32 protein-coding genes are annotated in these 45,990 nt (G+C 48.9%); 1 reads left to right on the top strand and 31 read right to left on the bottom strand.

What is annotated here, in order from left to right; genetic code table 11:
• Positions 1–142: 142 nt before the first annotated feature.
• From CLOSYM_RS13130 to CLOSYM_RS13020, 23 genes are all read right to left on the bottom strand, one after another.
• The gene (locus CLOSYM_RS13130; protein WP_330362906.1) at positions 143–1,444 is read right to left on the bottom strand and encodes an SH3 domain-containing protein; all 1,302 of its coding nucleotides are present in this window, start codon (positions 1,442–1,444) and stop codon (positions 143–145) included.
• Positions 1,386–1,706, bottom strand: a complete 321-nt coding sequence (locus tag CLOSYM_RS24350) for a hypothetical protein (RefSeq protein ID WP_021642467.1) — start codon at positions 1,704–1,706, stop codon at positions 1,386–1,388. Before CLOSYM_RS24350 ends, CLOSYM_RS13130 begins: the two co-directional genes overlap by 59 nt.
• A 386-nt stretch (positions 1,707–2,092) precedes the next feature.
• On the bottom strand, positions 2,093–2,890 hold the full coding sequence (locus CLOSYM_RS13125) for an ABC transporter ATP-binding protein (protein WP_003499660.1): 798 nt from the start codon (positions 2,888–2,890) through the stop codon (positions 2,093–2,095).
• Positions 2,884–3,807, bottom strand: a complete 924-nt coding sequence (locus tag CLOSYM_RS13120; RefSeq protein WP_003499662.1) for an ABC transporter permease — start codon at positions 3,805–3,807, stop codon at positions 2,884–2,886. The genes CLOSYM_RS13125 and CLOSYM_RS13120 overlap by 7 nt, the downstream gene beginning before the upstream one ends.
• Before the next feature lie 244 nt (positions 3,808–4,051).
• Positions 4,052–5,077, bottom strand: a complete 1,026-nt coding sequence (locus tag CLOSYM_RS13115) for an ABC transporter substrate-binding protein (protein ID WP_181900361.1) — start codon at positions 5,075–5,077, stop codon at positions 4,052–4,054.
• A 257-nt stretch (positions 5,078–5,334) separates the two neighbouring features.
• Entirely contained in the window at positions 5,335–6,735 is a 1,401-nt protein-coding gene (locus tag CLOSYM_RS13110) for a sensor histidine kinase (RefSeq protein WP_003499667.1), read from the bottom strand.
• Positions 6,736–6,859: 124 nt separating this feature from the next.
• Positions 6,860–7,582, bottom strand: coding sequence for a response regulator transcription factor (locus tag CLOSYM_RS13105; RefSeq protein ID WP_003499669.1), 723 nt, complete (start codon positions 7,580–7,582; stop codon positions 6,860–6,862).
• Positions 7,579–9,237: a Na/Pi cotransporter family protein gene (locus CLOSYM_RS13100; protein WP_003499671.1), complete on the bottom strand. Its 1,659-nt coding sequence runs from the start codon at positions 9,235–9,237 to the stop codon at positions 7,579–7,581. The genes CLOSYM_RS13105 and CLOSYM_RS13100 overlap by 4 nt, the downstream gene beginning before the upstream one ends.
• Positions 9,238–9,397: 160 nt before the next feature.
• The gene (locus tag CLOSYM_RS13095; RefSeq protein ID WP_021642464.1) at positions 9,398–10,381 is read right to left on the bottom strand and encodes a dipeptidase; all 984 of its coding nucleotides are present in this window, start codon (positions 10,379–10,381) and stop codon (positions 9,398–9,400) included.
• Between the two features lie 175 nt (positions 10,382–10,556).
• Positions 10,557–11,741, bottom strand: coding sequence for an ABC transporter permease (locus CLOSYM_RS13090; protein WP_021642463.1), 1,185 nt, complete (start codon positions 11,739–11,741; stop codon positions 10,557–10,559).
• Positions 11,725–12,438: an ABC transporter ATP-binding protein gene (locus tag CLOSYM_RS13085; protein WP_009299197.1), complete on the bottom strand. Its 714-nt coding sequence runs from the start codon at positions 12,436–12,438 to the stop codon at positions 11,725–11,727. The genes CLOSYM_RS13090 and CLOSYM_RS13085 overlap by 17 nt, the downstream gene beginning before the upstream one ends.
• Positions 12,439–12,453: 15 nt before the next feature.
• On the bottom strand, positions 12,454–14,211 hold the full coding sequence (locus CLOSYM_RS13080; protein WP_021642462.1) for an efflux RND transporter periplasmic adaptor subunit: 1,758 nt from the start codon (positions 14,209–14,211) through the stop codon (positions 12,454–12,456).
• A 17-nt stretch (positions 14,212–14,228) separates the two neighbouring features.
• Positions 14,229–15,326 carry an S-layer homology domain-containing protein gene (locus CLOSYM_RS13075; RefSeq protein WP_021642461.1) on the bottom strand — a complete coding sequence of 366 codons (1,098 nt, stop codon included), beginning with the start codon at positions 15,324–15,326 and terminating at the stop codon, positions 14,229–14,231.
• 261 nt (positions 15,327–15,587) lie between these two features.
• Positions 15,588–16,499, bottom strand: a complete 912-nt coding sequence (locus CLOSYM_RS13070) for a patatin-like phospholipase family protein (protein ID WP_003507287.1) — start codon at positions 16,497–16,499, stop codon at positions 15,588–15,590.
• Between the two features lies 1 nt (position 16,500).
• Positions 16,501–17,904, bottom strand: a complete 1,404-nt coding sequence (locus CLOSYM_RS13065) for a DUF4153 domain-containing protein (RefSeq protein ID WP_021642460.1) — start codon at positions 17,902–17,904, stop codon at positions 16,501–16,503.
• Positions 17,901–18,113: a helix-turn-helix domain-containing protein gene (locus tag CLOSYM_RS13060; RefSeq protein ID WP_003499679.1), complete on the bottom strand. Its 213-nt coding sequence runs from the start codon at positions 18,111–18,113 to the stop codon at positions 17,901–17,903. Before CLOSYM_RS13060 ends, CLOSYM_RS13065 begins: the two co-directional genes overlap by 4 nt.
• A gap of 15 nt (positions 18,114–18,128) precedes the next feature.
• Positions 18,129–18,581, bottom strand: coding sequence for a DUF2975 domain-containing protein (locus CLOSYM_RS13055; RefSeq protein ID WP_044902420.1), 453 nt, complete (start codon positions 18,579–18,581; stop codon positions 18,129–18,131).
• Between the two features lie 242 nt (positions 18,582–18,823).
• Positions 18,824–20,374, bottom strand: a complete 1,551-nt coding sequence (gene cls / locus CLOSYM_RS13045; RefSeq protein ID WP_003499683.1) for a cardiolipin synthase — start codon at positions 20,372–20,374, stop codon at positions 18,824–18,826.
• Positions 20,375–20,516: 142 nt separating this feature from the next.
• Positions 20,517–21,848, bottom strand: a complete 1,332-nt coding sequence (locus tag CLOSYM_RS13040; RefSeq protein ID WP_044902421.1) for a S41 family peptidase — start codon at positions 21,846–21,848, stop codon at positions 20,517–20,519.
• Positions 21,849–22,001: 153 nt separating this feature from the next.
• The gene (locus CLOSYM_RS13035) at positions 22,002–23,294 is read right to left on the bottom strand and encodes a sensor histidine kinase (RefSeq protein ID WP_044902418.1); all 1,293 of its coding nucleotides are present in this window, start codon (positions 23,292–23,294) and stop codon (positions 22,002–22,004) included.
• Positions 23,294–24,007, bottom strand: a complete 714-nt coding sequence (locus CLOSYM_RS13030; protein ID WP_003507300.1) for a LytR/AlgR family response regulator transcription factor — start codon at positions 24,005–24,007, stop codon at positions 23,294–23,296. The genes CLOSYM_RS13035 and CLOSYM_RS13030 overlap by 1 nt, the downstream gene beginning before the upstream one ends.
• A 142-nt stretch (positions 24,008–24,149) precedes the next feature.
• Positions 24,150–31,430: an MSCRAMM family protein gene (locus CLOSYM_RS13025; RefSeq protein WP_021642455.1), complete on the bottom strand. Its 7,281-nt coding sequence runs from the start codon at positions 31,428–31,430 to the stop codon at positions 24,150–24,152.
• A 302-nt stretch (positions 31,431–31,732) separates the two neighbouring features.
• Positions 31,733–33,010, bottom strand: a complete 1,278-nt coding sequence (locus CLOSYM_RS13020; protein ID WP_003499694.1) for an O-acetylhomoserine aminocarboxypropyltransferase/cysteine synthase family protein — start codon at positions 33,008–33,010, stop codon at positions 31,733–31,735.
• A 196-nt stretch (positions 33,011–33,206) separates the two neighbouring features.
• Between CLOSYM_RS13020 and CLOSYM_RS13015 the strand changes: the two genes are divergently transcribed.
• Positions 33,207–34,313 carry a DUF362 domain-containing protein gene (locus CLOSYM_RS13015; protein ID WP_003499695.1) on the top strand — a complete coding sequence of 369 codons (1,107 nt, stop codon included), beginning with the start codon at positions 33,207–33,209 and terminating at the stop codon, positions 34,311–34,313.
• A 250-nt stretch (positions 34,314–34,563) separates the two neighbouring features.
• Here CLOSYM_RS13015 and CLOSYM_RS13010 read toward each other — a convergent pair whose 3' ends face one another.
• From CLOSYM_RS13010 to pyrH, 8 genes are all read right to left on the bottom strand, one after another.
• Positions 34,564–39,099 carry a PolC-type DNA polymerase III gene (locus CLOSYM_RS13010; RefSeq protein WP_021642453.1) on the bottom strand — a complete coding sequence of 1,512 codons (4,536 nt, stop codon included), beginning with the start codon at positions 39,097–39,099 and terminating at the stop codon, positions 34,564–34,566.
• Positions 39,100–39,136: 37 nt separating this feature from the next.
• Positions 39,137–40,204 carry a flavodoxin-dependent (E)-4-hydroxy-3-methylbut-2-enyl-diphosphate synthase gene (gene ispG / locus CLOSYM_RS13005; protein ID WP_009298144.1) on the bottom strand — a complete coding sequence of 356 codons (1,068 nt, stop codon included), beginning with the start codon at positions 40,202–40,204 and terminating at the stop codon, positions 39,137–39,139.
• A 138-nt stretch (positions 40,205–40,342) separates the two neighbouring features.
• Positions 40,343–41,524 carry an RIP metalloprotease RseP gene (gene rseP, locus CLOSYM_RS13000; protein WP_009298143.1) on the bottom strand — a complete coding sequence of 394 codons (1,182 nt, stop codon included), beginning with the start codon at positions 41,522–41,524 and terminating at the stop codon, positions 40,343–40,345.
• 1 nt (position 41,525) lies between these two features.
• On the bottom strand, positions 41,526–42,668 hold the full coding sequence (locus tag CLOSYM_RS12995) for a 1-deoxy-D-xylulose-5-phosphate reductoisomerase (RefSeq protein ID WP_003499699.1): 1,143 nt from the start codon (positions 42,666–42,668) through the stop codon (positions 41,526–41,528).
• A gap of 137 nt (positions 42,669–42,805) precedes the next feature.
• Entirely contained in the window at positions 42,806–43,606 is an 801-nt protein-coding gene (locus CLOSYM_RS12990; RefSeq protein ID WP_003499700.1) for a phosphatidate cytidylyltransferase, read from the bottom strand.
• 102 nt (positions 43,607–43,708) lie between these two features.
• Positions 43,709–44,449: an isoprenyl transferase gene (locus tag CLOSYM_RS12985; RefSeq protein ID WP_003499701.1), complete on the bottom strand. Its 741-nt coding sequence runs from the start codon at positions 44,447–44,449 to the stop codon at positions 43,709–43,711.
• Between the two features lie 105 nt (positions 44,450–44,554).
• Positions 44,555–45,109, bottom strand: a complete 555-nt coding sequence (gene frr, locus CLOSYM_RS12980) for a ribosome recycling factor (RefSeq protein ID WP_003499703.1) — start codon at positions 45,107–45,109, stop codon at positions 44,555–44,557.
• A 12-nt stretch (positions 45,110–45,121) separates the two neighbouring features.
• Complete coding sequence (gene pyrH, locus CLOSYM_RS12975; RefSeq protein ID WP_021642451.1) at positions 45,122–45,823, bottom strand: UMP kinase; 702 nt, start codon at positions 45,821–45,823, stop codon at positions 45,122–45,124.
• Positions 45,824–45,990 lie beyond the last annotated feature (167 nt).

Below are 45,990 nucleotides of genomic sequence, written 5' to 3'. Positions count from 1 at the left end.
CAGGCTATAAGTCTATAACCTTTAAAAAGATTTTTATTTTTAACCCTCCAACCGGGGACGGAAGACTCAGCCAGCTCCCCCCTCACCACACCGGACATAGTCGGTTCCGGCCGCGTCCTCCTAACCTCAGTTAAATCCTCATCTAATCACCAAGCAGATTAATAATACGATAAGGATTACGGTAATTCCATGTAGAAATCTTGATGCCGCTTCGCCGGCTTGCCGCATGGACAATCTGGCCGTTTCCGATATACATCGCGACATGATTGATCGTTCCCTTACTGTTTGTATAGAAGATTAAATCGCCCGGACGCATTTCAGAGGACTTAATCTGTTTGCCCTGTTTTGCCTGATCCCTTGATACACGGTTCAGTGTTATCCCGGCCACCTTGCTGTATACATATTTCGTAAAGCCGGAGCAGTCGGCTCCTGTATGAGGGTCATTGCCGCCCCATACATATTTTCCTCCCACAAACTGAAGGGCATAGTTGACAATTTTATTTCTGAGAGAAACATTTGCATCCAGCGGCGAGAATTTAATCGCCTCAGGAAGGGCATACCGGACATCCACAAAATCGGTTGATACATAGGCCGACGTGCTGTCCAGCTCAATCTCTACCCAGCCGTCGGTCTGGCTCAGAACCGCATATCTCTCATTATTGGAAATCTGAGTCCATATCTGAGATTCGGTCGAAGGTTCGGTTCTTACATTCAAACGGTCCGTTGAAACAATGGCCATCAGCTCCGCCACATTGAGCGCCTCATTCTTTGCCGAAGCACCGGTCAGAATGTACTCCGCCTTAACATAGCCGGTTACCGGGCCGGAATGTATCTTGTACCACTGCCCGTCTTCCGTCGTCTCAAGAATGTCACCGGCAGACTTACTTGTCATCTTACCGATAATTTTCCCATCCTCACTGGGCTCTTCTCTGACATTCAGGTAATTGTCAACGCTGGAAATACCGATATTCTTATAAAGATTTAAAACCATCGACTTCATATCCAGTTTCCTGGCTTCATTCAGCGCATATTTCTGTTCCACAAATTCGGAGGCTATATATCCGCTGGGGATTTTCAGCCATCCGTCACCGGTGTCTTCTTCAATCACATACCGTTCATTTTTAAGGGCCTGTCCCACAGCATCCGATTCCGTGGTCGGCTCCTTTCTGATATTCAGGGCATCCACTGTTATAATGGCCCGCAGGGCAACCAGTTCCTCCGCCTTGGCCTTTGCTTCTTCGCCGGTCAGGACGAATTCTGAACTGATGTAACCGGTCAGCCCGCCGGAGCTTATCTGATACCAGCCTTCCGTGGAATCGTCAAGAATCTCGCAGGCGCTGTCACCCTGCAGCTTCCCGATAACGTCGGCATCGGTGCTGGCACTCTCACGCATATTCAGATACCCGGTTACCTGGACAATTCCCAGATTCGAATAGGAATCCACTACCGCTTTTTTTTTCTGCCGCTTCCGTGGCTTTTGATTCCTCTTCGGGATTCACCGCAGTCTCATTTACCGATTCGGCAGACTCACCCGGTTTTCCTCCTGTCTCTCTGTTTCCCAGCTTAAGGCCGGCAAACACGACGGCGCCGATTATCACTACAGCTCCGGCAGCTATCAGAGCGTACTTTTTATAATCTCCCCGGTTTCTCTTTCTTCTGGCCCGGTTCAGGGAAGCCAGATAATCGTCTTTTTTTAGTTTGAACATGCAGCAATCTCTCCAATGTATTTTTATTGACTGGCAGTAAAAGAGTAACAGTTCAAATAGTATGAACTGTTACGCAAAAGACACTTCGTAATATAAGTGTCTTTCATCATTGATGGCGGTGACCTGAACGCAGAGCGTGCAGGTTATCGTTTTTTCTTACATAAATTATTTCTTATCAGAACGCGTACATTATATTTTATCATAAATATAAAGAATTGCCAATAAAGTTGACTCCCTGTAAATGTAAATTTTCTTTTACAAATATTAACAAATTGTGAATTTTTGTCCATATATTCCACATCGGGCGTCTTATTCCGTCTATTGTAAGAGAGAAGCCCGCAGAAATCCGGGGATTAATATCCTCTGATTTCTGCGGGCAGCAAAGGCTATTTCGCCAGCATCATCCTGTCATTTGCAAACTCTTCACCGCTGGCCGTCTCAAATTTCTCCAGCAGGTCTTCCACCTGCAGCTTCTTTTTATCCTCCCCCGACACATCATAAATAATCCGTCCTTCATGCATCATAATCAGACGGTTGCCGATCTGGATGGCATCTTTCATGTTATGTGTGACCATGAGAGCGGTAAGTTCCTGCTCGTTGACAATCTTTTCCGTCAGCTCAAGCACCTTTCTGGCCGTCTTCGGATCCAGAGCCGCCGTATGTTCATCCAGAAGAAGAAGCTTTGGCTTTTGAAGGGTTGCCATTAATAGTGTAAGCGCCTGCCTCTGTCCTCCGGACAGCAGTCCGACCTTACTCGTCATGCGCGTCTGAAGGCCCAGATCCAGTTGTGCAAGCGCAGTCCTGTAATAATCCTTCTCATTATTCCGGATTCCCCAGCCAAGTCCCCTGATTTTCCCTCTCCTGAGAGCCATAGCCAGGTTTTCCTGAATTTCCATATTGGCCGCCGTCCCCCTCATCGGATCCTGGAAAACCCTTCCGATGTATTTCGCACGTCTGTGTTCCGGTTCCCTTGAAATATTAATTCCGTCTATCACAATCTTACCGCTGTCAATCGGGTATACTCCTGCGATCATGTTCAGCATTGTAGATTTACCGGCGCCGTTTCCTCCGATAATTGTAACAAAATCACCGGATTCCAGATGAAGGTTAATGCCGTTCAATGCCTTTTTTTCATTAATTGTTCCCTTATTAAAAGTTTTTCTTACATTGGTAATTGTTAACATTCCTCGTCGCCTCCCTCCGTATATTCTTTTCTCAGCCTGTATTTTGACAGTACAACGGGGAAGCTGAGGGCCAGCGCCACAATAATAGCCGAGAGAAGCTTCATGTCATTGGCATCCAGACCCATTCTGAGTACGAGTGCGCGGATCACAAAGTAGGTTACGGAACCGACTACGACTGATGTCAGCTTCCAGTAGAACGAGGTAAGCCGTCCCATCAGGACCTCGCCGATTACGATGGATGCCAGACCGATTACGATAGCGCCTGTTCCCAGGTTGATATCACCATATTTCTGGCTCTGACAGACAAGTGCGCCGGAAAGTCCCACAAGACCGTTGCTCAGTGTCAGTGCCAGCAGTTTTGTCATCTTTGTGTTAACTCCCAGGGCACGGACCATATCTTCGTTATTGCCGGTCGCACGCATCGCGCTTCCGATCTCTGTTCCAAAAAACCAGTAAAGGAAGGCAATAATAATAATAGCGGCGATAATACCGATTATCATGGATGCCTGTGACTGGGTCAGCCCTGTCATTTTTACAAATTTGCTGATTAAGGTCTCCACCTTGAGAAGGGGAATGTTGCTCTTCCCGCCCATCAGTCTCAGATTGATGGACCACAGGGAAATCTGGGTCAGAATTCCCGCCAGAATAGCCGGAATTTCAAAAACAGTGTGCAGAATGCCTGTCACGGCTCCGGCTGCCAGACCTGCCATGGCTGACACCAGCAGTGCGACAACAGGATCCACCTGTTTATTCACAACCAGCACAGCGCAGACGCAAGCGCCCAGCGCAAAACTTCCGTCTACGGTCAAATCAGCAATGTCCATCAGACGGTACGTAATATAAACACCTAAAACCATGATCCCCCAAAGTACGCCCTGTGCCACGGCACCCTGAAGAGAAGCTAACAAACCATTCATCTACTGTTTCCTCCGATATATCTTTTCTAAATTCCTTTTTCCGGCTCAGATACCGTATACTCGTAACCGTTCAGCCTAAATGTATTCCGCGGGGTGTTTTCGCTGTTTTTTCGGCGTTTTTTGCCGTTTCTGCGCATCATTTGTTGCAGTTTGGCCGAAGACAGAACTGTAACGTATATTCCGCTTTCAGGGGACCGCTTATTGATTATGATAAGCCGTCCCCTGAAAAAGTCAAGTCTGATAATTACTTAATGTTTGATACGTCGATACCGAGTTCGGCAGCCGTCTCCTCATTTATCTTCAGAGCGCATTTGGAAGCATCCAGGTAGCCGATTGGCATTTCCTTAATATCTGCTCCTTTTGTAAGGATATCCACAGCCTGTTCGCCTGCCATATATCCTAACTGGTAATAGTCAATACCGTATGTAGCAAGTCCGCCGGCGTCTACCATACCCTCTTCACCGCAGATAACCGGAATCTTGTTTTCATTGGCAACCATAGCCACTGTCGTCATGCCGGCTGCAATCATGTTATCCGTCGGCGCATAGATGCAGTCTACGTTTCCGACCATGGATTCCACTACAGTCTGAATCTCGTTGGAGGATGAAACCGTATAATCCTTATAAGCAATTCCTGCCGTTTCAAGAGCTTCCTTTGCCATATCAATCTGAAGTACGGAGTTGGACTCTGCCGAACAATAGAGAAGGCCTACGCTCTTAACATCAGGCATAATCTTCTGCATTAAATCAATCTGCTCTTTAACCGGTGTCAGGTCGGATGTGCCCGATACATTACAGTTTGGCTTTTCATTGCTCTCCACAAGACCGGAAGCCGCCGGATCCGTAACCGCGCTGCAGAGAATCGGGATTGTCTCGGTAACACCTGCCACGGCCTGTGCCGCCGGTGTTGCAATTGCAAAAATCAGGTCATTTCCGTTATTTACAAGTGTCTCGGCAATCGTCTGGCATGCCGACTGGTCGCCGGAAGCATTCTGCTGATCAATCTCACAGTCTAATCCGGCATCCTTGAGGGCTGCCACAAAGCCTTCATTCGTCTTGTCAAGAGCGGCATGCTGTGTCAGCTGGATAATACCGATTTTATAAGTTTTTCCTGCATCTGCCGGTGCTTCTGTGCCAGCCGGCGCCTCTGCTGACGCTGATTCACTCTGTCCGCCGGTCGGCTGCGGTTCTGTCTTCGTTTGGCAGGCTGTCATGGATGCTGCCATAAGTCCTGCCATAACAAGGGCCATAATTTTTTTAGTTTTTTTCATAATCTCTCCTCCTGATTGTTTCAAATTCATATCCAGACTGGAATTAAAACATATCATACTACACTTTTTGCCCGGAGTCAATTTCATTTGTTTAAATTCCTAAAAAATCAACGTATTAAAGTGCAAAAGACTAAAAAATACCTTCGAAGCAGGTTAAAATACCCGTTTCGAAGGTACAAGAACGAATCCCGCGGGCGCGTTCCTCCGCGGAGCGGTTTTTATTTAACAGGAGAACTTTCCTGTTAAATAAATTACTGTTACGGCTGCACCGCAACCGGCAGACGGACGGTAAACGTACTTCCTTTTCCGATTTCAGATTCCACCCGAACCGTTCCGTGGTAATAGTTTACGACATGCTTGACAATAGCCAGTCCCAATCCCGTACCGCCCTGTTTTCGGCTGCGTCCTTTATCCACCCGGTAGAAACGTTCAAAGATGCGGTTCAGGCTTTCCTGCGGTATCCCCACACCGCTGTCCCTTACAGCCAGGACAAAGTCTGTGTTTTCCCTGCGCGCCTCTACCCATATTTCCCCGTCCGTATTGTTGTATTTTACCGCATTGCCGATCAGGTTCATGCACAGCTCATTCATCTGTCTCAAATCGGCCCTGATGGCAAAGGACTCAAACTGCTTATGAATCACAACGCCACGTTCCGCCGCCTGGGTAGCCAGGGAGGAAACCGTCTCCTCCAGCAGATCCGCCACCTGGATTGTAACGATTTCCGTTTTGGCTCCCCTTGATTCCAGCCTGGAGATCATCAGAATGTCATCCACAAGGCTTGTCATTCTCATGGCTTCCTTCTTAATTCTCTTCAGGAAATCATGGGTTGTCTCCTCATTCAGAGCCATACCGCTTTCCAGCAGCTCCACATATCCCCGGATGGATGTAATCGGAGTTTTCAATTCATGGGAGGCATTGCTGAAAAATTCCTGGCGTATCTGCTTCTCCTGTTCCAGACGTTCCAGATATTCTTTGACATTGCGGGACATTTTTGTCGTCGTATCGGCGATTACATTGATTTCCTGGTAAGGACACCGGTCAAAATGCAGATCCGCATAATCCCCGTCCACTTTCATCATCTCCCTCGAGATATCCTGTAGGGGTCTGGTGATGGATTGTGAAAATCGCTCCGCTTCCATGGAGGAGGCAAAAAATGCAATGGCGAAGCTCAGCAGCACGGCCGGCAGCAGCATGATCAGATATTCCTGCATTCCCGAATATGGGGATGCCAGCCGGAATATGTATTCGCCGTTCGACGACATTCTGGCCACATAGAGCATCTGGATTCCAAGGGTCTCCGACTTCCGGATAGAGTGTCCGCTTCCATACTGGAGAGCTTCCTTTACCTCCTCACGCTCCATATGGTTCTCCATGGCTGCCGCATTGCTTACCTCTGTATCCACCTCGACCGTGCCGTCTTTTTTAACAATCGTAAAACGGCTCTGGTTCATATCGGCTACTTTTTTCAGCATCCCTGCCTGTTCCTGCAAATCGTCGGAATAATCAAAGAGGCTGTCCGCCGTCTCCAAAGCAAACATCATATTGGAGCGTGTTTTTTTGAGCAGCATACTGCTTGTGACCACATAAAAGATAAACGTATTCAGGGCAAGAGCCAGAAACAGCAGCTGAATAAATTTTTTTAATATGGCTTTCCGCATAAATCTGTCCCTCCCCGTATCTTTATTAACTGTGGAGCCCGGTAATTTACTGTGATTTTATGGCTACTATTCACAGCCGTAAAACGGTATTTTTACCGTTTCTGTGCATCGCGGAGCGTGCAGGTTATCGTTCCTTTTCTTTCAGGAAACGGTATCCCACTCCGCGGACTGTCTTTATCTGCTGTCCCGCATCCTTAAGCTTCTGCCTGAGTGTCTTGATATGCATATCGAGTGTCCTGGTCTCGCCGTCATAATCATAGCCCCAGATATTGTCCAGAAGTTCATCCCTTGTCACCACCCGGTTCATATGCTCCATCAGATAGCTTAAAAGCTCAAATTCCTTCAGGGTGAGTTCAACCTTTTCACCGCAGGAGACCACTTCCCTTGTCTCCTTGTCGATTTTTACATCACCGGCCGCCAGACAGGTGCTTTCCTCCCTGACCGTGCCGGATCGCTTCAGCAGATTTCTGACCCGGGCCGAAAGTTCCAGAATCCCGAACGGCTTTGTCATATAATCGTCCGCCCCGTTATCAAGTCCCATTACGATATCGGTTTCCCGATCCTTTGCAGTCAACATCAGAACCGGCGTGCCTTTGAGCGGCTCCAATTCCCTGACCTTTCCGATTGCAGTCATCCCATCCATGCCGGGAAGCATCCAGTCAAAGATAAACATGGACGGAAGCTCCCTGTAGGCTTCTTTTCCGCGTTTCATGATACTGCCGAGGCGCTCCAGCGCTTCCTCCGCCGTCTCAAAGCCCTCCGAGCGGTGTCCGAAATTTTCCAGAGCCACACAGATCAGGTTCCTGATATTCTCATCATCTTCTATCACATAAATTAAATGTTTCATTGCATCTCTTCCTTTACATATCCTGCGACGTTCTTTGCGTGGTCGGCGATTCGTTCATAATTGGCTATGGCATCGAGGAAAATAACCCCGCTTTCGACAGTGCATTCACTGTTGGAAAGCCGGTCCATATGGCTTTCCCTGAGTTCTTCTTCAAGGTTATCCACTGTTTCCTCCCACCTGGCGGTTTGCCTGATTTTCATCATTTCTTTTTCCGCTCTTGCATCGATGGAACATTCTACCGCCTGAATAGCCGCATCCGAGATTTCTTTTAACTCCTTTAACCCCGAATCTGTAAAGGAACAGTGGGTATCCATCCGCTTCCTTGCCAGTTCGGCCAGGTTTTCCGAGTGATCCCCGATTCGTTCCAGGTTGCCAATCGTGTAATACATATTCTTGACCAGTAAATGCTGCTCGTCATTCAAGGAAAGGTTATTAATTTTAAGCAGATATTCCGTAAGAATTTTCTCCATGCGGTCAATGGTTTCTTCATTTTCAAAGACTTCTCTGCAGAACGCTTCATTCTCTTCCAGAAGAGCTGCCGTTGCAATTTTTACGTTTGCAAGTGAGATTTTAGCCATGTTGATGATTTCGTGGCCGGCGTTCTCGATGGCAAATGACGGTGTCTCCAGAATTCTGTCGTCCAGATGGCGCACCATATCTGCTTCCACCGTGGATACCGGTTTTTCTGTTCCTTTTCTCACCAGGATATCGGACGCTTTCACAAGCAGTCCGGCAAACGGGAACAGAAGTACCGTATTAGTTATATTGAAAATTGTATGGAATACGGATATTCCAACACTGTCCGCCGTGGATGAAGCAAAGGCCGGATTGGCAATAAATATAAAGAACATGGCAAAGCCGAAAATCACCGTGCCGAATACGTTGAAAAGAAGATGAATCACCGCTGCTCTCTTTGCGGTACGGGAGGTTCCGATACAGGATAAAAGAGCCGTCACACAGGTTCCGATATTCTGGCCGAGGGTGATAAAGATAGCCGACTGCCAGTTTACCATTCCGTTGATGGCAAGAGTCTGAAGAATTCCCACCGATGCCGAGCTGCTCTGAATCACAGCCGTAACTACAAGTCCTGTTAAAATGCCGAGAATCGGATTCTGCCCAAGAACACGGAACGCTTCTGAGAAAATCGGCGCATCCCGGTATGGCTTAATCGCGCCTGACATAAAGGAAAGCCCGATGAAAAGCAGGGCAAAACCGATCAGAATTTCAGCGCCTTCCTTTTTCTTATGGCTCTTTGCAAACAGTGTGATAAAGGCGCCTGCCCCGAACAGAACGGGGGCAAAGAATTCCGGCTTCAGCACTTCGCCCCATTCGCTCATCGATACGATCCAGCTTGTCACCGTCGTACCGATATTGGCTCCCATGATGATGCCGGTTGCCTGCAGCAGATTAATAATTCCGGCATTGACAAAGCCGACTACCATGACGGTAGTTGCGGAACTGCTCTGAATAATAGCCGTGACGCCCGCTCCCACCAGAACGCCGAGGACCCGGTTGGTTGTCAGGATTCCAAGCAGCTTCTGGAGCCGGTTGCCCGCAAATTTCTGAAGGCCGTCGGCCATTGCCCCCATACCGTAAAGGAACATTCCCAGTCCCCCGATAAACTGAAAAATCATTCCCAAATCTGTGATTGACATACTGTTATTTCTCCCATCCTATCTTCTTTTATCTTTTTAGTATGTCATCACTATATCAAATCTATGTAAAGTCATCACCATGGGAATGTAAAATGAATGTAAAATTTTTACTTTCTCTTTAATTTTCCCTCAAAGACCGGAACATATTTTACGTTTCATTTTACTTTTTCCATACATCGCCGTAAAAACGCAGGACATTACGGTAGAAAATTTTTTCCACCTCGGTCTGTGTAAAGCCGTTCCGGTAAAGCGCTTCCTCCAGCAGATGGACAGCTGACGGGGAATCTATCTCGAGTGTGCCCGAAATACCGTCGAAATCCGAACCCAGTCCAATGCATTCGATCCCGCCCACATTTCTGATATGTTTAATATGGCGCACCATAGCGCTGATGCAACTCGTGCCGCCGTCTTCCCTGTCATCCAGAAATACGGGGCAGTAATTAATTCCCATCACCCCTCCGCGCTCCGCCATGGTACGGATCATCTCATCCGTCAGGTTCCTGGTATGCCCTGCTATTGCCCTGGCATTCGAATGGCTGGCCGCAAACGGCTTCTTCATAATCTCAGCCACGTCCCAGAATCCGGCATCCCCGAGATGCGACACATCCACCGCCATTCCGATTTCCTCCATCAGCTCAACAAATTCGATTCCCTTTTTCTTAAGTCCATGCTCCGACTCCGGCATCGATATTCCCGTGTTCATATCCACCTTATTTGGATAGGCCAGATCATTTTCATAATTCCAGGTCAAAGTCATCATTCTGACGCCTTCGCGGTAAAAATCCCGAAGCACGTCCGTACTGCCGTTGCAGATTCCGCCCTCTTCGATCGTAAGCACGCCTGACATTCTTCCGTCGCGGTCATTCCGGAGAATCTCCTCAACTGTGACGGCCTGGCGTATCATATCGTCATTTTCCGCCAGTTCCTCCTTGAACAGTCTGCAGGCGCCTCTCGCAAAACCGTAGGGATCCGGATCTTTTTTCAGTATAGTAAAAAGGGCGAAATTCTGCGCAAGGCAGCCGCCCTTTTTCAGCCTGGCCAGATCCACATGGCCGTTATTCTCCCTTAACTTTTTCACTTCTCCGCCCATTCTGTCAAGATAAATAGACGAGATTGTATCACAGTGCATGTCAATAAATTTCATGGCACGTTTCCTCCTGATTTTAGCTTCTTATAGGCTGATTTTAGCACGGTCCGGAGACAATATCAATAAAGATTTCGCTGAAGCCGCAAGGGCGGGTCCGCTTTCGTTACTGTTCACAGCCGGTCGCAGAACTGTTTTTGGCAGGGCTGTGAACAGTATCCCGCTGCCTGAGACATTATTCACTGCGCAGCGCATCGATAGGATTCAGCCGTGCGGCGCGGCTTGCCGGCATATAGCCAAACAGAAGTCCGATTCCTACGGAGACGCTGAAGGAAAGCAGGATGGAGCCGGCCGTTGGAACGGCGGTCATTCCCATCAGGGTTCCGATGGCTCCGGTCAGAACACAGCCCAGGATGATTCCAATAACACCTCCGATCGAGCTTGTGACGGCAGCCTCTATGACAAATTGCTGCATGATCGTTCTTTTTTTCGCCCCCAGAGATTTTCTGATTCCAATCTCCCGTGTACGCTCCGTTACGGATACAAGCATAATATTCATAACGCCGACTCCGGCCACCAGAAGGGAGATTCCGGCTATCCCTCCAAGTACCATGGACATCATTGCTATCATGGAATTCAGGGAATCCAGAAGTTCGCTCATGGCCGTAACCGTATAGAGATCTTCGTTTTTAAATATAGGGAACAGAAACGCATCAAAAAGCGCTTTTACCGTTTCCGTATTGCCGGTATCCTTCGTGGTAAATATGTAATTGTTAATTGTTCCGTTCCTTGAAAGCTTCATCGCCGCCGTATAGGGGATGTAAATAAAATCGTCGCTGCCTCCCTCATCCACGTTATCGCTTTCGCTGGTCTGGCGCTCCACACAGCCTACAATCTCGTAGGCCTGGCCATTGACCTTGAGCGTCTGTCCAAGCGCTTTGGATGCTCCCCCGTAAAGCTCATTCGCCAGATAATAACCGATTACGCAGACCTTCTGTCTGGACAGGATATCTGAATACTGGATAAAACGGCCTGCCTGCAGCTCCTGGCTCTTCAAATCCAGATATTCCTCGCTGACGCCTGTGATGGAGGTGCTGGTCAGGGATTCATTGCCTGATTTCACCGTTCCGTTTACGCTTACGCTGGGCGACATCTGTCCGAAGTATTGTTCGTTATCCTCATAAAATTCATACATCTGATCTGCCGATACCGATCTGGTGCTCAGATTTACCAGGTTTACCGTTATCTGATTGGTTCCCATACCGGAAAAGCTCTCAGTCATATATGACATCTGGCCGTTGACCAGCCCTACCAGGATGATGACGGCGGCAACACCTATGATGATTCCCAGCATGGTCAGGAAGGAGCGCATCTTATTGCTCCATATACTTTTTAAAGCTAATCTAAATGACTGCCGCATACTCTTCCACATCCCCGTCAAAATTGATTTTACCGTCATGTATCCGGACAACACGCCTCGCTTCCATCGCTATGGAACTGTCATGGGTAATCATGACTATCGTATTGCCTTCCCGGTTCAGTTCTTTCATAAAATCCAGGACATCCCGGCTTGTTCTCGAATCCAGCGCTCCGGTCGGTTCATCGGCCAGAATCAGGGACGGGCTGCCTGCCAGAGCCCGGGCAATGGAAACTCTCTGCTGCTGTCCGCCGGAAAGCTGTTTCGGCCTGCTGGCCCATTTATCAGCCAGGCCTACTTTCTCGAGGGATCTTAAAGCCCGTTCCTTCCGTTCAGGATTCGGAACACCCGCATAGAGAAGGGGAAGTTCTACATTTTCAAGCAGATTATCCCTGGGCAGAAGGTTATACTGCTGAAAAATAAAACCGATCATCTTATTTCTGATTTCTGCCAGCTGATTGTCGCTCATATGGCTGACATCCTCTCCCCCCAGATAATATTCGCCCTCTGTCGGTACATCAAGGGCACCGATGATATTCATAAGCGTTGATTTACCGCTGCCGGATTTACCTACAATGGCAACAAATTCACCCTTTTCAATGCTCAGGCTGATGCCGTCGTTGGCGCGCACCTCCTCCGAACCCATCTGATATATCTTATAAATGTCTTTCAGTTCAATCAAAGGCCTGTTTTCATCCATACTTCCACCTCTCTGTCACGGGCCGGGGCGGCTGCCGTTTCCGCTTCCACGGCTTCCACCGCCGTCTCCGTAGCCTCCGCCACCGGAGGGCATATCCATTCCCACCGGCATCATCATCGCGCTGCTGTCGGAATTAACGCTTGATTTTGCCACGTATACCACATCGCCTTCCTGTAAATCTCCCGATACAATTTCCACATAATCTGAACTGATAAGTCCGGTCCCGACCTTCACTTCCCGAAATCCTGCCGGGACACGCCCCTGTGCCTCTGTTACAGAATCATCCTTCACGTAAACCAGATTTCCCCTCTGGAGGGCATCGGCCGGAACCGCCAGCGCATTTTCAACGGAATCCACTATAATAACGCCGTCCACATTCATGCCGGGAAGAAGTCCTCCCACCTCATCGAGGGTTACAGTCACCGGATAATAAGTGACTCCATTGGAGCTGGTGCCTTCCAGGCTGATATTGGTAACCTTTCCGCTGAACTTCTCGTTTTCAAAAGCATCCGCCGTCACCTCTACGGTCTGTCCCGTCTTTACATTACTGATATCAAGTTCATCGATATTCATCTGGAAGGTAACGGAGGACATGTCGTAAATAACCGCCAGGGCCGAAGCGCTTGAACCGTTCTGTACCTTGTCTCCTACTTTATAGCTTTTCTTAATCACGGTGCCGGATATCGGAGCCGTAATCGTATAGTCATCATATGTATCCTGTGTTGAATCCAGACTTGACTGCGCCTGCTCCAGGCTGGCCTGGGCATTATCCATGGAGTCCTTATAAGTTTTAATCAGTTTCTCGGCAGTGCTGGCCTTCATACTGAAAATCGGGCTTCCCACGCTGACAAAATCACCTTCATTGACAAGCAGGGCTTCTACCTCCACATTGGAGGAAAGGTCGGCAGCCAGCACGGTATCCACTGTCGCGGAAAAAGTTCCGTCTCCGCTGGATACAAAATCGCCAACCGCGGCTGTGGCCGTCATATCGGCCGTGAGACCTCCCGGGTTCGCCACCTGAATCGTAACATAGCGGACCAGACGGCCGCCTGTCAGGGCCTCATCCATCGAGCTTACGCTCAGGACCGTGCCATCCAGCTGTTCCAGCGTGTCGCTTAAGGTAAGGACTGCCGGACTGCCGGGAGCAATGGCCGCCGCCTCCATATTTAAAAACGGCACTTTGATTTTCATAATCTGATCGTTGTAAATATCGGCAATCTGGGTATTGGATGCAACCTTATCACCGGCCTCAATGTAGAGCTGTTTGATATAGCCTGATTTCGTCGCTTTATAAGTATTTCCGCTGTATTTCCCAACCGCCTCATTATAATCGCTTACCGCCGTATCATAGCTGCTCTGAGCGCGTTCCAGGCTGTTGCTGGCGGAACTGAGCTTTGATTCCATGGAGGAAGCGTCAATCCTGTATAAGATTTGTCCCGCTTCCACCCTGTCACCCTCCTCAAAGTCTGCCTGCACCACCTCCCCTTCCGACATAGAGGTAATGCTGTACGTATCCTTCGGTGAGATTGTACCGGAGGAGGAAAGGGTTGATGTAATATTCTGTCTTATAACGGTGGCTGTGTTCACCCTCTGACTCTGGGCCTTCACGGCGCTTGCTTTATTCTGCCGGACTGCCGCAGTAATAAGCGCCAGGAACAAAATGAGTCCTGCTGCTGCGGTAAGCAGCTTCTTCTTTCTGCTCATTTTGCGCGGCTTTTTTGGCCCCCTTGCCTGACGCAGCCTTTTAAACAGACCTTTAACTTTTTCTTTCATATTTCTATTCTCCCCGCCTATTCAATATAATCAATCAGCTTATACTCCGGATTGTCGTTATCATCCTCCACGGCGGAGGCCGTCTTGTTTTCCCAGATAACAATAATCTCATCGCCGACCTTTAAATCACCGTAAACAGAGAAAGCGAACTGCATATCGGAGGTGGCCAGTTCATATTCCACTCCATCCACAACAATCGAAGTCGGTATCATGACATCAGAAGATTTATAGTAGATTGCATCGAGCGTGCCTTTTGTCGCTCCGCGCCCTCCGTTGCCGCTCTCCGAATAGCCGTAAACAGCCCTCGAAGTTGTATTATAATAAATCACGACCGCCCCGTCCTCCAGCTCATCCGCGGAAGCCGACTCACCGTCCAGATAAAAGGATGCTTTGGATAGGGAGAATGGCAGGATACTTTTCAAGCTCCTGTCTTTAACCGCTATCGGCCCCTTCAGCTTGCTTTCCAGCGCTTCCAGCGGATTGATTTCCCCATCCGAGGTAAGTGTGAAGTCGAGTACGGCCGCATAGACCGTGGAACTTGTTTCTGCCTTTCCTTCATTCTCCTTTGTATTGGTCTTCATAAGGTTATAAAAGAGATTCACACAATCAAAGCGGCTGAGGACTTCAGCTCCGGTTTTCCCAATCTCCTCGTCCAGTTCCAGATAGGATGCCTTAGCCAGCCTGTTTGCCGCCTGGTTGCTTCCAAAATCTTCATTTGTATATCCAAGAAGGGCCAGAACTGCTTTTACCGCCTCCTGCATCGTAATATTTTCATCCGGTTTGAATTTCCCGCCCAGATATCCCGTCATCCAGCCCTGCTCAACTGCTACTCTTATGTAAGATGCATATTCACTGTTTCTGTCCACATCGGAGAAAATGGAAACGTTATTTTCAGAGCTGACACTGCTGCGGTAGGTGGATGCCTTTACCAGCATTTCGGCAAACTGGGCCCTTGTCACAAGCCTGCTGTCGTCTGACTCAGCCGTCATAATGCCGGCTGCAGTAATTACTTTCTTTCTCATACTGTAGCTGGAAGATGCCTCCGCCGTCATCGGAGCCGCCGCTGAAAATGCCATTATGGCTGCCATGGTAACCGCTGTGCGCTGTCTGTTCATATAATTTTCCTACCGCCTTTCATTTAACCGTATATTCATCTTATTTGTTTATTTGTTGAAACTATATCAATAAATTGTGTGCATTTTGTGTTCAAACTGTGAAAATATGGTAGATTTCATGGTCACCATCTTCAATGATAACTGCACGCTCCGCGCACAGGTCAACGCAATCAATAAAAGGGCCAAACCTCCCTGTTCGAGAGATCTAGCCCTTATAGATGAATCCATGATCGGATTTCCTTGAAAATTTAACACGATATTTTACTTTTGTTCCTGTTCTAAATACGCCTCCAATGCTTCCAGCCGTCCTTCCATGATTCTGACTCCTTCCCGGTAGAGCTTCTCCAGCTTTCTGACATCCTGCTCGAACCGTGACACGTCCACCGGATACTCGGGACGGATTACAAAGATACGTCCTTCCTCCTCCAGCCTGTCTATTTCTTCCTGCATTCTGTTATAGCGTCCGGGAACTTCATAAAGCGCTTCCCGCAGATGAGGGAGCGGCGCAAAATAGCGCTCATAGGCCCTCTCCGTCATGGAGCCGACCGGCTTCTTTCTGTAACCTCTATGGCGTGTCAGAACTACCACCACTTTTCCATACCCGAGTTCAAAAGCTCTCTCATAAGCAATTGGCAGAGAAACGCCTCCGTCCAGATAATTTTTATGGTTAACTTTCACCATCCGTGAAAGCATCGGAATGCTGCTGGAGGCCCTGACTGCCTGCATCATCTCCGTGCAGGAGGATTTGTCAAAAAATTCCGGCCTTCCCGTCCTGCATCTCGTGGCTACCACCTCAAATTTCTGAGGGGAACCGTAAAAGGCGTCATAATCAAAGGGAATCAGTTCATTGCTCAATTCTCCGAATACAAAGTCGAAATTGAATATCAGCCTGCTTTTCACCAGGCTCCTCAGTCCCATATACCGCCTGTCATGCAGATATTCTTTATTAATGCGGAGCATGCGCCCCTTCTGTCCGCTGATGTAATTCATTCCCGCCATCGTACCGGCGGAAACTCCGTTTACATAGGAAAGCCTGATTTCATGCTCCAGCAGTGTATCCAGCACGCCTGCCGTAAATACGCTGCGCAGGGAGCCGCCTTCCAGTACAAGTGCTCCTTCTGTCAATTTTGAATCGTATCTCCTTTCTTCCCGGACAGGCCCCCGCAAAGCCATGCTACTGCTGCAAAAAGCCCATCATCAGGTTTGCCTGGTGCATCCATCCCTCCATATTGCTGTATGCCAGCATAAGAAATGTGGCAGAGGCAAATAATACTGCTGTTTTTATGGCATTGCCCTGTTTCCAGATGCAATAGAACAGCCTGAAAAACGTGATGAATAGCACTGCCATAAACCAACTGGTAAATACCCTTTTAAAGGTAAATCCATATACACTAATATAAAGGCACATTTTGGAAAAAGCAAGCATAATAAATCCGAGAGTCTCCGCACACATTAGGGAAAGCATAAGTTTTACTGTTTTTTTCTCCCTATCGCTGAATACCTTGATAAAGTAGAACAGGCCAAAGTTAATGACGGAAATAAAACAGAGTTCAAAAAAGCCCTGTCTTGCATAATCACTGTAAACAAAGCTCTGCTGGTGAGAAAAAGCTTTCGCAAGAATGTCTGAAAACTTCACCAGAAAAAACAGTACATAAACTCCGCAGACCGCCGATGAAAAAGAAATCATAACCGCATAGGGCAGACCGACAGGCCGGCTGCCGTTTACTTGCCCTGCGTCTTCTTTTGTGGATTTTGCATGAAAAGCTCCGTAAAAAAGGCCATAAAAATAACAGGTACCGAGAATTACCATCAGATTCAACAATAAATTGCCAAATAAAAGCGCTTCAAAAAAATTCTCTGTCAGGGTGCTGCACAAATTTGAAAGTCCGCCCACAAAAGCCGAAAAGCTCTCATCCGCCCCTGCAAGCATGGGAAGGACAATCACCAGTACGGGAATACTCATCATGACTCCGAACAGAATCTGTCCTGCTTTATCCTTCTGCTTTTTCTTTGTCTCCTGATCGCTGCTTCTGAATTGTTTTACCCTATGCGCCGCTGCCAGAAAAACTTCACCAAAGTTCATAAACGGCAGGGCAAAAAATCCTTTTCCCAGATCCAAAATACAGCTTTCATCCAACACTCCCTTTATTCTTGCCCCGCTGACGGTCAGGAGCCAGTAGACTCCTGCTCCATGCAGGAATAAAGTCACATAGGGCATTATCCCCTGAAGCTCCCATTCCTGCCGGCCAGGCAGATATTTAACAAGAAACCAGACAGCTCCCGCAATCAGAAAAAACAGACTGGTTTTCCCCTCTCTGTCCATCCTGCGTCCAAGGGAATGGAGGTAAAAAACTCCGGCAGAAACGAACAGTGCCGTAAACAGGGGGAGCCAGGCGCCTGAAAAAAACTCACTGCCCCGGACATAGACAAATGACGCTGCGGCCATGATCAGAGCGAGAAGATAGTCACGCCTTTCATAATTCCTTTTAACCCTCCGGCTTTCTGCACTTATCTCTTTTGTCCGGTGCTCTTCTACCTGGTACTCTTCCACTGTCCTTTGATTTTCATCCATCATCATAGCTGCTCCTCCTCAAATTCCAAAATGTCGCCCGGCTGGCAGGAAAGCTCCCGGCAGATTGCTTCCAGCGTGGAAAACCGGATGGCCTTTGCTTTATTATTCTTCAGTATCGACAAATTCGCCGGAGTGATCCCGACGCGCTCCGCCAGATCTCCGGCGGAAATCTTCCTCTTTGCCATCATCACATCCAGATTGACAATAATTCCCATGACAGCCCCTTCCCTCTAAATTGTATAATCATTCTCTTCTTTGATTTCCCCAGCCCTTACGAATACATTCTTGATCACCCGGATCAGAAGTCCCATAAAAGCCGCGCAGGCTGCTATAATCAGGAAGAAAATATAATAAGCCATAGAAATCAGGCAGATGACGGCAACCGCAAAACACATCCAGCTTATCAGTCTCAGACAGCTTACATTCTCGTCGCTGAAAATCTGTTCCTCACCGATTCTGCCTATCATCCTGTACAGATTCCATAAAATGATGCCGAGAGGAACCGCACTCGAATAGATGGTTGCCATAAATAGGTTAAAATCTTTACCGCGGGCAGAAAAACTGTGGTCCACGAACTCCCTTGTCATTCTCGGACAGAACACCAGCACCAGTATGTAAACCGCCGCAAATAAAATAATAAAGAATTTTGTTAACCCGATCGACTTTTCATTATTCCAGTTCATAAATATGATACACCTCCGGAGTAAATTCAGCATGTTCCTGGACGTATGCTGTTATGGGCAGTATAACATGCAAAAAACCGAAAATCAATATTTTTTTATCGTTTTTCGATATATTAATGATGTTTTTCGAAAAAAGTAAGAAATGGCACGCAGCACGCACAGGCTCCTGCAAAAAACCGCCGGGGCAGCCGGCTGTCTCACAGTCCGGCCGCCCCGGCGGCCTATTCAGTACTTTTTCACTTTTACATCAGCGGCGCAAACAGGCGCAGCGCTTTTCCTGCAAAACGTTTGACCGGTGAATACCGCCGGCAGTCATCCAGTGTGATTAACCGGCATTTTCCAAGCGTTTCCTGAAAATCTTCCTCCACTGTATATACGGTATTATTTTTATAGAGATAGGCGGCGCATTCGAAATGCAGGTACAAACTCCTGTAATCCAGGTTGATTGTCCCAACCACGGCCTTTTCGTCGTCGCTTATGAACATTTTGGCATGGACAAAGCCGGGCGTATATTCATAAATCTGCACACCGGCGCGCAGCAGCTCCGCATAATAGGATCTTGCCAGAAGATAGGCATAGAGTTTATCGGGAATATGAGGCATGATAATAATCGTCTCAACTCCCCGTTTTGCCGAATATTTAAGTGCAGTCAGCGTCACGTCGTCCAAAATCAGGTATGGGGTCATGATATGCACATACCGCTTTGCATGGCCGAGGATATCGAGGTATACCTGCTCGCCCACATTCTCTCCGTCCAGAGGACTGTCCGCATAAGGCATAACAAAACCGCTGTAATCCATTCCTTCCGGATACCTGTAATCCGCCGGGAGAAGAAAACGGCTGTAATCCTCTTTTTCCAGCTCCGTCACTCCCCAAAGCTGGAGAAACATCATGGTAAAGCTGTTTACGGCATCGCCTTTCAGCATCACGGCCGTATCCTTCCAGTGACCGAACCTCTCCCTTTTGTTGATATATTCGTCGGCCAGGTTCACCCCTCCGGTAAATGCGGTATGGCCGTCGATAACGCATATCTTTCTATGATCCCTGTTGTTCTGATAGCTGGAAAGAGCCGGTTTCACCGGAGAAAACATTTTACACTTAATCCCCTTTGCCTGAAGCGTTTTAGGGTAGGAATAGGGAAGCAGCGCCAGAGAGCACATACCGTCATACATAAATCGGACCTCCAGCCCCTCTTTTGCTTTCTGCTCGAGGACTTCCAGTATTGCATTCCACATAATTCCGCGTTCCACAATAAAATATTCCATGAAAATGAAATGCTTGGCCTGTCTTAATTCCTCCAGCATTTTCGGGAACATATCATCCCCCAGGGGAAAATACTCCACATTCGTGTTCTGGTAAACCGGGAACCCGCCGTATCGGTTCATATATCGGGCCAGATTGCCTTCGCTGGAACTGATATTGTTATATTCCCGCAGCACTTCCTCATTCTGGACCAGATAGGGGGCAATCCCCTTTTCCAGAGACTGGATTCTTCTATTAATCAGCTTTACGCCCGGCTGAAGCTTTAAAAACAGATAGAACAGTGTTCCGAATACGGGAATCACCAGAATCGGCACCACCCACGACAGCTTAATACTGCTGTTCTCGTCATTGCTGATAATGTAGATAAGCACTACAGCGCTCAGCAGGGAGGAACCGCCGTACACATAAATCATATATTCCCTCAGCCAGTTAAAGCCCGCCAGCAGCACTCCCATCTGAACCAGCAGGAATAATACAACAAACGTGGTCCGGCCGAAAATAATCCTTAACAATCCTCTTAATTTTTTCATCAGTATCTTTCACATCCTTTATTTGACTTGACAAAGCTATGGTAAAACCATAATCAAGATTATATCACCATTATATAAAAAGCGATAGAGTATTTTTACTCTACCGCTTTTGCTGCTGTGACCTGTACGCGGAGCGTTCAGATTATCGTTTGTCCGCTATTATGTCAAGCACTGTCTGCAGCGGCTCGTCCGATTCGATATCGGGAGCCGTACCCATCTCCATATTACAGCTTCCATCCCCATTCAGGCAGTACTCCACGTCAAACTGGATCAGAAGGTGACTGGCGGGAAGCTCATAAAGGATTGCGCCCCCGCTGTTGGACCGGCCGGTTCTCTGTCCCACAAGGGTGGCAAAGCCGGTCTCCCTGCAGAATACGGCAAATGCCTCGGAGGATGAGTATACGGACGGTCCCGTAAGCAGCCATATCCGTCCCCGGAACACGCTGCCGCTGTCTTCCGGTTCAATGGTTGTCACAATTTCCCTTGCCAGCGCCAGCCCTCTTTTATCCTCCTCAGGAAATTCAGAATACCTGGGATCGTTTTTAACCTCCTCTGCACTGAGGTTCGAGCCCTGGTAGAAAGAGCCGAAAAACTGTCCGGCTAAAGCAGTATCCCTCATCAGCCTTACCAGCCGGTACGTTAGCGGCTCCGTCAGATTTGGCCGTACAAATGCCTCTTCCCAATAAACGGTATTTCCGCCTCCGTTGCCGCGTATGTCTATAATCAGATTTCCGCAGTCTTCCGCCGCCTCCAGGAAACCCCGTATCTCAGGCACTTCCTCCTCCATCCGTGAATCGTCAAAAGAATCTGCTCTGACATAGGCCGTATCTCCCTTATCCCCCAGCCGTTCCATATGCAGTCCCAATGCCGGAACACCGTTATGCTCCTTATCCTCGTCTTCTCCCTCCATTTCCTCTCCTGCTCCGGTCAAAAATGTCAGCAGATAATCGTAGTAATCATAAAATGATATAACCTCCGGACGGTTGGATACGTCAACCCAGGGCTGGAGCTCCGGATACTCCCTGATGTATTTTTTGTTGACATCAAGCTCCCGGAAATAATGGGGGTTCAGGATGCCTGCGTGTCCGGTCAGACCGCACACATCATAGAGACTGCCGGACACAATGGTTATAAATTCCCACATCGCCGCATCGCCTTCCTGCTGCATATTGATAATCTGTCTGCGGTAATCCCCGATGACTTCGTCATAATAATCAGGATGCTCCGGATTGTTGCGGGAAAGCACTCCGAAAAAGGGATAGTTCTCCTTCACGGCTTTCCACATGGCGTCATAGTCGGAAAGCATCTCCTCCTTTGTCAGAATCATTTCAGGATACAGCGTCTCAGCGGTAAATACACCGGCCTCCGTAACCTGTTCTGATTTAGCGGTCCCGCTCTGTCCGCAGGCGGCTGCCGATACCGCAATACTGATTATCAAACAAGCGGCCGTAAAATGCCTTGCTTTTTGTTTCATAATATCCTCCTGTCCGTGGCTGATTGACCAGCTCCTGTATTCCTCTTCCCTCATTGTATTGGTCAGAACGCGTTTCATCAATACAGGCGGCACAAATCGGCGGCCGGACAGCAAAAAAAAGCAGAAGCCTGCATCTTTGGCTCCTGCCCGGCTTCAGCGCTGCGGCTGCAAAATGACAGCGGTAAAACAAAACCAGCCCTCCTGGCATTGCAGTGTGCTTCTGCCTCTGTTTTTTCGTATCACGGCATCCACATTGCCAAGGCCCAGCCCATGCTCCCCTGATTTCTCCTTTGCCGCCGCTGCTGTCTTGCCGCTGATTTTCACCTCCCACTCCACGGGATTGCGGATCGAAAGGAAAAGCTCCTCCTCTTCCAGAACCATCTTCAATTGTATTCTCCTGTCTCCATGAAGCTTCAGACAGGCCTCGATGGCATTGTCCAGCAGGTTGGCAAGCAGCGTCACAATATCTTCCTCGCTCAGGGACAGCTCCGACAAATTGTTCATCGTCATTGTCATCGAAATCTGCTGCTCCCTGGCTGATTGGTATTTCTGGTTCAGCAGCACATTTACCACCGGATGGCCTGTATTAATCTGATGAATGCTTTCGTTCAGGCTGCCGGTAAGCTGGCCGATATAGCGCAGCGCCTCCTTTGTCCTGTTGTCATCCACCAGGCCCCGGATGCAGTTTAACTGGTTTTTGTAATCATGGATCTGTCTTTTCCTGCACTCATCCCCCTGCTGCAAGCTCCGGTAAATCTCCATCTGGTTCCTGTTCCTCTCGGCTGACAGCCGCATTTTCTCCGCCTTTGCCCGTCCTGCCAGGATATTTTCCATCATATCAAAAGCCACAAGATTGATAAGCCAGAATCCGGCTGTCACAATCAACATGATATTCCCGTCCTCCCTGCCTCCGTCCAGGGTGAGCATACTCAGAGCCACAGACACAATAATGCTGAAAACAGGAAAATAGATAAAACTGCCCCAGCTTTCTCCGGCCATCGCGCGAATGCCGTCTCTCCCCTTATAGACTTTCTGAAACAGCAGCATCAGGCACAGCAGGATCCCATAGCACAGGATTTCATCCATCCCCCATAGACGGTTCCCTCCACGGCCGTATAAAATATAAATAAGCAAAGAAGCAAACATCTGAATTATCCAGATCAGGGCGCAGAAAAGCGTTGACAGTAACAGGTTCTGAAGCGGACGGATCCGGTAATAAATCTGCGCCACGATGAAAACGGCCGCAATCATCCGGACCGGCTGGAACAGGTACGGCGGTATTTCAGTAAAGGCAATAAAGAAAAAAGCCAGCAGAAAGGCGGGAAGGACTGTCCCTCCCGTCAGACTGTGCCTCCATTCCCTGCCGTCGGCAATCGTATCATAAAATATACGGCAGCTCATGGCAAGAATCAGTGACAATACGGTTCCCCTGATAAGTATCTCCATCACCATGCTCCTTTGTAAGCGGTAAACGCCTCCCTGACAGCCCGGAATTTAAGGCGGGGCACGGGGAGGCTCTCCCCCGTATCAAGGATTACCGCATAACTGCTGATTTTTCTTATATGCTTCATATTGACGAGATAGCTTTTATGGATGCGGAGAAAAGCATACTGACCAAGCTTCTCTTCGATCACATCCAGCTTCTCATAGAGCTGGTATTCCTTCCGTTCTGACTCCAGGCAGAAGAAAACAGATTTATGTTTCCTGCTCTCCACGTAAAGAATATTATCCGTGTATAGTTCCTGTACCCCTCCGGTAAACGGAAATGCCACCTGCCGCAGCTCCATTCTTTCCAGAACTGCAGCCATACATTCCTCCATCTCCGTCCCGAGGGAATCCTTCATCAGATAGCGCACTGCGTCGGCCTTATACCCATCCAGCGCATAATCCAGAAATGCGGTCACAAACACAATACAGGTTCCGGAGTGAAAGGAACGGATCCGCATTGCTGTCTCTATCCCGTCTATGTCCTTCATGCTGATATCCAGAAAAACAATATCATATTTTACGAGATTTTCCTCCCCGGCAAGAAAGTCTTCCCCCGACGGATAGACCGTGACGGTATATGGGAGCTGCCTTTTTTCCAGAAACTGAGCCGCCAGTTCCCGTATCTTATCCCTGTAATATTTTTCATCATCGCAGACTGCTATCTGTATCACTTGCTTCCACCTCTGCTATAATTCATCATCTTTGTACCTCTCTATTATAGCAACTGGTATGGAACTTGGAAAGCAGAAACACGCAAAAGCAGACTACACGCCCGGACTTTCGTTTCTATCCGCAGTTTTAAACTCTGTCGGGCTATCCGCGTCTTCTCCTGAAATAACCAATCAGCAGAATGCAGGCGGCCATAATCACGGGCAGCGCCGAAACCGGCAGGGAATGCTCTCCCATCCTGGGCAGAGACGCCAGCGGCACGCCGCCCTCGTCTATTACGAACAGATAGCTGCCAAGCGGCACCTCGTTCTCATCCATTGTAATAAGCCGGTAGTCTCCTGCAGGCAGCTCTGAAGTGATCGTGAAACCTTTGTCATAACTGCCCTCAAAGACAAGTTCATCTCTGTCATTTTTCACCGTTACATAAGTGATCCGTTCGTCAGGTATTTCAACACGGATGATACCGTCCGGTTCCCTTTTTATTGTTGCAGGTGGAAAACTCTCCGAATCCTCCGGCCAAATGACGGACGGAGGCATCTCCTTTGGAGGCTCCGCCGCCTCTTCGTCCAAAATACCTGGTTCCTTCTGTATTTCCGGCTGTGTCTCCACTAATCCCGGCCCGGTCGGACGGCTGTTTCCACCGCTCCCCGGCCTGCTGCCTCCTCCATGACCTGCGCTCTCTATCCTCCAGTCTCCGATGACAATCTCGCTCTCATCCTCTGCGGCGGTGACGGCGCCGTCCGAACTGTTTTTAATCAGCTCAGTCCCTTCGCTCTCCGAAGCTCCCGATAAGACGACACGGTAGGATACCGTACGGTTCAGATAATAGCCGGAGGGAGGTGTAATCTCCGCCACAATATAGGTTCCGTATGGAATATCTTCAAAACGGAACTCACCGCCGCTGCCGCTTAACGCCGTATTTCCCAGGTATGTGTTATCGATTGTGAAGTTCCCTGTTCCCTCTTTAAATAACCCCATCAGGGCGCCTGAGAGACCTGCAGAAGTATCCGTCACCGGGGCAGCAACCTTTTTTCCGGTTATAGTCCCGCGCTTCAGATAATTAATAAAAAGGAACTTACCGCCGGTTATCCTGCCTTCCTGCCTTCGGACCGTCACTGTCTGTGGTCCGGCGTCGGCAATATAGGCTCCGCTTTTGCCTGTCCGGCTTCCCTCAATCTCCTTTGCCTGATAGAGCCCTTCTTTGATGGAACGGATAACAATTTCTCCGTCTTTTTCCGTTTCCAGATAGATGCCTTCGGAGGGAACGATTTTCACCTCCGAAGCTCCGGTGATATCTTCCACTTTTAACCATTCCTCCACCGGCCTTCCATTAAAGTCCTTTCCTGTCAGAAGGAAACAAAAGCCGGAGACATCCGCACCCGAAGAGCCGGCAATGATACCGCCATCCTCCGCTTCGATTCTCTTCTCAAGCAAAAGTATATCTTCATGGTACCGGTTAACAAAGCTCTTCCCGTCCTGGGAGTTGGAAATATAACAGACTCCGTCTGCCGAATTGACGGCCGCTGAGCGGTCGACTTTGTAAAGCGCACCGTCCGCCATGTATCCGGCCGGGGCCTTGATTTCACGAATCCGGTATTCAAAGCTGCCGCTGTAATAAAGCTTTGGTGTCTCCGTACCGGCGGTCAATGCACCCATGCCGTTTGCGCCTGTGTATGTAAAATACTTCCAAATGTCCGAACCGCTAAGCTTCATGTATTTTTGATCGGATTCCTTACCGGGATCCGGAATGGAGTGTACCCCTCCCGCTGTTTCTTTTAAATAACAGATTTCCGTGGCCGTTCCATCCTCCGCCTCCGCCTCCAGCAGGAACTCTGCTCCGGAAAGCGGCGCCAGCTCCGGATCTTTTTTATTCACCTTCGGTTCAAAGGTAAGCGGATCATTTAAAAACACAAGGGGTTCCCCTGTCACGTCGATCTCCGCCGTCTGATACTCCTTAACAGCCACCGTTCTGACAAACTTGTCCGTGCCGTCCGGAGTCTCATAGCCGAAAGCGGGTGTAATCTCCCTCAGTTCATATTCTTTACCTTCTCCGGCTGAGCCGGCCGGAATATTCTCAAACAGGAAGGAGCCGTTCTGATCCGTCACGGCGGATGCCCTGTAGGAATACTCCGTAACCGGAAGCTCTGTGAGTTCGAATGTTACGCCTTCCAGAGGCGTTCTGGTGATCCCGGCGCCGTCATAATAAAATGCTCCAAGCTTCTCCCCTTTAACATTACCTGTCTGTGCCTCGATATTATAGTACAGCAGCTTCTCATCGCTGCCTGATGCCAGGCCGGCAGCTCCGTAATCATAAGTTTTGTCTGCCCGGTATGCATCGGAAGTTCCCTTATTGACTGCACCGATATAGTATGTCTCCCCGGCTCTTCCGATCGTCACGGGAACAAACCCTTTATTTTCCGGCCCCTCATATCCGGGGTAATTGAGCGTTGTATCTTTGCAGTATCCGGAAGGTACTTTGCTTTCCCTGATCAGATACGTCCTGCCTGCTATGAGGGAATCTCCCATCTCTTCCCGGCTGAAATGACCTTCACCGTCCGTTGTCAGGGTGAGAAGAGGCACATCCTTATCCACCGGCTCCCATATCGCTTCTGTACCGACTTTTGCCTCGTATACACTGAACCCTGCCCCTGCAGCCGGCTCGCTTGTCATAGTCAGCTTATCGTCCATCCTGACTGCTTTTACCTTGTTAACCTGAATATAGCCGAAAGGCAGGCTGTTGGTTACCTGAAGGATTTTTGTGTCGGCAGGCTGAAAACAGCCGTTCTTTAATACACCTTCAGCCTTAATCATTGTCTCATCCATACTGCTGTCACTGCAATTATAAAATGTGACGCTGCCGTTTAAACCATCTGAGGCAGGCTCAATCTCCACCAGAATCTTTTGCATCTTTTGTTCCGGTGCAAGGAGCCCTTCCGGTACTTCGGAGACATCCTCCGTAAACCGGTAAACGCCGCAGGGCAGGCTGTCGAGCCTCACAAGCCCATCCCCTGTCAGCGGTATCATGCTGCTCCCATCCGGCCCTGCACTCCAGTCTTCAAAGCTTTCCTCCGGTTCTCCGGCCGCTTTTCTCTCGACCTTAAATCTGACTGGATATGTATTCCCGTTAAGCGGTACAAAGTCCTGGCCTGTTTTATAAAATGCAATGTTGGATAAAATAGGCTCATTTATCACCGAAGCTTCTGTACCGGCGGCATCGTCTCCCGGAATATAGGGAAAACCATTGACTGCATTCGCATTTATTTCAAATTCTCCCGTGACGCTGTCAAACTCTGCCTCCAAAGTGAGGGAACCGGCCGCCTTTTTATAACCGTATGGCGGCTTTTTCTCAGTTATACTGTAAATAATGCCAGGCTCCAGTCCGGCAAAGTCCACCTTGCCGTTCTCATCACTCACCGAATCCCTGTTAGTCAGAATACTGCTTTGAATCGCCGTGAGCGTGAACACCGCGCCCTTCAGACCGTTGCCGTCTTTATCCGTCTTATAGAACCGGAACCGGTTGCTTTCCAAATCCTGAGGGGAATTTAATGCGTCAAAATACATTTTCGCCCCATTTGAGACTGTATCCTGATATTGCAGAGTATCTTCCACACCGTCCGGAAGCTTTGGCAGGCTGTCAAGCGCCCCTTTCCCAAACAGAATATGCTGAGGCTTAAAGGATAGACTATCGTACCCCGGCGCTGCCTGGGTCTCCTCCAGCTTATAAATCGTGTTGCTTTGCAGGCGGAGGAAAAACATCTGCCCGTTTTCATTCGATGTTCTGACCTTTGCCGCCGTCGGATCGTTCATCTGCACCCACGCTCCGGGATTGGACGGTGACTCGCCCTGCAGCTTGAAAACAGGGATTAACTGGAATTTTGCACCCTGTAGAGTATAGCCGTCGCCGCTGTCTAATGAATTAGCGCTTTTTTTTGTCACTGTCGCCATCTGCAGCTTTTCCAATTTTGCAAATGAGCTGCTCTGGAACCGGCCGGCCTCTGCATTCGTGGTAACGGTGCTGTCGCTGCTGCCGTCGGGCCATTCAATCAGGACCGTATTGTCGGCTCCGCTGTCCGGAACAGAATCCACTACAACAGTGTCGTAAACTACTAAAACCGGTACCCTGGCCAGGGGCGCAGACTCCTTATATTCGATTGTAAAGCCTCCGCCGTTTTTTACCACCGTAAAATTCTCATCAATTTCCGTGTCAGTCAGACCTGAATCAGGGCTATAATCATAGCTGCCGTCGGGAGCCATTGTTATCCTGTAAAATCTCATGCTCGCCGGTTCAAGCTCCAGATAGCCGGCCATGTGATCGGAAATTTTAACTCCTTCAAAATTGACTCCCGTTATATTCACGGCTAATTCCCATTTAAGCCATGGAAGGCGGTCATACGTATCTTCTTTATTAAATGGATGGAACTCCCCCTTTTTCAGCATATGCACCGCTGCGGTATGCGACGCCTGCGCATCTTTTGTGATATGCACCGGCATTCCTTCATTCTCCCTGGTGGAGATAATATCGCTGTCCAGTGCCGCCTGATTCAGCAGCTTCAGCCCCTCTGCAGTCTTGAATTTCTCCTGCCTGTACTTCTCCTCCACATAGGCCGTAAATTCATACTGCCAGGCATCTTCGCCGATAAGAGGGACATAAAATCCGTCCTCAGCCTTTTCATACAGGACAAAGAAAATGTCCTGATCAGCATACTTCTCCTGCGCCGTTCTTTCTGTCACCGAATATACGGCAAGTATCGTATCATCCGTGCCGTTCAGCTTATAGCGAAGAATTTCTTTCGCTTCCGTCAGATTTGCAGGGGAAGCGGGACGCCGAAGCTCCGAACCGGACGCAGCTTTTTCAAAGCTTACCTCCCTGTATGTCCCCGCGCTGCTGTCTTGCCGCGTCTTTTTCCAGACGCCGGTCAGCCCGCTTTTTAAGGCCGGATCTGTTGAAAACACAGTTCCTACCGGCAGATGGTCCGTAAGAACGGAATTCTTCAGCAGGATATTGTTCTGGTTATAGCCAATCCGCCATTTCACCAGATTATCCTTGTAATTATAACTGTCTATTGCTTTTTTACTGACGTATGCGTTCGGTATTAATCTGCTGTCTGCCGCGGTGCCTTTAATAGTTTCCGAACCGGAGGTCAGCTCATATTCTGCAGTATTCTCTACCCTGCCCTGATCCTGGCTGAGGCTCACCGGATCAACAATGCGCGTCCTTATTTCAAAAGAATAATACTCCTGCGCCTCTATCTTAGCCAGATGTATGGTCAGAAGCCAGATTCCGCCCTCAGTCTTTTCGAGTGTATAGTAATCGCCCGAATAGCTTCCTTCCGCTAATTCCACCTCATCGGCTCTGCCGTCCGGATTACCACGGTTCACTTTTTTAAGAACTAACTTTCCGTCCGGGAAATTGCTGTCCAGAATCACCTGTTTCAGTGGATCAAAGGCGTCTCTCATCGTAAAGCTGCTGATTTCTGCGGCGGAACGGTTGATTTCAAATTTCCAGGTCATAGTCTGAGTTGTTTCGTCGTAGCTGCCGGCCGTCTTTTTCAGGGCATTATGGTTATAGTCAACCCCATGCTCCAGATCAATATTCTCCGGAGGCCAGTCCCACGGCCCTATTCCTTCTCCCGTATCATGGTTGTGGAAAAGTGTTGCATTATTTGTAACGGTTCCCTGCCCTTCCGTCACAGAAGTCTTTGGAACCTTTGAGTAATAAACAAGCTCTACATCCTTGTTAACCAGGTCGCGAGCGGGCAGGATAAATCCCTGTGCGTTATGGTTTTTACCATCCGGTGACTGATAGGAATAACCAAAACGCACCGCCTCCCCTTCTTTGAAGTCCTTAAGCGCTTCCTCTATCCCGGACAGAAAACCGCCTTTCTTAAAATAATTATTTGGAGGCTGTTTCCCCAATTCCAGTTGAATGCCGGAGTCGGAAGCTTTGAAAGAGATTGTCCTTTCCGCCCCTCCCTCCTTTACCGTAATCTCATCCACATATTCAAGACCTTCCCCGAGCCAGTCAATCAGATAGGCCGAGTGGAGGGTATGAAGCAGGGTTTTCATTTTGATTTTCCAGCGGATTTTATTCTCCCCCTGGCTTAATATCTCCTGTCCGTCTTTTGTCAGCTCCTGTCCCAGCGTTTTTTTCGTTGTTGTGTCTGCTTCGGCAAGACTGGTCTGGCTATCTTCACCATCCCTCAGAGTTGCTTTATTTTGAATTGTCAGCTCCAGATTTTTTTGTTCATTCCAGTTTTCTAAAAGTCTGCTGCTGATTTCTGTCTCAATTGTAACCGATGCCTCTATGATATTTCCGGCGCTGTCTGTTATAATCCCGGCGTCCGCTTCTGAGGCGCTGGCTGCAATCGGGTAAACGAACCTGCCATTTTCCTGATCATAATAGTCTTCCAGCGGGAGAAGTTCTTCCTTCGCATCTCCTGTCCCTGCATAGGCGTGTGTCACCACCAATTCGGACGGCACGTCATCGATGATGTGCTTCCCGCCCAATGTATAGGTTTTTGACGATTCTGCCATTTTTCTCCGGGAGGACTTCCTCTTCTTCAGCTGACTTGCACTGCCTGTTGTTCCGTCCCCGTCCTCCTCTTGGTACTCTTCGTCTTCCTCGTCCTCATCCATGGCCTGCCAGGTCTCCCAGTCATCTATATCTTCAAAGCCTGAAGATGCCGTCGCCGGCGTAGCTTTTTGGGCCAGGGACGCCTCAGAGGAGGAGGCCCTGGCTGTAATTGTATAGGTGATATCCAAACCGTCTCCGCTATCCGCTTTTTTGACCAGTGAATAGGCTCCCTTATCCTCCGGCTGCCCGGAACCTTGCGACGACAATTTGACGGTGACAATCCCCTCCTGATTGTCTTCCAGTTCTATCTCATCTCCATTATGGCCTGCTTCAAGGCCGAGGGATAATTGTGCACCTGACTCAATATTCTGATAACCGCTGTAAATGTCGTCTTTGTTAAAGATAATCGATATATCGAGACACGTTCCATTCTGCTCCGTAACCATGGTTCCGATTAAGACATCCCCATAAGTCAGCTCCTGATTCTGAAAATTAATATTTTTATTTAAGCCGCTGCATTCCACTTTTATCTGAAAAGAGAGGTCCGGACACTTTTCGATATCGCCTTGGGCATCTTCAACCGCTGTTTCCAAAAAATTATTATCAAATGCCAGTTCTAATTGTAGCTCAAACCCATTTCCGGACACCGTGTCCCTGTCCGTCCACATATTGAAATGCTGAAACGCATCCGACGGCGTCGCATAGCCTGATAAATCCATTTTCTCCGTCTCACCGGCCATAACAGGAATCACTCTCCATCCTGCCAAAGCCTGGAGAAGAATCGTACAAATCATCACCCATGCCAGCTTTATTTTCCATTCTTCCCGTAGCTTTTTGACACACTCCCTCATCCCAAGTCCCTCTTTCGTATCATTTCCGGCCTGCTCTCAAAACTGTATGCACCGGATTTTATCATAAAATATTATAGCAGAGAATTAACGCTCCTAAATTCACATTACCGAAGCCTGCCGGATTTTACCAAAATAGAATGATGTTGGGGCCAAAAGGTCTTTTGACCCTGGTATCATAGAATATAAATAATAAAAGAGGCTTCTCCCTTAGAAAGATCAACCAAAAGTTGAATCTTTCCGGAAAAAGCCTCTTTTATTCATTAGAAAATTTCCATATGTAAACTATCTGCCGGTCAATATATTTATTTCAGAGCCTGCCTGATATCCTCAATGATATCCTGCACATTCTCTATACCGACGCTCAGCCTGATTAAGGACGGATCGACGCCTGCTTCCAGGAGCTGTTCGTTGGAGAGCTGACGGTGGGTATGGCTGGCCGGATGAAGCACGCAGGTGCGGGCATCAGCCACATGAGTTACAATTGCCGCCATCTTTAATTTATCCATAAATTCCGCGGCTGCCTCACGGCCCCCTTTTAAGCCGAATGCAATAACTCCGCAGGTGCCGTTCGGCATATATTTCATTGCCAGCTCATGATATTTATCATCCTCAAGGCCCGGATATGTTACCCAATCCACTTCCTCGCAGGATTTCAGGAACTCAGCCACCTTCTGTGCATTCTCACAGTGACGCGGCATGCGCAGATGTAGCGTTTCAAGCCCGATATTTAAAAGGAATGCGTTCTGCGGCGCCTGGATGGAACCGAGATCCCTCATTACCTGTGCCGTAGCTTTCGTGATGTAGGCTCCCTTTCCGAACTTCTGTGTATAGATAATTCCGTGGTAAGAATCATCCGGTGTCGTAAGCCCCGGGAACTTCTCCGCATTGGCCTCCCAGTCAAAATTGCCGCTGTCCACGATACAGCCGCCTACGCTCATCGCATGGCCATCCATATATTTTGTAGTGGAATGAGTTACAATGTCTGCTCCCCATTCAAAGGGCCGGCAGTTAATCGGAGTGGCAAAGGTATTGTCCACGATGAACGGCACCCCATGCTTATGGGCCAGGGCAGCAAATTTCTCAAAATCCAGTACAACCATGGCCGGATTGGCAAGCGACTCGCCGAACACGCACTTGGTATTCGGGCGGAATTCCTTCTCGATCTCCTCTGCCGGAGCGTCCGGATCCACCAGGGTTACTTCAATTCCCATCTTTTTCATTGTCACGACGAACAGATTGGATGTTCCGCCATATACGGTCGAAGAACAGATAAAATGATCGCCTGCATTACAGATATTAAACACCGCATAAAAATTTGCCGCCTGTCCGGATGAGGTCAGCATGGCCGCCGCTCCGCCTTCCATCTCACAAATCTTATTGGCTACGGCATCGTTGGTCGGATTGGCAAGCCTGGTGTAAAAATAACCGTTCTCCTCCAAATCGAAAAGCCTTCCCATCTGTTCACTGGTGGAATATTTAAATGTAGTACTCTGGTAAATAGGAAGTATCCTCGGCTCGCCGTTCTTCGGCTGCCAGCCGCCCTGAATACAGGTGGTTTCAATTGAACGTTTCTGGCTCATTGGTGTGTCCTCCTCTGTCATTCATATAATATATAATACTGTTCAAATTAGTCTCTAGTCTACCATAAAATTCCCGAGTATACAATAAAAATGGTGGATATTTCGGCAGCATGGTGCTATAAACGGTAACAGTAGCAATCCATTCTTATTTATGCTATAATTTCATCGTTAATGAATACATATCAGGAGGTATCCTATGTCTGCTTCAAAAGTATATTTTACTAACTTCAGGGCAACATTTACTGAAAATCTTCTTCAGAAACTGGCCCGTCTTGTAAAGAAAGCGGGGATGCTGGAGCAAATCGATTTTAAAAACCAGTATACCGCGATCAAAATTCATTTTGGTGAACCCGGCAACCTGGCCTATCTTCGCCCGAATTATTCCAAAGTTATCGTCGACCTGATTAAGGAACAGGGCGGAAAGGTATTCCTCACCGACTGTAATACCCTCTATGTGGGCGGACGCAAGAATGCCCTGGATCATCTAGACTCCGCTTACACAAACGGCTACAATCCCTTTACCACCGGCTGCCATCTGCTGATCGCCGATGGACTGAAGGGTACCGACGATATCCTCGTCCCGATTGACGGGGAGTACGTGAAAGAGGCAAAAATCGGCCGCGCCATTATGGATGCCGATATCTTTATCTCCTTAAGCCATTTTAAAGGTCACGAGTCCACCGGTTTCGGAGGTGCGCTCAAAAATATCGGTATGGGCTGCGGTTCCCGCGCCGGAAAACTGGAGATGCACAACGCCACCAGCCCCTTTGTCCTTACCGATAAATGCATCGGCTGCGGAGCCTGCAAGCGCAACTGTGCACACGACGCAATTTCCATCGCAGAGAAAAAGGCCTCCATCGCACCGGATAAATGCGCCGGCTGCGGACGCTGCATCGGAGTCTGTCCGGTAGATGCCGTTGCAAACCATTGTGATGAATCAAATGACATCTTAAATAAAAAAATAGCCGAATATTCCCTCGCCGTTTTAAAGGACAGGCCGCATTTCCACATCAGTCTCGTCGTGGATGTCTCCCCCTACTGTGACTGCCATGCTGAAAATGACGCAGCTATCATCCCGAATGTAGGAATGTTTGCTTCCTTTGACCCGGTTGCCCTCGATATGGCCTGTGCCGATGCCGTAAACCGTCAGCCTGCAATCCCAGGTTGTATACTCGATGAGCGTGAGCACTGCCACCATGATCATTTTACGGACATCCATCCGGAAACCAACTGGAAAGTGGCGCTGGAACATGCGGAAAAGCTTGGGATTGGTACTATGGAATATGAATTAATTGAGATTTAATTGAGGCTCGGAGGCTTTCGTCCCGGTGAAAATCTTCCTCTGGGGCATCCGCAGACTATATCTTCTCCGCAGCTCCAACTCACGACAATCCTCCCCCGGGACAAAAGACTCATCCAATCATCCCCACCGCTGTCCGTACGGCAGCGACCTCACCTGCTTAACTAAATGACATGATACCAGGGTCAAAAGATTAAAAATCTTCATGCAAGCAAGCTTGCATCAGATTTCCAACCTTTTGACCCTGGTATCATCACATCACCATATCAAACAACGAAAGCTGGTTACTCTCCGGCAAATCCCCCAAAAGCCCCAGTTCTCCCATCAGATCGCACACGGTCTTCGTAACCTTCGTGCGGTTGATGAAATCCTCTCTTGACAGGAACGGTCCGTCCTCCGCCGCAAATACGATAGCGTCGGCCGCTTTCTCGCCCAGTCCGTCGATACTGCTGAGGGACGGCATCAATTTTCCATCCACTATCTGGAAACTCCTGGCGCTGGCTTTAAAGATGTCAATGGCCGTGAATTCAAACCCTCTGGCATACATCTCCTGGACAATTCTCATGTCGCGGAGCGTATCCTGCTCTTTCTTCGAGAGTGTATCCATTCTTTTCTTATAGTCGGCCAGATGATATTCCAGCTTTTCACGGCCCTGGCACATGAGTACATAGGAAAAGCCGCTGGCACGGATACTGAAAAACGCCGCATAGTAGGCAAGAGGATAAAACACCTTACAGTAGGCAATACGCCAGGCCATCATAACATAAGCCGCAGCATGAGCTTTCGGGAACATGTACTTGATCTTCTTACAGGACCAGATATACCAGTCGGGTACGCCGTGATCGGTCATCTCTTTAATCCATTCGTCCTTCAGGCCCTTTCCCTTACGCACGCTCTCCATGATAGTGAACGCCAGGCCCTCTTCCAGGCCCATGCCGATCAGATATACCATGATATCGTCTCGGGTACAGATAGCCGTCTGAATTGTTGCTTTTCCCTCCTGGATTAATGTCTGGGCATTTCCCAGCCACACGTCGGTACCATGGGACAATCCGGAAATACGCACCAGATCCGAAAAATATTTCGGCTGGGCGTCAATTAACATCTGCATGGCAAAATCGGTTCCAAACTCCGGTATTCCAAGAGCGCCCAGCTTGCAGCCGCCGATATCCTCCGGCTCTATGCCCAGTGCCGAGGTGTTCTGAAATAAGCTCATGACCTCTTTGCTGTCAAGCGGAAAATCCTTTACCGGATCCTGGCCTGTCAGATCCTGGAGCATTCTTATCATCGTCGGATCATCGTGTCCCAGTATATCCAGCTTCAGCAGGTTATGATCAATGGAGTGATAATCAAAATGTGTCGTTACGGTTCTGGTCGTCATATCATCGGCCGGATGCTGGACCGGGGTAAAGGAATAGATTTCCTCCCCATGGGGAAGCACGATAATGCCTCCCGGGTGCTGTCCCGTCGTTCTTCTCACACCGACGCAGCCTCCCACAATCCGGTCTATCTCACAGCGGCGTTTGCGAACGCCCCTGTCCTCGTAATAGCCCTTCACATAGCCGTAAGCCGTCTTATCGGCCAGTGTGCCGATTGTTCCGGCACGGAAGGTCTGTCCTTTTCCGAAAATAACTTCCGTATAGGTATGCGCGCGGCTCTGGTACTCTCCCGAGAAATTCAGGTCGATATCAGGCTCCTTGTCACCCTTAAAGCCGAGGAAGGTTTCAAATGGAATATCGAAGCCGTCCTTTTTAAGCGGTTCCCCGCAGACCGGGCAATTTTTATCCGGCATGTCACAGCCAGCCATACCTGCAAATTTCCTGACCTCCTCGGAATCAAAATCATAATAATGACAATTGGTGCAGTAATAATGAGGGCTGAGCGGGTTTACTTCCGTGATACCCGACATTGTGGCCACCAGCGAGGAGCCTACGGATCCCCTGGAACCTACCAGATAGCCGTCCTCATTTGATTTCCATACCAGTTTCTGGGCGATAATATACATAACGGCGAAACCGTTGGAAATTATCGAGTTAAGCTCCCGTTCCAGACGATCCACCACAATTTTAGGAAGGTTCTCACCATACATTTCATGGGCTTTGTTATAACAGATGCTTCTCAGCGTCTCATCCGAGTTGGGAATAACAGGAGCGCATTTATCGGGACGGACAGGCTCTATCCTTTCGCACATGGCTGCTATCTTCCTGGTATTGGTGATTACCACCTCCTCGGCTTTGTCGCTCCCCAGATACTCAAATTCCCTGAGCATCTCATCCGTGGTCCGCAGATAGAGCGGAGCCTGATCGTCGGCGTCCTTGAATCCTTTACTCGACATGATGATTCTCCGGTAAACCTCATCCTCCGGATCCAGGAAATGGACGTCACAGGTCGCGCAGACCGGCTTATTATACTGTTCTCCCAGACCCACAATCCTGCGGTTCAAATCCATCAGCTCTTCCTCGGAATTCACCGGACTTTTCTCATCCCTGAGCATAAATGCATTGTTGCCCAGAGGCTGTATTTCCAGATAGTCATAAAAATCCACTATCTTATGTATCTCCGTATCAGGCACACCGCGTAAAAGCGCCTGGTAGAGTTCCCCCGCCTCGCAGGCGGAACCGATGATAAGGCCCTCCCGGTACTGGCTAAGCAGGCTCTTCGGGATCCTGGGACGTCTGGCAAAATAAGTCAGGTTGGACTCTGATACGAGGCGGTAGAGATTGACGCGCCCCACATCGTTTTTCGAAATTATGATAATATGGAAGGTGGGCATCTTCCGTATCATTTCCACCGTCATCCTGCTGAGTTCATTTAACTGGGACAGATCAAAAATGTCACGTTCCTTCAGCATTTTTATAAAACGGACAAAGATTTCCGCTGTCGCCCCTGCATCGTCCACCGCCCTGTGATGGTTTGCCAGGTTAATCTTAAGCTCTTTTGCTACCGTATCCAGCTTAAACCGGTTGAGGTTCGGAAGGAGAACGCGGGCCAGGGATACCGTGTCGAGCACGGTCGGATTAAACTCAAGTCCCTGCTGTCTTGCATTCTCTTTAATAAAGCTGATGTCAAAACCGGCATTATGAGCCACCATGACGGCTCCCCTGCAAAACTCCAGAAATTCAGGAAGAACCCTGTCTATCTTCGGCGCATCCAGAACCATGTTGTCATTGATACCCGTCAGCTTCTCTATCTCAAAGGGAATCGGCACGTCGGGGTTGACGAAGCTGCTGAATTTATCAACAATCCGTCCCTCCTCCACCCTGACTGCGCCTATCTCAATGATCCGGTTCTTAAGAGGGCTGAAGCCGGTCGTCTCGATATCGAAGACCACACAGGTATGATCCAGGGATTGTCCCGCACCGTTTTCAACCAGTTCCTTCATATCGTCGACCAGATATCCCTCCACACCGTAAAGAACCTTGAAATTATCACCTCTCTCCACGGAATGGTTGGCATCCGGAAAGGACTGGACACAGCCGTGATCCGTTACCGCCATCGCGTCCATTCCCCACTGTTTGGCCCGCTTAATGAGGTCCTTTACCTCGGAAACGCCGTCCATATCGCTCATCTTGGTATGGCAGTGCAGTTCCACACGCTTGACCGGAGCATTGTCCACGCGTTTCGTCGTAAAATCCTCGCATTTTTTAATACCCACAACAGAACCGATGGTCAGCTCCCCGTCGAAACGGTCGATGTTCGCCACGCCTTTCAGCCTGACAAACTGGCCGGCCTTTGTCGCAGTCTTCAAATCCTCAAGTGACTCCTCGCGGGCGAACACTTTGACACTGATCGTATCGGTAAAGTCACTGATACTGAAAATAAAGAGGGAATTACCGCTGCGAAGCTCACGCACATCCGTGGCGAGTATCTTTCCGCGGATCACCACCTCACCTATCTCCCCTTCTATCTTCTCAATCTCAACCGACTCTTCGTCAAAATCGCGGCCATACAGGACATCCGGATTATCCGACTTTCTGCCGTAGCCGGAGCGCCGGAATTCCCTCTTTCCGCCGCTAAAATCGCCTTTGCCCTTTTTGCCGCTTAAATCGCCTCCCGCTTTTGACTGGGCGTTCTTTCCGCCGGTTTCCTTAACTGCTTTCTGTTTCTTCTCCGCCTGGAAATTCAAATCGCCCACCGGCTTTAAGACCGAGCTGCCCTCGTCAAAGGGAAGATCCAGGGAGGCCTCCCCGGAGACCGGAGCCGGATCGGACGGCGCTGCGCCGCCGGATGTATGCTCCGCGTTCATATAGATGACGGCAGGCTCCTCCTCCACCCTTTTTCTGGCCTCTGCCGGGCGGTAGGACAGCCTGACCTCCATCGGAATGTTACAGCGTTCCGTAAAGATCTTTTCGAGGATCCTCACAAGCTCCGGCGCCTTGTCCTTTGCTATCATCGTATCCTCGATCTCCATGGTCAGAAGATCCTTCTCGTCAAAAGAGAGAACGGCCCTGCGGAACATATTGTATAAAAGAATGCTGTAATTCTTAAGCTCCATCAGGATGCTGTCACGGTAAACATCCATCAGCTTTTTCGGCGTATACTGGCCGGAGAGATGATATTTCTCCAGGATTTTAATCGTCACCTTTTTTCCGGGGAAGAGCTGGCTCTTAATCCCCTCCTCCAGCTTATAGATGTTCTGTTTATGAATCAGTCTGGGACTGACGATATAAATGCGGATAGAGCTTCTATCCCTGGTAGTGGCCACCTTCTCCACCTCTACCAGCTCAAAAAGCTCTCTCACATTATCTGCAATATGTAAATCAGGAAATACTTCCAAAAACGATTTCATTCCATCACCTTAATTTCTTTTTCACCCTGCAGCTCTATTATTCCAGTTTTCCGGCCAGCCTGTCAAGCTCTTCTTTCAGTGCGGGCAGAAGGTCTTTCTCTGGCACTTTTTTGATGATTTCACCTTTGCGGATCAGCAGTCCTTCCCCGATGCCGCCTGCAATGCCAAGATCCGCCTCCCTTGCCTCTCCCGGGCCGTTTACGACACAGCCCATCACGGCCACCTTGATATCCAGCTCATATTCCTGGACCATGTTTTCCACCTGGCCGGCCAGACCGATCAGATCAATGCAGGTTCTCCCGCAGGTAGGGCATGATACCACCTCAACCCCTCCCTTTCGAAGCCCCAGGGTCCGCAAAATCAGCTTTGCCGATTTCACTTCCTCCACCGGGTTTCCGGTCAGGGAGACACGGATGGTATCTCCGATCCCCTGATTTAAAATCAGGCCCAGGCCAACGGCGGACTTGATATTGCCTGCCAGCAGCGTTCCCGCCTCCGTGATGCCGACATGGAGCGGATATCTGGTTTTCTTTGCAATCAGCTCATGAGCCTTTACGCACATCATGACATCCGAGGATTTGATGCTGATTACGAGATTGTCGTATCCCATGCGCTCAATCAACGCCACCTTTTCCAGGGCGCTCCGTACAATTCCCTCCGCCGTCACGCCGCCGTACTCTTCGAGCAGATGCTTTTCCAGGGAACCGCTGTTGACGCCCACACGAATAGGGACGCCGTATTCCCGGGCTTTATCCACAACGGCCTGAACGCGTTCTTTTGCACCGATATTGCCAGGATTGATCCGGATTTTATCAGCGCCGCATTCTATCGCCGCAATCGCCAGACGGTAATCAAAATGAATATCGGCCACCAAAGGAATCCTGATTGCCTTCTTAATCTCGGTCAGGGCCATTGCAGCTTCCATCGTCGGAACCGCCACGCGGATAATATCACAGCCAGCGTTCTGAAGTTCCAGGATCTGGCCGATTGTCGCTTTCACATCCTCTGTCTTTGTGTTGCACATGGACTGGATCAGGATCGGGTTTCCTCCCCCGATCACCTTTTTTCCAATCTGAACCGTTTTTGTCTCATCTCTGTACGCCATACTAACCTCCCCGGTATCTCTGAACTTTTACAGAATTGTCAATCTATTTTTATCTACGGTCAGTACAGCCGCTGTGCTGCCGTAACAGTTCATGCTGTCTGAACTGTTACGTGCTGACCTGTCTGGACTTCTACTTTATCACAGCATGTTTCTGATATCATTAAACAGGATAAATACCATCAGCACCATAAGAACCGCCATACCGGCCATATGGATCATCCCTTCCTTTTCCCGGTCGATCGGCCGCCCCCTGAGCGCTTCCAGAATGATAAAGACAAGCCGTCCTCCGTCCAGGGCCGGAATCGGAAGCAGATTCATGATGCCAAGGTTTGCGCTCAAAAGGACACACATATTGGCGAGATTGACAAGCACCACCATCAGCCCGTATTCGCTGCTCTCCCTGACAGTGGAATCGATCATCGAAACAATCCGCACAGGGCCTGCTATATCATCCGTCTTTACCTGGCGTTTCACAATCATCCCAAGGCTCTTGAACGTCAGATTGATCCAGTACCTCAGTTCATACGCGCTGTATTTGGCTGTCACAAATACGGATTCCGGTTTTTTATAGACTCCGCCGCTGATTCCCATCATATAGCTTCCGTTTTCAGCGGAATATACCGGCTCAATCACCGCCTGATGAAGTTCATTGCCGCGTCTGTATTCCAGGTTCAGTGTCTCTCCCTGGTGGAAGCTGGTATAAGCCAGTACGTCCCTGTATATCTTAATGTTCTTGCCGTTGATCTGTGTAATCACGTCGCCCGGCTCAATTCCTGCCTCAGCCGCCGGATAGCCCTCCACGACGCTGTAAACTTCCGCCGGATCGTAGCCCACATAGCTGATTACAAAGAATGCACAGACAAATGCCAGAATAAAGTTGAAAACCGGTCCGGCCGCAATAACAAGAAATCGGGTCCACACCGATGTCTCATTAAATGTCACTCCGGTTGCTCCCGGCGCCAGTTCTACCCCCGCGTAGCTTCGTGTCTGCTCCGCTTCCTTATGGGAAGCGGCTTTTGTATCTTTAAACTCATCCTCCCCGTAAGCTGCTTTACCGGCAATATTTTTTCCGGCCCTCTCATCCCTGTCATCGTCGGATAAATCCTCATCCTCTCCCAGCATCATGCAGGAGCCTCCGAAGGGAAACAGTTTCAGGGAATACCTGGTTCCGCCTTTGACCATGCTGAACAGTCTCGGCCCCATTCCCAGAGAAAATTCCACTACGCAGATTCCGCCGCGCTTTGCCAGCAGAAAGTGTCCGAATTCATGAAAAAGTATGATTAGTCCAAATACAAGTATTGCCGCAAGTAAACTTAACAATCTACCACCTGCTCTCTATAAAGTCATAAGTCTCCTGCTCAGCGGAAAGTATCTCATCCACCGACGGATTTTCCACTACCCTGTGCTGCTCCATTGCAGCCTCGATCATATCGGTTATCGCTAAGTATCCTGCTTTTCTGTCCAGGAATTTTTTCACTGCCAGTTCATTCGCCGCGTTAAATACGGTCGGCAGCGTTCCGCCGCGTTTTCCTGCCTCATAGGCCAGTGAAAGGCCGTGAAAATTGCAGAAGTCAGGGGCTTCAAAGGTAATCTGCCCAAGTTTGGCAAAATCTAACCGCCCGCCGGGCAAAAACTTCCGCTGCGGGTAGTAAAGCGCATACTGAATCGGCAGTTTCATGTCCGGAGTTCCCAATTGGGCAATTACAGCTCCGTCTTCAAATTCCACCATGGAATGAATCACGCTCTGAGGCTGGACCACAACCTGAACCTGCTCCATCGTGACGCCGAACAGCCATCTTGCTTCCATCACTTCCAGCCCCTTGTTCACCATCGTGGAGCTGTCGATTGTTATCTTTCTGCCCATCGTCCAGTTGGGATGCTTAAGCGCATCCTCCACCTGAATGTCCTTCATCTGCTCCCTCGTTCTTTTGCGGAACGGGCCGCCCGATGCAGTCAGAAGGATTTTATGTATCCTGTTTCCATGCTCGCCGTTCAGGCTCTGGAATATGGCGCTATGTTCACTGTCCACCGGCAGTATCCTGACATTCTTCTCTTTTGCCAGCGGCATGATGATATGGCCTGCGGTCACAAGCGTTTCCTTATTCGCGAGGGCAATGTCCTTGCCCGCCTCCATTGCCGCAATGGTCGGCCTGATGCCAATCATACCTACAATTGCCGTCACCAGAATCTCCGAGGAAGGTTCTGCGGCAATTTCGAGAAGGCCTTCCATCCCGCTTACCACCTTCACATCGAGATCTCGCACCCGGCTTTTAAGTTCAGCCGCCTTCTTCTCATCCCAGACTGCGGCGAGCTTCGGTGTAAATTCCCGGATCTGACTTTCCAAAAGCGATATATTGCTTCCGGCGGCTAATGCAGTCACCTCTATATCTTTATTCGTCCTGACCACGTCCAATGTCTGTGTTCCGATTGAACCGGTAGAACCCAGTATAGCTATTTTTTTCATCGCAGATGTCTGCCTTTCTTAACTCACTGTTACTTTTTGATATCTTCAGTTATTATTGAACCGGCTCCAGTATTCTATGCATCTTTTCCGGCCGGTGTACCTGTCTGACAGAATCTTGGTGTCCCTTCCGTCAGCCGTTAACCGAGAAATGTCAGCGCAAAAAAGATAGCCGGAGCCGTAAATATAACGCTGTCAAACCGGTCCAGCACACCGCCGTGTCCCGGTATCAGATGGCCGTAATCTTTTACATTATGGTTCCTTTTGATTGCGGAGGCTGCCAGATCTCCTATCTGAGAAATCACCGCCGCTATGGCGCAGGCTGCCGCACAAGCTGCCTGTGGATTGCCAATCTCATCCATCCTGTGGCCGAATATGGATGCATAAATGAATCCGAGGACAGCCGCCCCTATTATTCCGCCCACGGCTCCCTCTATCGTCTTTTTCGGGCTCAGCACCGGTGTCAGTTTGTGCCTGCCAAACAGCATTCCGGCGCAATAGGCGCAGGTATCGCATCCCCATGAACTCAGGAAAATCAGCCAGACCAGATATCTTCCGTCCGCCATCTCCCTCACCTGGTACAGGTAGGAAAGCATCACTGCCAGATAGAAGATGCCAAAGAAAGACACCGTCACCTGTTCTGTCCCGTAGTGTGGAAACGTAAACACATAGATTGTCATAAGCAGCATCAGGGCTGCAATCGCCATCAACGTCACATATTTTTGTCCGTCGAACCACAGCAGGCCATAATACGATATCCCCGCCAGATATCCGACAAGTCCCAGACTTTTTTTCTCAATACCCATTACACGGTATAATTCAAACATCCCCACCAGTGAAATAACCGCAGTGACGCCGTACAGAAGGGCACCTCCCGTACTGACTACAATCACGGCCAGAATTACTAGTATAATACCGCTGATCAGCCTTGTTCTGAACATGGCTCCTCCTCCCTCAACTCACCTGCCGACAATACAGGTATTCGTAAGCTGCATCCGCTTTGCAGCCATCCTCCTGCGAGGTAATTCAGGCGTGCTTCATTTTCATTTGACCCCGCCGAACCTTCTGTCTCTCTTATTATACTGGGCAATGGCCTTTAATAGCTCTTCTTTGTTGAAATCAGGCCACAGGCAGTCTGTCACAACGATCTCACTGTACGCAAGCTGCCATAAAAGATAATTCGAGAGGCGGATTTCTCCGCTGGTACGGATCAAAAGATCCGGATCCGGGATATCTGCCGTATCCAGATAAGAAGAAACCACCTGTTCCGTAACTGAGCCGGAATCGAGACGGCCTTCCTTACAGTCTGCCGTCATCCGCCGGATCGCTCTTGTGATCTCATCCCTTCCTCCATAATTAACGGCAATCACGAAAGTCATTCCCGTATTATTTTTTGTCTCTCTCTCCAGTGTATCGATTCCTTCAATGATATCTCTATCGAAACGGGTTCTGTCCCCGATCATTTTCACTCTGACATTATTTGATTTTGCAATTTTTAAAAGCCGTTTCAGATAGTAACGGAACAACTGCATCAGCGCTCCCACTTCCTCGACGGAGCGTTTCCAGTTCTCGGTTGAAAAACCATACACGGTCAGATACTTTATACCCAGTCTCGCGGCGTCTTCCACCGTCTGTTCCACTGTCACGCAGCCCTGCTTATGGCCTGCGGTTCTCGGAAGTCCACGTTTCTTCGCCCAGCGGCCGTTGCCGTCCAGAATCAGGGCAACGTGTTCCGGAATAACCAGGTTCGTCTCCTCTGTTATAATTTTATCTGTATTTTCCATCATTTCCTCCGATGTGTGTTTAGCCTCTCACCGTCAATTAACGTAAAATCAGGGGCAGATTACCTGCCCCCTGTTATGCGGTTAAATCTCTCCGAACCGAAAAGATTAAACGGTCATAATTTCCTTTGTCTTTGCCTCTACCGCTTTATCAATCTTCTCGATCATCTTGTCTGTAATCTTCTGGATCTTCTCCTCGCCTTCAGCCTGATCATCTTCAGAAATTTCTCCTGCCTTCTCCATCTTCTTGATCGCATCATTGGCATCACGGCGGATATTGCGGACAGCTACTTTAACGCCTTCTCCCTTTTTCTTGACATCCTTCGCCAGTTCTTTTCTCCGCTCTTCCGTCAGTTCCGGGAAGACAAGGCGGATGGCATTGCCGTCATTATTCGGATTGATGCCCAGATCAGAGGTGAGGATTGCTTTTTCAATGTCCTTGATCAGTTTTCTCTCCCATGGCTGGATCAAAATCATTCTCGGTTCCGGTACGGAGACATTAGCTACCTGCTGAAGCGGAGTCGGTGTGCCGTAATAATCCACTCTCAGTTTGTCAAGCACATGAGGATTTGCTCTGCCTGCCCGGATGGAGGCATACTCATCCAACAAAACTTCATATGATTTTACCATCTTTTCTTCGTAAACCTTAATCTTCTCCTGCATATAAACCTCCTGTTATGCGGTAACTACCGTACCATTTATTTTTCCCTGCATCGCATTGATGATGCCGTTTTCCTCATTAAGGCTGAATACCGCCATCGGCACATGATTCTCCATGCACATGATAGACGCCGTCAAATCTACTACAGCCAGCTTTTTATCAATTACTTCCTGAATGGAAATTGTGTCATACTTTATCGCAGCCGGATTCAGCTTCGGATCGCTGTCGTAAACGCCGTCGATGGCCTTTGCCAAAAGAATACAGTCTGCCTCCATCTCAATCGCCCTGAGGGCAACTCCTGTATCGGTAGAGAAATACGGATGGCCTGTACCGCCTGCAAAAAACACTACCATCCCTCTCTTAAAGTACTTATTGGCCCTGTCTTTGGAAAAAAGCTTCGTCATGGAGCCGCACTCAAATGGAGTCAGGATCTGTGTGTCCATTCCGCTGCTTCGGAAAATCTCAGACACATAGATGCAGTTCATGACAGTAGCCAGCATGCCAATCTGATCCGCTTTCGTTCTGTCAATGACATTACTCTCACGGCCCCTCCAGAAATTTCCGCCTCCGATGACAACACCGACTTCGATGCCTTCGGAAACTGCTATTTTAACCTGTCGGGCAACTTCCTTTACCGTCGCTTCGTCAAAGCCCGTCTTCTTATCGCCTGCCAGAGCTTCACCGCTTAATTTAAGCAATACTCGTTTCATTTCCATAATAGGTCTTTCTCCCTGTGTATTTAGTTGTAAACGGCATAATTTTCTATGCCATACTTTAACATTGTTATTCTACCACAAAAGATGGGATTGTGCGATAAAAATTTCATAAATTAATATTTAACGGAGGTTAGGAGGACGCGGCCGGAACGGACCATGTCCGGTGT

The organism is [Clostridium] symbiosum ATCC 14940 (assembly GCF_000466485.1).
GTDB lineage: Bacteria > Bacillota > Clostridia > Lachnospirales > Lachnospiraceae > Otoolea > Otoolea symbiosa.
Note: the sequence above shows the minus strand (reverse complement) of the source record. Positions and strands in the feature narration are given on the sequence as shown.

What these genes read in the sequence shown, in the direction of transcription:
- cls (WP_003499683.1), bottom strand. Translation starts at nt 20,374, where the DNA reads ATGAAAAAATTAAGAGGATTGTTAAGGATTATTTTCGGCCGGACCACG.
- CLOSYM_RS12985 (WP_003499701.1), bottom strand. Translation starts at nt 44,449, where the DNA reads ATGGAAAATACAGATAAAATTATAACAGAGGAGACGAACCTGGTTATT.
- CLOSYM_RS13120 (WP_003499662.1), bottom strand. Translation starts at nt 3,807, where the DNA reads ATGAATGGTTTGTTAGCTTCTCTTCAGGGTGCCGTGGCACAGGGCGTA.
- pyrH (WP_021642451.1), bottom strand. Translation starts at nt 45,823, where the DNA reads ATGGAAATGAAACGAGTATTGCTTAAATTAAGCGGTGAAGCTCTGGCA.
- CLOSYM_RS13010 (WP_021642453.1), bottom strand. Translation starts at nt 39,099, where the DNA reads ATGAAATCGTTTTTGGAAGTATTTCCTGATTTACATATTGCAGATAAT.
- CLOSYM_RS13040 (WP_044902421.1), bottom strand. Translation starts at nt 21,848, where the DNA reads ATGAAACAAAAAGCAAGGCATTTTACGGCCGCTTGTTTGATAATCAGT.
- CLOSYM_RS13065 (WP_021642460.1), bottom strand. Translation starts at nt 17,904, where the DNA reads ATGATGATGGATGAAAATCAAAGGACAGTGGAAGAGTACCAGGTAGAA.
- CLOSYM_RS13115 (WP_181900361.1), bottom strand. Translation starts at nt 5,077, where the DNA reads ATGAAAAAAACTAAAAAAATTATGGCCCTTGTTATGGCAGGACTTATG.
- CLOSYM_RS13055 (WP_044902420.1), bottom strand. Translation starts at nt 18,581, where the DNA reads ATGAACTGGAATAATGAAAAGTCGATCGGGTTAACAAAATTCTTTATT.
- CLOSYM_RS13070 (WP_003507287.1), bottom strand. Translation starts at nt 16,499, where the DNA reads ATGGCTTTGCGGGGGCCTGTCCGGGAAGAAAGGAGATACGATTCAAAA.
- CLOSYM_RS13095 (WP_021642464.1), bottom strand. Translation starts at nt 10,381, where the DNA reads ATGAAATTTATTGACATGCACTGTGATACAATCTCGTCTATTTATCTT.
- CLOSYM_RS13105 (WP_003499669.1), bottom strand. Translation starts at nt 7,582, where the DNA reads ATGAAACATTTAATTTATGTGATAGAAGATGATGAGAATATCAGGAAC.
- CLOSYM_RS13015 (WP_003499695.1), top strand. Translation starts at nt 33,207, where the DNA reads ATGTCTGCTTCAAAAGTATATTTTACTAACTTCAGGGCAACATTTACT.
- CLOSYM_RS13125 (WP_003499660.1), bottom strand. Translation starts at nt 2,890, where the DNA reads ATGTTAACAATTACCAATGTAAGAAAAACTTTTAATAAGGGAACAATT.
- CLOSYM_RS13100 (WP_003499671.1), bottom strand. Translation starts at nt 9,237, where the DNA reads ATGTCAATCACAGATTTGGGAATGATTTTTCAGTTTATCGGGGGACTG.
- ispG (WP_009298144.1), bottom strand. Translation starts at nt 40,204, where the DNA reads ATGGCGTACAGAGATGAGACAAAAACGGTTCAGATTGGAAAAAAGGTG.
- CLOSYM_RS13025 (WP_021642455.1), bottom strand. Translation starts at nt 31,430, where the DNA reads ATGAGGGAGTGTGTCAAAAAGCTACGGGAAGAATGGAAAATAAAGCTG.
- CLOSYM_RS13020 (WP_003499694.1), bottom strand. Translation starts at nt 33,010, where the DNA reads ATGAGCCAGAAACGTTCAATTGAAACCACCTGTATTCAGGGCGGCTGG.
- frr (WP_003499703.1), bottom strand. Translation starts at nt 45,109, where the DNA reads ATGCAGGAGAAGATTAAGGTTTACGAAGAAAAGATGGTAAAATCATAT.
- CLOSYM_RS13110 (WP_003499667.1), bottom strand. Translation starts at nt 6,735, where the DNA reads ATGCGGAAAGCCATATTAAAAAAATTTATTCAGCTGCTGTTTCTGGCT.
- CLOSYM_RS13060 (WP_003499679.1), bottom strand. Translation starts at nt 18,113, where the DNA reads ATGGGAATTATTGTCAATCTGGATGTGATGATGGCAAAGAGGAAGATT.
- CLOSYM_RS13035 (WP_044902418.1), bottom strand. Translation starts at nt 23,294, where the DNA reads ATGGAGATACTTATCAGGGGAACCGTATTGTCACTGATTCTTGCCATG.
- CLOSYM_RS13080 (WP_021642462.1), bottom strand. Translation starts at nt 14,211, where the DNA reads ATGAAAGAAAAAGTTAAAGGTCTGTTTAAAAGGCTGCGTCAGGCAAGG.
- CLOSYM_RS13075 (WP_021642461.1), bottom strand. Translation starts at nt 15,326, where the DNA reads ATGAACAGACAGCGCACAGCGGTTACCATGGCAGCCATAATGGCATTT.
- CLOSYM_RS24350 (WP_021642467.1), bottom strand. Translation starts at nt 1,706, where the DNA reads ATGTTCAAACTAAAAAAAGACGATTATCTGGCTTCCCTGAACCGGGCC.
- CLOSYM_RS13085 (WP_009299197.1), bottom strand. Translation starts at nt 12,438, where the DNA reads ATGGATGAAAACAGGCCTTTGATTGAACTGAAAGACATTTATAAGATA.
- CLOSYM_RS13090 (WP_021642463.1), bottom strand. Translation starts at nt 11,741, where the DNA reads ATGCGGCAGTCATTTAGATTAGCTTTAAAAAGTATATGGAGCAATAAG.
- CLOSYM_RS12995 (WP_003499699.1), bottom strand. Translation starts at nt 42,668, where the DNA reads ATGAAAAAAATAGCTATACTGGGTTCTACCGGTTCAATCGGAACACAG.
- CLOSYM_RS12990 (WP_003499700.1), bottom strand. Translation starts at nt 43,606, where the DNA reads ATGTTCAGAACAAGGCTGATCAGCGGTATTATACTAGTAATTCTGGCC.